General features: G+C 61.6%; 55 protein-coding genes and 1 tRNA gene (1 of these 56 only partly in view). 16 read left to right on the top strand and 40 right to left on the bottom strand.

What is annotated here, in order from left to right:
• The 12 genes from rlmN to trmJ form a co-directional block, all read right to left on the bottom strand.
• Positions 1 to 949, bottom strand: the 5' portion of a protein-coding gene (gene rlmN, locus PVZ78_RS15175) for a 23S rRNA (adenine(2503)-C(2))-methyltransferase RlmN (RefSeq protein ID WP_007929531.1). It extends 200 nt beyond the left edge of the window; 949 of the gene's 1149 nt are visible here — the first part of the coding sequence; its start codon is at positions 947 to 949; its stop codon lies beyond the left edge, outside the window.
• Between the two features lie 29 nt (positions 950 to 978).
• A complete protein-coding gene (ndk, locus tag PVZ78_RS15170) occupies positions 979 to 1404 on the bottom strand; it encodes a nucleoside-diphosphate kinase (protein ID WP_007929529.1) in 426 nt (141 codons plus the stop codon).
• A gap of 94 nt (positions 1405 to 1498) precedes the next feature.
• Positions 1499 to 1699, bottom strand: coding sequence for a Fe-S cluster assembly protein IscX (gene iscX / locus PVZ78_RS15165; protein ID WP_007929528.1), 201 nt, complete (start codon positions 1697 to 1699; stop codon positions 1499 to 1501).
• Positions 1700 to 1713: 14 nt separating this feature from the next.
• Positions 1714 to 2055 (bottom strand): ISC system 2Fe-2S type ferredoxin, encoded by a 342-nt coding sequence (fdx, locus tag PVZ78_RS15160; protein WP_007929527.1) that lies wholly within the window; start codon positions 2053 to 2055, stop codon positions 1714 to 1716.
• Between the two features lie 3 nt (positions 2056 to 2058).
• A complete protein-coding gene (gene hscA / locus PVZ78_RS15155; protein WP_038576128.1) occupies positions 2059 to 3921 on the bottom strand; it encodes a Fe-S protein assembly chaperone HscA in 1863 nt (620 codons plus the stop codon).
• A 51-nt stretch (positions 3922 to 3972) separates the two neighbouring features.
• The gene (hscB, locus tag PVZ78_RS15150) at positions 3973 to 4494 is read right to left on the bottom strand and encodes a co-chaperone HscB (protein ID WP_038576126.1); all 522 of its coding nucleotides are present in this window, start codon (positions 4492 to 4494) and stop codon (positions 3973 to 3975) included.
• Between the two features lie 8 nt (positions 4495 to 4502).
• Positions 4503 to 4826: an iron-sulfur cluster assembly protein IscA gene (gene iscA, locus PVZ78_RS15145; RefSeq protein ID WP_110175517.1), complete on the bottom strand. Its 324-nt coding sequence runs from the start codon at positions 4824 to 4826 to the stop codon at positions 4503 to 4505.
• Positions 4827 to 4873: 47 nt separating this feature from the next.
• A complete protein-coding gene (gene iscU, locus PVZ78_RS15140; protein WP_007929523.1) occupies positions 4874 to 5260 on the bottom strand; it encodes a Fe-S cluster assembly scaffold IscU in 387 nt (128 codons plus the stop codon).
• 102 nt (positions 5261 to 5362) lie between these two features.
• The gene (locus PVZ78_RS15135; protein ID WP_009050642.1) at positions 5363 to 6577 is read right to left on the bottom strand and encodes an IscS subfamily cysteine desulfurase; all 1215 of its coding nucleotides are present in this window, start codon (positions 6575 to 6577) and stop codon (positions 5363 to 5365) included.
• 50 nt (positions 6578 to 6627) lie between these two features.
• Positions 6628 to 7119, bottom strand: a complete 492-nt coding sequence (iscR, locus tag PVZ78_RS15130) for a Fe-S cluster assembly transcriptional regulator IscR (protein WP_009045442.1) — start codon at positions 7117 to 7119, stop codon at positions 6628 to 6630.
• Between the two features lie 281 nt (positions 7120 to 7400).
• On the bottom strand, positions 7401 to 8177 hold the full coding sequence (cysE, locus tag PVZ78_RS15125; RefSeq protein WP_007929518.1) for a serine O-acetyltransferase: 777 nt from the start codon (positions 8175 to 8177) through the stop codon (positions 7401 to 7403).
• Complete coding sequence (trmJ, locus tag PVZ78_RS15120; protein ID WP_009050643.1) at positions 8170 to 8949, bottom strand: tRNA (cytosine(32)/uridine(32)-2'-O)-methyltransferase TrmJ; 780 nt, start codon at positions 8947 to 8949, stop codon at positions 8170 to 8172. Before trmJ ends, cysE begins: the two co-directional genes overlap by 8 nt.
• Positions 8950 to 9206: 257 nt before the next feature.
• Here trmJ and suhB point away from each other — a divergent pair, with 257 nt between their 5' ends.
• Positions 9207 to 10022 (top strand): type III secretion system regulator SuhB, encoded by an 816-nt coding sequence (gene suhB, locus PVZ78_RS15115; RefSeq protein WP_007929514.1) that lies wholly within the window; start codon positions 9207 to 9209, stop codon positions 10020 to 10022.
• Between the two features lie 233 nt (positions 10023 to 10255).
• On the opposite strand, the gene PVZ78_RS15110 is transcribed toward suhB, so the two are convergent.
• The 6 genes from PVZ78_RS15110 to queA form a co-directional block, all read right to left on the bottom strand.
• A complete protein-coding gene (locus PVZ78_RS15110; protein WP_009050644.1) occupies positions 10256 to 10804 on the bottom strand; it encodes a glycine zipper 2TM domain-containing protein in 549 nt (182 codons plus the stop codon).
• A 120-nt stretch (positions 10805 to 10924) separates the two neighbouring features.
• Positions 10925 to 11839, bottom strand: coding sequence for a protein translocase subunit SecF (secF, locus tag PVZ78_RS15105; RefSeq protein WP_273828896.1), 915 nt, complete (start codon positions 11837 to 11839; stop codon positions 10925 to 10927).
• 9 nt (positions 11840 to 11848) lie between these two features.
• The gene (gene secD / locus PVZ78_RS15100) at positions 11849 to 13717 is read right to left on the bottom strand and encodes a protein translocase subunit SecD (protein ID WP_009050646.1); all 1869 of its coding nucleotides are present in this window, start codon (positions 13715 to 13717) and stop codon (positions 11849 to 11851) included.
• A 62-nt stretch (positions 13718 to 13779) separates the two neighbouring features.
• Entirely contained in the window at positions 13780 to 14115 is a 336-nt protein-coding gene (gene yajC / locus PVZ78_RS15095) for a preprotein translocase subunit YajC (RefSeq protein ID WP_007929510.1), read from the bottom strand.
• Positions 14116 to 14162: 47 nt separating this feature from the next.
• Entirely contained in the window at positions 14163 to 15278 is a 1116-nt protein-coding gene (gene tgt, locus PVZ78_RS15090) for a tRNA guanosine(34) transglycosylase Tgt (protein ID WP_162096445.1), read from the bottom strand.
• Positions 15279 to 15292: 14 nt separating this feature from the next.
• Positions 15293 to 16342, bottom strand: a complete 1050-nt coding sequence (queA, locus tag PVZ78_RS15085) for a tRNA preQ1(34) S-adenosylmethionine ribosyltransferase-isomerase QueA (RefSeq protein ID WP_028683321.1) — start codon at positions 16340 to 16342, stop codon at positions 15293 to 15295.
• A 108-nt stretch (positions 16343 to 16450) separates the two neighbouring features.
• Here queA and PVZ78_RS15080 point away from each other — a divergent pair.
• Positions 16451 to 16535, top strand: a tRNA-Leu gene (locus tag PVZ78_RS15080).
• Between the two features lie 289 nt (positions 16536 to 16824).
• Complete coding sequence (gene ppk2 / locus PVZ78_RS15075) at positions 16825 to 17925, top strand: polyphosphate kinase 2 (RefSeq protein ID WP_273828895.1); 1101 nt, start codon at positions 16825 to 16827, stop codon at positions 17923 to 17925.
• A 65-nt stretch (positions 17926 to 17990) separates the two neighbouring features.
• Here ppk2 and PVZ78_RS15070 read toward each other — a convergent pair whose 3' ends face one another.
• Positions 17991 to 19334 (bottom strand): sensor histidine kinase, encoded by a 1344-nt coding sequence (locus PVZ78_RS15070; protein ID WP_273828894.1) that lies wholly within the window; start codon positions 19332 to 19334, stop codon positions 17991 to 17993.
• Positions 19331 to 20041 (bottom strand): response regulator, encoded by a 711-nt coding sequence (locus tag PVZ78_RS15065; RefSeq protein WP_009050668.1) that lies wholly within the window; start codon positions 20039 to 20041, stop codon positions 19331 to 19333. The genes PVZ78_RS15070 and PVZ78_RS15065 overlap by 4 nt, the downstream gene beginning before the upstream one ends.
• 168 nt (positions 20042 to 20209) lie before the next feature.
• On the opposite strand from PVZ78_RS15065, the gene PVZ78_RS15060 reads away from it, so the two are divergent.
• The 4 genes from PVZ78_RS15060 (at position 20210) to PVZ78_RS15045 (ending at position 23216) form a co-directional block, all read left to right on the top strand.
• Positions 20210 to 20998 (top strand): MlaA family lipoprotein, encoded by a 789-nt coding sequence (locus tag PVZ78_RS15060; protein ID WP_273828893.1) that lies wholly within the window; start codon positions 20210 to 20212, stop codon positions 20996 to 20998.
• The gene (locus PVZ78_RS15055; RefSeq protein ID WP_101283410.1) at positions 20985 to 21257 is read left to right on the top strand and encodes a hypothetical protein; all 273 of its coding nucleotides are present in this window, start codon (positions 20985 to 20987) and stop codon (positions 21255 to 21257) included. Before PVZ78_RS15060 ends, PVZ78_RS15055 begins: the two co-directional genes overlap by 14 nt.
• Before the next feature lie 97 nt (positions 21258 to 21354).
• Positions 21355 to 22824, top strand: a complete 1470-nt coding sequence (locus PVZ78_RS15050; protein WP_273828892.1) for a PAAR domain-containing protein — start codon at positions 21355 to 21357, stop codon at positions 22822 to 22824.
• Positions 22821 to 23216, top strand: coding sequence for a hypothetical protein (locus tag PVZ78_RS15045; protein ID WP_106698526.1), 396 nt, complete (start codon positions 22821 to 22823; stop codon positions 23214 to 23216). Before PVZ78_RS15050 ends, PVZ78_RS15045 begins: the two co-directional genes overlap by 4 nt.
• A 225-nt stretch (positions 23217 to 23441) precedes the next feature.
• On the opposite strand, the gene PVZ78_RS15040 is transcribed toward PVZ78_RS15045, so the two are convergent.
• From PVZ78_RS15040 to PVZ78_RS15015, 6 genes are all read right to left on the bottom strand, one after another.
• Positions 23442 to 23720, bottom strand: coding sequence for a DUF3077 domain-containing protein (locus tag PVZ78_RS15040; protein WP_106698527.1), 279 nt, complete (start codon positions 23718 to 23720; stop codon positions 23442 to 23444).
• A gap of 380 nt (positions 23721 to 24100) precedes the next feature.
• Positions 24101 to 24571, bottom strand: a complete 471-nt coding sequence (locus PVZ78_RS15035) for a hypothetical protein (protein ID WP_106698529.1) — start codon at positions 24569 to 24571, stop codon at positions 24101 to 24103.
• Positions 24572 to 24574: 3 nt separating this feature from the next.
• Entirely contained in the window at positions 24575 to 25459 is an 885-nt protein-coding gene (locus tag PVZ78_RS15030; protein ID WP_273828891.1) for a hypothetical protein, read from the bottom strand.
• 54 nt (positions 25460 to 25513) lie between these two features.
• The gene (locus PVZ78_RS15025; protein WP_158703201.1) at positions 25514 to 26032 is read right to left on the bottom strand and encodes a hypothetical protein; all 519 of its coding nucleotides are present in this window, start codon (positions 26030 to 26032) and stop codon (positions 25514 to 25516) included.
• Between the two features lie 160 nt (positions 26033 to 26192).
• Complete coding sequence (locus tag PVZ78_RS15020) at positions 26193 to 26747, bottom strand: hypothetical protein (protein ID WP_106698530.1); 555 nt, start codon at positions 26745 to 26747, stop codon at positions 26193 to 26195.
• Positions 26748 to 26793: 46 nt separating this feature from the next.
• Positions 26794 to 27621 (bottom strand): NYN domain-containing protein, encoded by an 828-nt coding sequence (locus tag PVZ78_RS15015; RefSeq protein ID WP_106698532.1) that lies wholly within the window; start codon positions 27619 to 27621, stop codon positions 26794 to 26796.
• Between the two features lie 249 nt (positions 27622 to 27870).
• Here PVZ78_RS15015 and PVZ78_RS15010 point away from each other — a divergent pair, with 249 nt between their 5' ends.
• From PVZ78_RS15010 to PVZ78_RS14990, 5 genes are all read left to right on the top strand, one after another.
• Positions 27871 to 28401: a hypothetical protein gene (locus tag PVZ78_RS15010; RefSeq protein ID WP_234044281.1), complete on the top strand. Its 531-nt coding sequence runs from the start codon at positions 27871 to 27873 to the stop codon at positions 28399 to 28401.
• A 139-nt stretch (positions 28402 to 28540) separates the two neighbouring features.
• Complete coding sequence (locus PVZ78_RS15005; RefSeq protein ID WP_273828890.1) at positions 28541 to 30490, top strand: alkaline phosphatase D family protein; 1950 nt, start codon at positions 28541 to 28543, stop codon at positions 30488 to 30490.
• Positions 30491 to 30592: 102 nt separating this feature from the next.
• Positions 30593 to 31183: a DedA family protein gene (locus tag PVZ78_RS15000; RefSeq protein WP_257372728.1), complete on the top strand. Its 591-nt coding sequence runs from the start codon at positions 30593 to 30595 to the stop codon at positions 31181 to 31183.
• 123 nt (positions 31184 to 31306) lie between these two features.
• Positions 31307 to 32557, top strand: coding sequence for a 2-aminoadipate transaminase (locus PVZ78_RS14995; RefSeq protein ID WP_110176118.1), 1251 nt, complete (start codon positions 31307 to 31309; stop codon positions 32555 to 32557).
• Positions 32558 to 32704: 147 nt separating this feature from the next.
• On the top strand, positions 32705 to 32944 hold the full coding sequence (locus PVZ78_RS14990; RefSeq protein ID WP_009050677.1) for a hypothetical protein: 240 nt from the start codon (positions 32705 to 32707) through the stop codon (positions 32942 to 32944).
• Between the two features lie 9 nt (positions 32945 to 32953).
• On the opposite strand, the gene PVZ78_RS14985 is transcribed toward PVZ78_RS14990, so the two are convergent.
• Positions 32954 to 33775: an amidohydrolase family protein gene (locus PVZ78_RS14985; RefSeq protein ID WP_273828889.1), complete on the bottom strand. Its 822-nt coding sequence runs from the start codon at positions 33773 to 33775 to the stop codon at positions 32954 to 32956.
• Positions 33776 to 34180: 405 nt separating this feature from the next.
• Between PVZ78_RS14985 and PVZ78_RS14980 the strand changes: the two genes are divergently transcribed.
• The gene (locus PVZ78_RS14980) at positions 34181 to 35455 is read left to right on the top strand and encodes a glycoside hydrolase family 68 protein (protein ID WP_016703507.1); all 1275 of its coding nucleotides are present in this window, start codon (positions 34181 to 34183) and stop codon (positions 35453 to 35455) included.
• A 229-nt stretch (positions 35456 to 35684) separates the two neighbouring features.
• Here the strand turns inward: PVZ78_RS14980 and PVZ78_RS14975 are convergent, their stop codons facing one another.
• From PVZ78_RS14975 to PVZ78_RS14915, 13 genes are all read right to left on the bottom strand, one after another.
• A complete protein-coding gene (locus tag PVZ78_RS14975; RefSeq protein ID WP_041984290.1) occupies positions 35685 to 36779 on the bottom strand; it encodes a polyamine ABC transporter substrate-binding protein in 1095 nt (364 codons plus the stop codon).
• A gap of 105 nt (positions 36780 to 36884) precedes the next feature.
• The gene (locus PVZ78_RS14970) at positions 36885 to 37700 is read right to left on the bottom strand and encodes a carbon-nitrogen hydrolase family protein (RefSeq protein ID WP_198919328.1); all 816 of its coding nucleotides are present in this window, start codon (positions 37698 to 37700) and stop codon (positions 36885 to 36887) included.
• A 162-nt stretch (positions 37701 to 37862) separates the two neighbouring features.
• A complete protein-coding gene (locus PVZ78_RS14965; protein ID WP_023967212.1) occupies positions 37863 to 38246 on the bottom strand; it encodes a hypothetical protein in 384 nt (127 codons plus the stop codon).
• Entirely contained in the window at positions 38243 to 39757 is a 1515-nt protein-coding gene (locus PVZ78_RS14960) for a flavin-containing monooxygenase (protein WP_273828888.1), read from the bottom strand. The genes PVZ78_RS14965 and PVZ78_RS14960 overlap by 4 nt, the downstream gene beginning before the upstream one ends.
• 109 nt (positions 39758 to 39866) lie before the next feature.
• Positions 39867 to 40364 carry an HIT family protein gene (locus PVZ78_RS14955; protein ID WP_009050684.1) on the bottom strand — a complete coding sequence of 166 codons (498 nt, stop codon included), beginning with the start codon at positions 40362 to 40364 and terminating at the stop codon, positions 39867 to 39869.
• A 48-nt stretch (positions 40365 to 40412) separates the two neighbouring features.
• On the bottom strand, positions 40413 to 41369 hold the full coding sequence (locus tag PVZ78_RS14950) for a fatty acid desaturase family protein (protein ID WP_273828887.1): 957 nt from the start codon (positions 41367 to 41369) through the stop codon (positions 40413 to 40415).
• 26 nt (positions 41370 to 41395) lie between these two features.
• A complete protein-coding gene (locus PVZ78_RS14945; protein WP_041984282.1) occupies positions 41396 to 42427 on the bottom strand; it encodes a ferredoxin--NADP reductase in 1032 nt (343 codons plus the stop codon).
• Positions 42424 to 43728, bottom strand: a complete 1305-nt coding sequence (locus tag PVZ78_RS14940; RefSeq protein ID WP_273828886.1) for a fatty acid desaturase — start codon at positions 43726 to 43728, stop codon at positions 42424 to 42426. The genes PVZ78_RS14945 and PVZ78_RS14940 overlap by 4 nt, the downstream gene beginning before the upstream one ends.
• 79 nt (positions 43729 to 43807) lie before the next feature.
• Complete coding sequence (locus tag PVZ78_RS14935; protein WP_101283436.1) at positions 43808 to 44944, bottom strand: acyl-CoA dehydrogenase family protein; 1137 nt, start codon at positions 44942 to 44944, stop codon at positions 43808 to 43810.
• Positions 44945 to 44972: 28 nt separating this feature from the next.
• Positions 44973 to 47585: an aminotransferase class III-fold pyridoxal phosphate-dependent enzyme gene (locus PVZ78_RS14930; protein ID WP_273828885.1), complete on the bottom strand. Its 2613-nt coding sequence runs from the start codon at positions 47583 to 47585 to the stop codon at positions 44973 to 44975.
• Positions 47578 to 47856, bottom strand: a complete 279-nt coding sequence (locus PVZ78_RS14925) for an acyl carrier protein (RefSeq protein WP_009045481.1) — start codon at positions 47854 to 47856, stop codon at positions 47578 to 47580. The genes PVZ78_RS14930 and PVZ78_RS14925 overlap by 8 nt, the downstream gene beginning before the upstream one ends.
• 903 nt (positions 47857 to 48759) lie before the next feature.
• The gene (locus tag PVZ78_RS14920; RefSeq protein WP_007929724.1) at positions 48760 to 49629 is read right to left on the bottom strand and encodes a LuxR C-terminal-related transcriptional regulator; all 870 of its coding nucleotides are present in this window, start codon (positions 49627 to 49629) and stop codon (positions 48760 to 48762) included.
• Positions 49626 to 51467 (bottom strand): fatty acyl-AMP ligase, encoded by a 1842-nt coding sequence (locus PVZ78_RS14915; RefSeq protein WP_124315409.1) that lies wholly within the window; start codon positions 51465 to 51467, stop codon positions 49626 to 49628. The genes PVZ78_RS14920 and PVZ78_RS14915 overlap by 4 nt, the downstream gene beginning before the upstream one ends.
• Before the next feature lie 349 nt (positions 51468 to 51816).
• Between PVZ78_RS14915 and PVZ78_RS14910 the strand changes: the two genes are divergently transcribed.
• The 3 genes from PVZ78_RS14910 (at position 51817) to PVZ78_RS14900 (ending at position 55358) form a co-directional block, all read left to right on the top strand.
• The gene (locus PVZ78_RS14910; protein ID WP_273828884.1) at positions 51817 to 53286 is read left to right on the top strand and encodes an amidase; all 1470 of its coding nucleotides are present in this window, start codon (positions 51817 to 51819) and stop codon (positions 53284 to 53286) included.
• Positions 53287 to 53300: 14 nt separating this feature from the next.
• The gene (locus PVZ78_RS14905; protein ID WP_273828883.1) at positions 53301 to 54443 is read left to right on the top strand and encodes a fatty acid desaturase family protein; all 1143 of its coding nucleotides are present in this window, start codon (positions 53301 to 53303) and stop codon (positions 54441 to 54443) included.
• A 213-nt stretch (positions 54444 to 54656) separates the two neighbouring features.
• Positions 54657 to 55358, top strand: a complete 702-nt coding sequence (locus PVZ78_RS14900) for a hypothetical protein (RefSeq protein ID WP_009050693.1) — start codon at positions 54657 to 54659, stop codon at positions 55356 to 55358.
• The last annotated feature ends 46 nt before the right edge of the window (positions 55359 to 55404 follow it).

The raw sequence follows: 55404 nt of genomic DNA, 5'->3' as shown, positions 1-55404 counted from the left end.
TGGCGTTGTTGCTCGGCCGCTCGTAACCGGAATGCGGGAACGGGTTGAACGGGATCAGGTTGATCTTGCAAGGAATGTCCTTGAGCAACGCGATCATCTCGACAGCGTGTTCAACCTTATCATTGACGTCCTTGAGCAGCGTGTACTCAATCGTCAGCACACGTTTCTCGCCCAGCGACGACATGTAGCGCTGGCAGGATTCGAGCAGCATCTTCAGCGGGTACTTCTTGTTGATCGGTACCAGCTGGTTGCGCAGCGCATCGTTCGGTGCGTGCAGGGACAACGCCAGGGAGACGTCGATGTGCTTGGCCAGCTCATCGATCATCGGTACCACGCCGGAGGTCGACAGGGTCACGCGGCGCTTGGAGATGCCGTAGCCCAGGTCGTCCATCATCAGGTGCATGGCCGAGATGACGTTGTCGAAGTTCAGCAGCGGTTCACCCATGCCCATCATCACCACGTTGGTGATGGCACGGTCGACGGTCGCCGGGACGCTGCCAAAGGATTTGTTGGCAATCCACACCTGGCCGATGACTTCGGCGGCGGTGAGGTTGCTATTGAAGCCTTGCTTGCCGGTGGAGCAGAAACTGCAATCCAGGGCACAGCCTGCCTGGGACGAAACGCACAAGGTGCCGCGTTTGCCCTGGGGAATGTAAACGGTCTCGACGCAGCTGCCGGACGCCACGCGCACCACCCATTTACGGGTGCCGTCGCTGGAGATGTCCTCGCTGACCACTTCCGGACCACGAATTTCGGCAACGGCCTTGAGCTTTTCGCGCAAGGCCTTGCCGACGTTCGTCATGGCGTCGAAATCATCGACGCCAAAGTGGTGAATCCATTTCATTACCTGACCGGCACGGAAACGCTTCTCCCCGATTGAGTCGAAGAATTTTTCCATTTCCGGTTGAGTCAGACCCAACAGGTTAGTTTTGCCAGTCGATGTAGTCATGGTTTCACCTTCACTCACGGGCCTTTGGCTTAGCGAGTGGTCACTTCGGTGGAAGCGAAGAAGTAAGCGATTTCGCGTGCAGCAGCGGCTTCGGAGTCCGAACCGTGAACGGCGTTGGCGTCGATGGATTCAGCGAAGTCAGCACGAATGGTGCCGGCAGCAGCTTCTTTAGGGTTGGTAGCGCCCATCAGCTCACGGTTCAGAGCGATAGCGTTTTCGCCTTCCAGAACCTGAACGACAACCGGACCGGAAGTCATGAAAGCAACCAGCTCGCCGAAGAAACCACGAGCGCTGTGCTCAGCGTAGAAGCCTTCAGCTTCGGCTTTCGACAGTTGCTTCATTTTCGAAGCTACAACGCGCAGGCCAGCTTTTTCGAAACGGGTAACGATCTCGCCGATGACGTTTTTTGCAACAGCGTCAGGCTTGATGATGGAGAAAGTACGTTGAACAGCCATGGTGTAACTCCAGAAACGGTGATTAAAGCGAAAAATTAAACCCGCGAATTATACGCGGGTTTATAGGGATTGCCTAACTGCGTACGGGACAGACTCAGTCTGCTTCTTCGATCCAGGCGGCCTGAATTGCTTCAAGAACCTTCTCGCCACCGCGAGCCGGATCGTCGCTGAATTCCGGCAGTGCCAGAACCCATTGGTGCAGATCGACAAAGTTTACGTACCGCGGATCCACATCCGGCTTGGACTCAGCCAGCTGGATCGCGATTTCCAGCACATCAACCCATTTCAGACTCATGATGATTCCTTGAATCAGTGCGGCGCTTCGGCCGCATGGTTGAGCGAGTATTTCGGAATTTCGACGGTCAGGTCTTCCTCGCCGACGATCGCCTGACAGGATAGACGCGATTGCGCCTCCAGGCCCCAGGCCTTGTCCAGCAGGTCTTCTTCCAGCTCGTCGGCTTCGTTCAGCGAGTCGAAACCCTCGCGAATGATGCAGTGGCAGGTGGTGCAGGCGCAGACGCCGCCGCAGGCGCTCTCGATCTCGATGTGGTTGTCATGGGCCACTTCGAGAATCGAGGTACCCGGTGCAGCCTCTACAACCAGGCCATCCGGGCAAAACACGGCGTGTGGCAGAAAAATGATCTGCGGCATCAGTTATTCCTCGATTTCATTCAGATTGCGCCCCGCCAGAGCGGCTTTCACCGTCGAGTCCAGGCGGCGGGCAGCAAAAGCATCGGTCACTTGCGACAGACGCTTGGTCTGCTGCTCGATGGCGTAACCATCGGTGCCACGCATCAATTCACTCAATTCCTGCATTTGCAGCTCGATGACCATGCGCTCTTCGGCATCCAGCAGACGCTCGCCGTCTGCTTCCAGAGCGCCCTGCACCGCTTCGATCAGACGCTGGGCATCGACCTGCTGCTCACGCAGCACGCGGGCGACCTTGTCGTCGCTGGCGTACTGGAAGGAATCCTTGAGCATCCTGGCGATTTCGCCGTCGGTCAGGCCGTAGGATGGCTTGACCTGGATGCTGGCTTCGACGCCCGAGCCCAGCTCGCGAGCGGACACGCTCAGCAGACCGTCGGCATCGACCTGGAAGGTCACGCGGATCTTCGCCGCTCCGGCGACCATGGCCGGAATACCGCGCAGCTCGAAACGCGCCAGGGAGCGGCAGTCGCTGATCAGCTCGCGCTCGCCCTGCAATACATGAATCATCATGGCCGACTGGCCATCTTTGTAAGTGGTGAAGTCCTGGGCACGGGCAACGGGGATAGTGGTGTTACGCGGAATCACCTTCTCCATCAGCCCGCCCATGGTTTCCAGCCCCAGGGACAGCGGAATCACATCAAGCAGCAGCAGTTCGCCACCATCGCGTTTGTTGCCGGCCAGGGTATCGGCCTGGATCGCAGCACCAATGGCCACCACCTGATCCGGGTCGATCTCGGTCAGCGGCTGGCGACCGAACATTTCGGCGACAGCTTCGCGAACCCGTGGAACACGGGTCGAACCGCCGACCATGACCACCGCCTGGACATCTTCCAGCTCGACATTGGAATCACGCACGGCGCGACGGCAAGCCTTGAGGCTGCGCGCCACCATCGGCTCGATCAGGGCATCGAAGGCCTCACGGGTCAGCGGCGCCGACCAGGTGCCATAGGTCACGTCGACCGACGGGGCATTGGTGAGCGCTTCCTTGGCGGCGCAGGCGATTTGCAGCAGATTGCGCTGCTTACCCGGATCGAGATCGGCGGACAGGCCGGCGCTCTCGATGATCCAGCCGGCGATCGCATGATCGAAATCGTCGCCGCCCAGGGCGCTGTCGCCACCGGTGGCCAGCACTTCGAAGACGCCGCCGGTCAGGCGCAGAATGGAAATATCGAAGGTCCCGCCACCCAGGTCATAAATGGCCACCACGCCTTCAGCGTGTTGATCCAGACCATAGGCCACGGCCGCCGCGGTCGGCTCGTTGAGCAGACGCAACACGTTGAGACCAGCCAGCTTGGCCGCATCCTTGGTCGCTTGACGCTGCGCATCGTCGAAATAGGCCGGAACGGTGATCACCGCCCCCACCAGCTCACCGCCCAGGGTCGACTCGGCGCGCTGGCGCAAGACCTTGAGGATGTCGGCGGAGACTTCCACCGGGCTTTTCGGGCCCTGGATGGTGTCGATGAACGGCATGTGCGACTCGCCGTCGACGAAGCGGTACGGCAGCTGTTCGCCCAGTTGCTTGACGTCGGACAGACCACGCCCCATCAGGCGCTTGACCGACAGCACAGTGTTCAAGGGGTCGGCAGACGCCGCCAGCCTGGCGGACTCGCCCACCTCGACATGGTCGGCGTGATAACGCACGGCAGACGGCAGGATGACCTGCCCGTTGGCGTCGGCCAGCGGCTCGGAAAGACCACTGCGCAAGGCAGCGACCAGCGAATTGGTAGTACCCAAGTCGATCCCCACAGCCAGGCGACGCTGGTGCGGTTGAGGACTTTGGCCGGGTTCGGCGATCTGCAGTAGGGCCATGTTTATCTGGACTTATCTGAATATCAGGCGTGCGACCGGAGCGGCACTGGGTTAATCGTCGAGGCGCTCTTCTAACTGGCGCACTTCGTAGGTGAGCTTGTCGAGGAACTGCATGCGCCGCATCAGGCGCTCGGCCTGTTCGCGTTGCGCAGCATCATCCCAACAGGCTGCGAAGCTTTCGTTCAATTCATCCTGGGCCACTTTCAGGCGGCGCTTGAAGGCTGCAATACCGGCCAGGTCGGCCTCGTCCTGCAGATCCTCGAGCTCTTCGCGCCACTGCATCTGCTGCAGAAGGAACTCCGGATCGTGCACCGTGACCTCCAGCGGCAGCTCATGTCCGCCCATGGCGAGCAGGTATCGCGCGCGCTTGGGAGGGCTCTTGAGGGTCTGGTAGGCCTCGTTGAGGCTGGCGGATTGCTCCAGCGCCAGCCGCTGCTCACGCTCGGAAGCGTCAGCGAAGCGGTCCGGATGAACGGCACGCGCCAACTCACGGTAACGCGTGGCCAGCTGATCGAGATCCAGACGGAAGCTCGGTTGCAGCTCAAATAAAGCGAAATGACAAGGAGTACCCACGAGCAGCCTCAGATATTGAAGCTTTCGCCGCAGCCACATTCACCGCGCACGTTGGGGTTGTTGAACTTGAAGCCTTCGTTCAACCCTTCCTTGACGAAGTCCAGTTCGGTGCCATCCAGGTAGGTCAGGCTTTTCGGATCAATGATCACTTTCTCGCCATGACTCTCGAACACCTGATCGTCTTCACCGATCTCGTCGACGAACTCCAGGACATAGGCAAGGCCGGAACAGCCCGTGGTGCGAACACCCAGGCGAATCCCATCACCTTTGCCGCGCCCGTCGAGGGAGCGTCGCACGTGTTGAGCAGCCGCTTCTGTCATGCTGATAGCCATCGTGACTCCTTACTTTTCGCTCAATCTGTGAAAGCTGATCCGCTGAATCAGATCAGGCCTTTCTTCTGCTTGTAATCGCGAACGGCGGCCTTGATGGCGTCTTCGGCGAGTACCGAGCAGTGGATTTTCACTGGCGGCAGGGCCAGCTCTTCAGCCAGCTGAGTGTTCTTGATGGTCTCTGCTTCATCCAGAGTCTTGCCCTTCATCCACTCGGTAGCCAGGGAGCTGGAGGCGATAGCCGAACCGCAACCGTAGGTCTTGAACTTGGCGTCTTCGATGATGCCCTGCTCGTTGACCTTGATCTGCAGGCGCATCACGTCGCCGCACGCCGGAGCGCCGACCATGCCGGTGCCGACATCAGGATCTTCCGCGTTCATTTTGCCGACGTTGCGCGGGTTCTCGTAGTGGTCGATGACCTTTTCGCTGTAAGCCATGATTCTTAATCCTCACTCATCAGGGCCGCTCTTGAGCCCCTGTAGTTACGCCTGCGTCAGTCGCCGCGTCGCTACAGGAGCTGTACCTGGCGGCTTCTATATTTAGTGTGCCGCCCACTCGATCTTCGAGATATCGACGCCGTCTTTGTACATGTCCCACAGCGGCGACAGAGCGCGCAGCTTGGTCACGGCCTCGCAGACTTTCTGCGCGGCATAATCGATTTCTTCTTCGGTGGTGAAGCGGCCGAAGGTGAAGCGGATCGAGCTGTGTGCCAGTTCGTCGTTGCGGCCCAGGGCGCGCAGTACGTACGAAGGCTCCAGCGAAGCCGAGGTGCAGGCCGAACCGGAGGAAACCGCCAGGTCCTTGAGCGCCATGATCAGCGACTCGCCTTCGACGTAGTTGAAGCTCAGGTTCAGGTTGTGCGGTACACGAGCAGTCATGCTGCCGTTGATGTACAGCTCTTCCAGATGCTCGACCTGCTTGTAGAAGCGGTCGCTCAACGCCTTGATGCGCAGGTTTTCGGCAGCCATGTCTTCCTTGGCTACACGAAAGGCTTCGCCCATGCCAACGATCTGGTGGGTAGCCAGGGTGCCGGAACGCATGCCGCGCTCGTGACCGCCGCCGTGCATGGTCGCCTCGAGGCGAACCCGCGGCTTGCGGCTGACGTACAGCGCGCCGATACCTTTAGGACCGTAGGTCTTGTGGGCGGAGAAGGACATCAGGTCGACTTTCAGCGCCTGCAGGTCGATGTCGACCTTGCCGGTGGACTGAGCCGCGTCGACGTGGAACAGAATGCCTTTGGAACGAGTCAGCTCGCCGATGGCGGCGATGTCGTTGATGGTGCCGATTTCGTTGTTCACGTGCATGATCGACACCAGGATGGTGTCGTCGCGCAGGGCGGCTTCGACCATGGCCGGAGTGATCAGGCCGTCTTCGCCAGGCTCGATGTAGGTGACTTCGAAGCCTTCACGCTCGAGTTGGCGCATGGTGTCCAGGACAGCCTTGTGCTCGATCTTCGAGGTGATCAGGTGCTTGCCCTTGGTGTGGTAGAAATGCGCGACACCCTTGATTGCCAGGTTGTCGGACTCGGTGGCACCGGAGGTCCAGACAATTTCACGTGGGTCGGCGTTAACCAGGTCAGCCACTTGGCGACGGGCATTTTCCACCGACTCTTCGGCCTTCCAGCCGAACACGTGGGAGCGGGACGCCGGGTTACCGAAGTTTCCGTCGACCAGCAGGCATTCACTCATCTTTTGCGCGACACGCGGATCAACCGGGGTGGTCGCTGAGTAATCAAGGTAAATCGGCAATTTCATGGACTCTCTCCTAAATCAGGCTGGCTGGCGTGCCGCTAGCTCTTTGGCTGTCATTCGACGGCGGACGCTTCAATCTTGTCCAGGTGCTGCGCCTTGCCATTACAGCGGCGCTGATCCTGACGCTGGGCTACTTCTTGCACCTCACGGCGAGTCACAAGGTCAGCCAAGCTGATACCGCTCAGAAATTCGTGAATCTGCAGGCTCAGATCGCACCACAGGTGGTGGGTCAGACAGGTGTCGCCGGAATGGCAATCGCCCTGGCCCTGGCATTTGGTTGCATCGACCGACTCGTTCACCGCATCGATCACCTGGGCCACCTGAATGCCTTGCATGTCGCGCGACAGCTGGTAGCCACCGCCTGGACCACGCACGCTGGACACCAGATTGCTGCGGCGCAACTTGGCGAAGAGCTGTTCGAGATAGGACAGGGAGATGCCTTGGCGCTCAGAGATATCGGCCAGGGACACCGGCCCATGTTGCGCGTGCAACGCCAGGTCAAGCATGGCAGTTACCGCGTATCGGCCTTTTGTAGTCAGTCGCATGGACAAGTACCACGGAGTGTTTCGGGATGGGAGCGAGTATGCAATTCCCGAGTAATTAAGTCAACTATAAGACCTACTACTTTAGTCAGGTTTACCCGCAAAAGAGCGCGCGAATCATAGCAAAGTCTGCAGGGTAATGGCACGCCCTGGATTTGACGGGTGACTAATGGGTCGCCAGCGCCCTTTCGGACTCGGGGCGAGCAAGCTCACCTTAGAAAAACCATAACGCTCTTCTGCAGCAGCAAGCTTGCTCGCGATCAACGCCAAGGCGCCTGGACGACTCAGCCGACCTGACTGTCGCCCTTGTCCTTGACGCCTGCGAAGTCCTCATCGCGCAGCGCTGGCAGGTCCTTGGCGCAGTAGTTGCTACCCAGATCCTTCAAGGCCCCGCACATACCCTCCAGGCGCCCATCGACAGCCTGCAGGTGATCGAGCAACTGGCCAATGGCCCGCGCCACCGGGTCCGGCATGTCCTCGCTGACACCATAGGCGTCGAAACCGAGCTTCTCGGCCATGGCCTTGCGCTTGGCTTCCTGCTCGTCATCGGACTTCACGATGATGCGCCCGGGAATGCCCACCACAGTAGCGCCTGCCGGCACCGCCTTGGTCACCACCGCATTGGAACCGACCTTGGCCCCCGCCCCCACGGTGAACGGGCCCAGCACCTTGGCGCCCGCCCCCACCACCACACCATCTTCCAGGGTCGGGTGACGCTTACCCTTGTTCCAGCTGGTGCCGCCCAGGGTCACGCCCTGATAGAGGGTGACGTCGTCACCGATCTCGGCGGTTTCGCCAATGACGATGCCCATGCCGTGGTCGATAAAGAAGCGGCGACCAACCTTGGCCCCCGGGTGAATCTCGATCCCGGTCAGCCAGCGCCCGAAGTTCGACACCAGGCGCGCCAGCCACTTCCAGCCCATGCCCCACAACGCGCCGGACAGGCGATGAATCCAGATGGCGTGCATGCCCGGGTAGCAGGTCAGGACCTCGAACGCATTACGCGCCGCCGGGTCACGATGGAAAACACTCTGGATATCTTCACGCAAACGCTCAAACATCATCATTCTTCCGCTTAAGGAGCTCGCCACGGGCCGCTTTCTGGGTCTCCGTGAGGATGCCACGCAAAATATTCATTTCCGCCCGGCTTACCGAGCTGCGTCCGTACAACCGGCGCAGGCGCGCCATCAAGTGCCGTGGTTTTTCCGGATCGAGGAAATCGATGGCCACCAGCGTCTGCTCCAGATGCTCGTAGAACCGCTCCAGCTCGTCCATGGTCGCCAGCTCATCGCTGCGCGGCGACGCCACTTCATCCTTCTCGACCTTGCTCGGCTGACCTTCGGCCGCCAGCCAGGACATACGCACCTCATAAGCCAGCACCTGCACCGCCGTCGCCAGGTTCAGCGAGCTGAACTCCGGGTCCGAAGGGATATGCACGTGAAAATGACATCGCTGCAGCTCGTCATTGGTCAGGCCGGAATCTTCACGACCGAATACCAAGGCAATTTCGGCGCCCTGCCCTGCCTCTTGCACCACCTTGGCCCCGGATTCACGGGGATCGAGCAATGGCCAGGGGATACGCCGATCACGAGCACTGGTGCCAAACACCAGGGTGCAGCCGGCCAGGGCATCTTCCAGGGTGGCGACGACCTGAGCGTTTTCAAGAATGTCGGTAGCGCCGGATGCACGCGCATCGGCCTCATGGGACGGGAAAATCCGCGGCTCGACCAGTACCAGCCGCGACAGCCCCATGTTCTTCATGGCACGCGCAGCCCCACCGATGTTCCCGGGATGACTGGTATTGACCAGGACGACACGAATGTTCTGCAGCAAGGGAGGCGCTCTCGGACACGGGAAAGGGGAGCAAATCTTACAGAACCGCCAGCGCTCCCGCCTCAAAAATAACTGCTTCTGGCTGGCACCCTTATAGAAGCAGGCCAACTCCAGACGGACTGCCGCTCGTCAAAATGTCCGCGTATTTATGGACCCGAGCGACAGTCCGAGGCAAGCGGAGCGAATGTCGACCTTCATCTGCAAAAATTTTCTGCTAGAATGCTCGGCTTTCTTTAACAACCTTAGGTGATCTATCCATGCAGCCAATGCTGAATATCGCGCTGCGCGCCGCCCGCAGCGCCAGTGAACTGATTTTCCGCTCCATCGAGCGCCTGGATACCATCAAGGTCGACGAAAAAGACGCCAAAGACTACGTATCCGAAGTTGATCGCGCTGCCGAGCAGAAGATCATCGACGCATTGCGCAAGGCCTACCCGACTCACGGCATTCTCGGTGAAGAAACCGGTCTGCACGCTGGCAGCGGCGAAGGCGAAGACTACCTGTGGATCATCGACCCACTGGACGGCACCACCAACTTCCTGCGCGGCATTCCTCATTTCGCTGTCAGCATCGCCTGCAAATACCGTGGTCGCCTGGAACACGCCGTGGTTCTGGACCCGGTGCGCCAGGAAGAATTCACCGCCAGCCGTGGTCGCGGCGCACAACTGAACGGTCGTCGCCTGCGCGTCAGCGGCCGCACCAGCCTGGACGGCGCCCTGCTGGGTACCGGCTTCCCGTTCCGTGACGACCAGATGGACAACCTCGACAACTACCTGGGCATGTTCCGCGCCCTGGTTGGCCAGACCGCCGGCATCCGCCGCGCTGGCGCCGCCAGCCTGGACCTGGCCTACGTGGCCGCCGGTCGCTTCGACGCCTTCTGGGAGTCGGGCCTGTCCGAGTGGGACATGGCTGCAGGCGCCCTGCTGATCCAAGAAGCCGGCGGCCTGGTGAGCGACTTCACCGGCGGTCACGACTTCCTGGAAAAAGGCCACGTGGTTGCCGGCAACACCAAATGCTTCAAGGCGGTCCTCACCGCCATCCAGCCGCATCTGCCGGCTTCGCTGAAGCGCTAAGCGCCAGCGACAAAAAAGCACCCTGCGGGGTGCTTTTTTTATGCCTGGGATTTGTCGGAAACCACTTTCCTTGTAGGAGCGAGGCTTGCCCGCGATCTGGGCACCGCGGTATATCAGCCTCATTCGGGGCTGAAGCTATCGCGGGCAAGCCTCGCTCCTACAGAAGCAAACCCAAGCCACAGGCAATAAAAAAGCACCCCGCAGGGTGCTTTTTTTGATTGACGCCGAAAGGCTTATTGCGCCGGCTGGTTCTGACCCAGGATCAGCTGGCCTTCCTTGTTGACCGGAATCTGGCTGCCTGGATCACGATCCATACGCACTTGGCCTTGCTTGCCGTTCAGTTCGTACTTCACGTCATAACCCACGACCTTTTCACTGATGTCGTTGACCGTGTTGCAGCGAGTCTGAGTGGTGGTGTAGGTATCACGCTCCTGCATGCCTTCCTGCACCTTGTTACCGGCGTAACCACCGCCGACCGCACCGGCGACCGTGGCGATCTTCTTGCCTGTACCGCCGCCGATCTGGTTACCCAGAAGGCCGCCGGCCAGTGCACCGACCACCGTACCGGCGATCTGATGTTGATCCTTCACCGGAGCCTGACGGGTCACGGTGACGTCCTTGCATACTTCACGCGGTGTTTTGATCTGTTGTTTGACCGGCTGAACTGCCAGCACCTGCGCATACTCAGGGCCACTATTGACCAGCTTGTAGGTGGCAACAGCCCCCCCAGCAGTCACAGCGACGGCACCTAATACCGCACCAACCAGCATCGACTTGTTCACGTGAACCTCCTGACCATCACAAGCGGGACAAGCCCGCGCTTCTCCCTGCCTTGGAGCATAAAAAAAGGCGCGAGTTCAATACTCGCGCCTTTTCGACTGCCTGCCGGGAAGCGGAAACCGTTATGGACGGTCGTCGACTTCCTTATCGGTATTGGCCGGAGGAATCAGGTCCTCGCTGCTCAGGTTCAGCCAGATCAGCACCACGTTGGCGATGTAGATCGACGAGTAGGTACCCGCCAGAACACCCACGAACAATGCGATAGAGAAGCCCCACAGGTTGTCGCCACCGAAGAACAGCAGCGCCGCGATCGCCAGCAGGGTGGAGATCGAGGTCGCCATGGTGCGCAGCAGGGTCTGGGTGGTCGAGATGTTGATGTTCTCGATCAGGCTGGCCTTGCGCAGCACGCGGAAGTTCTCACGCACCCGGTCGAAGACCACGATGGTGTCGTTGAGCGAGTAACCGATGATCGCCAGTACCGCCGCCAGCACCGTCAGGTCGAAGGTGATCTGGAAGAACGACAGGATACCTACGGTCACCACCACGTCGTGGATCAGCGAGACGATGGCGCCGACCGCGAACTTCCACTGAAAGCGGAAGGCCAGGTAGATCAGGATGCCGCCCAGCGCCATCAGCATGCCGAGGCCGCCCTGGTCGCGCAGCTCTTCACCCACCTGCGGGCCGACGAACTCGACGCGCTTGACCTGCGCCGGGTTGTCGCCGCCAGTCTTCTGCAGCGCTTCTGCCACCTGGTGGCCCAGTTGCGGGTCTTCACCCGGCATCCGCACCAGCAGGTCGGTGGTGGCACCGAAGCTTTGCACGATCGCTTCGTGATAACCGGATTCGTTCAGTTGAGCACGAACCTTCATCACATCCGCCGGACGCTCGTAGGTCAGCTCGATGAGCGTACCACCGGTAAAGTCCAGGCCGTAGTTCAACCCCTTGTGGAACCAGCTGAACAGCGCCAGAACGGTCAGGAGCAGGGTGACGCCGAACGCAACGTTGCGGACGCCCATGAAGTTGATAGTACGTAACATGGCAGCCCCTTAAATCCACAACTTCTTGAAGTCACGACCGCCGAAGATCAGGTTGACCATCGCGCGGGTCAGCCAGATGGCCGTGAACATCGAGGTAAAGATCCCGAGGGACATGGTCACCGCAAAGCCTTTGACCGGGCCGGTGCCCATGGCAAAGAGAATCCCGCCGACCAGCAATGTGGTCAGGTTGGAGTCGAGAATCGCGGTGAATGCCCGGCCGAAGCCTTCATTGATTGCCCGCTGCACGGTCATGCCGGCGGCGATCTCTTCACGTATCCGCGAGAAGATCAGTACGTTGGCGTCCACCGCCATACCCATGGTCAGCACGATACCGGCGATACCCGGCAGGGTCAGCGTAGCCCCCAGCAAGGACATCAGGGCCAGCAGCAGCACCATGTTCAGCGCCAGCGCCACGGTGGCGATGATGCCGAAGAAGCGGTAGATGGCGATGATGAACAGCGACACGAACAGCATGCCCCACAGCGACGCATCGATACCCTTGGTGATGTTGTCGGCACCCAGGCTCGGGCCGATGGTGCGCTCTTCGGCGAAGTACATCGGTGCGGCCAGGCCACCGGCACGCAGCAGCAGCGCCAGCTCGGAGGACTCGCCCTGGCCGTTCAGGCCGGTGATGCGGAACTGGCTACCCAGCGGCGACTGGATGGTCGCCAGGCTGATGATCTTCTTCTCTTCCTTGAAGCTCTGCACCGCGACGTCTTTCTCGACACCGTCGACCACTTGCTTGGTGTAAGTGGTGGTCGGCTTCTGCTCGATGAAGATCACCGCCATGCTGCGACCGACGTTGCTGCGGGTCGAACGGCTCATCAGCTCGCCGCCGTGGCCATCGAGCTTGATGTTCACCTGTGGACGACCGTGTTCGTCGAAGCCCGCCTGGGCGTCGGTCACCTGGTCACCGGTGATGATCAGGCCACGCTCGATCAGCGCAGGAGGACGATTGCCTTCACGGAACTCGAAAGACTCGGAAGTGGCTTTCGAAGCGCCCGGCTCCGCGGCCAGACGGAACTCAAGGTTGGCCGTCTTGCCCAGGATACGCTTGGCTTCAGCGGTGTCCTGCACGCCCGGCAGCTCAACCACGATACGGTTGGCACCCTGGCGCTGAACCAGAGGCTCGGCGACACCCAGCTCGTTGACGCGGTTACGCACCGTGGTCAAGTTCTGCTTGATGGAGTATTCACGGATTTCCGCCAGCTTGGCCGGGGTCATCGCCAGACGCAGCACCGCCTGACCATTGAGGTCGGCCGGAACAATGTCGAAATCGTTGAAGTTCTTGCGGATCAGCGTACGCGCCTGTTCACGGGTCGCTTCATCGCTGAAGCCCAGCTGAATGGCGCCATTGAGCTGCGGCAGGCTGCGATAGCGCAGGCGCTCTTTACGCAGCAGGCTCTTCACATCGCCTTCGTAGACTTTCAGGCGTGCGTCGAGGGCTTTTTCCATGTCCACTTCCAGCAGGAAGTGCACACCGCCGGACAAGTCCAGACCCAGCTTCATCGGATGCGCGCCGAGGTTGCGCAGCCATTGCGGGGTGGTTTGTGCCAGGTTCAATGCAACGACGTAGTCGTCACCCAGGGCCTTGCGCACGACGTCCTTGGCTGGAAGCTGGTCTTCCTGCTTGGTCAGACGCAACAGGCCGCCCTTGCCCTTGGCCGCGATGGTCGCTGCCTTGACGTTGATCCCGGCGTCGGTGAGCGCTTTGCTCGCACGATCCAGATCCGCCTGAGTGACCTGCAACGCAGTGCTCGCGCCGCTGACCTGAATGGCCGGATCATCAGGGTATAGATTGGGAGCGGAATAAATAAAACCGATCGCCAGCACCGCCAGGATCAGTACGTATTTCCACAGAGGGTATTTGTTCAGCATCACGCCGCCCGTTTATGAAGCGGGGCGCCTTGCGCGCCCCGTCGATTGGTAAAAGATGAAACTTAGATCGCCTTCAGCGTGCCTTTTGGCAGCGTGGCAGCGATAGCGCCTTTCTGGAACTTCATCTCGATAGTGTCGGAAACTTCCAGCACTACGAAGTCATCGGTCACTTTGGTGATCTTGCCGGCGATACCGCCAGTAGTCACAACTTCGTCACCTTTTTGCAGGCTGCCCAGCAGGTTCTTTTGCTCTTTGGCGCGCTTGGCCTGTGGACGCCAGATCATCAGGTAGAAGATGACCAGGAAACCGACCAGGAAAATCCACTCAAAGCCAGTGCCAGCAGGGCCAGCAGCAGGTGCAGCAGCGTCAGCCATTGCAGTCGAGATAAAAAAGCTCATGTAACACTCCGGATAATTACAAAAGTGGGTCTAAACGTCTTTAGAACTTATTCTAAAGGCGGCACGGGCAACCCGCGTTTGGCATAGAAGGAATCGACAAAGGCGGCCAATGTACCCTGTTGAATAGCCTCGCGCAAACCAGCCATAAGACGTTGGTAATGACGCAAATTATGGATGGTATTGAGCATGCTCCCCAGCATTTCGCCGCACTTGTCCAGATGATGCAGATAAGCACGGGAGAAGTTCTGGCAGGTATAGCAATCGCAGGTCGGATCCAGCGGCGAATCATCATGGCGATGGAACGCGTTGCGGATCTTCAGCACGCCAGTGTCAATGAACAGGTGCCCATTGCGGGCATTACGGGTTGGCATCACGCAATCGAACATGTCCACACCGCGGCGCACACCCTCAACCAGATCTTCCGGCTTGCCAACACCCATAAGGTAACGAGGTTTGTCTGCTGGCATCTGGCCCGGCAGGTAGTCCAGCACCTTGATCATCTCGTGCTTGGGCTCGCCCACCGACAGGCCACCGATGGCCAGGCCGTCGAAGCCGATCTTGTCCAGGCCTTCCAGGGAGCGCATGCGCAGGTCCTGGTGCATGCCGCCCTGGACGATGCCGAACAGCGCCGCCGTGTTGTCGCCATGGGCGTTCTTCGAGCGCTGGGCCCAGCGCAGCGACAGCTCCATGGACACCCGCGCGACGTCTTCGTCGGCCGGGTACGGGGTGCATTCATCGAAGATCATCACGATGTCCGAGCCCAGGTCGCGCTGGACCTGCATCGACTCTTCCGGGCCCATGAAAACCTTGGCGCCGTCGACCGGCGAGGCGAAGGTCACGCCCTCCTCCTTGATCTTGCGCATGGCGCCCAGGCTGAACACCTGGAAACCGCCGGAGTCGGTGAGGATCGGGCCTTTCCACTGCATGAAGTCATGCAGGTCGCCGTGTTTCTTGATCACTTCGGTGCCCGGGCGCAGCCACAGGTGGAAGGTGTTGCCCAGGATGATTTCGGCGCCGGTGGCGACGATGTCCCGAGGCAGCATGCCCTTGACCGTGCCGTAGGTGCCCACCGGCATGAAGGCCGGGGTTTCCACGGTGCCACGGGGGAAGGTCAGACGACCGCGACGAGCCTTGCCATCGGTGGCGAGCAGCTCGAAAGACATACGACAGGTGCGACTCATGCTGTTTCCTCTGGGCCGCGTGGCGCGGGATTGCGGGTGATGAACATCGCATCACCGTAGCTGAAAAAGCGGTATCCATGCTCGACGGCGGCCTTGTAGGCGGCCATGGCTTCGGGATAACCGGCGAACGCCGAAACCAGCATCAACAGCGTGGATTCGGGCAAATGGAAGTTGGTGACCAGGGCATCGACCACGTGGAACGGCCGGCCCGGGTAGATAAAGATGTCAGTGTCGCCGCTGAACGGCTTGAGCACGCCATCGCGCGCCGCGCTTTCCAGGGAACGCACGCTGGTGGTCCCCACCGCCACCACCCGACCGCCGCGCGCGCGGCAGGCGGCCACCGCATCCACCACGTCCTGGCTGACTTCCAGCCATTCATTGTGCATATGGTGATCTTCGATGCGCTCCACCCGTACCGGCTGGAAGGTCCCGGCGCCCACATGCAGGGTCACGAACGCGGTCTCGACGCCCTTGGCGGCAATCGCCTCCAGCAGCGGCTGGTCGAAGTGCAGCCCCGCAGTCGGCGCGGCCACTGCGCCCAGGCGCTCGGAATACACGGTCTGATAACGCTCGCGGTCCGAGTCTTCGTCCGGGCGGTCTATATAAGGAGGCAACGGCATATGGCCGACGCGCTCCAGCAGCGGCAGCACTTCCTCGGCAAACCCCAGCTCGAACAGGGTGTCATGGCGGGCCAGCATCTCGGCCTCGCCGCCGCCTTCGATCAGGATCTTCGAGCCCGGTTTCGGCGACTTGCTGGAGCGCACATGGGCCAGCACTCGGTGGCTGTCGAGCACCCGTTCCACCAGGATTTCCAGCTTGCCGCCGGAGGCTTTCTGGCCAAACAGGCGCGCCGGAATCACCCGGGTATTGTTGAACACCATCAAGTCGCCCGGGCGCAAATGCTCAAGCAAATCAGTGAATTGACGGTGGGCCAGGGCGCCGGTGACCCCATCCAGGGTCAACAGGCGACTCGCGCGACGCTCGGCCAGGGGATGGCGGGCGATCAGCGAATCAGGGAGTTCGAAGGTAAAGTCAGCAACACGCATGATGGGGTTCGTCTAGCAGGGCCGGAAAGTTTAGCGGAAATAGCCAAAATTGACCATGAAACCTGATTGACCAACGGTAGGCACGTCTCTATACTTCGCCGCCATTGAGCCCTGATGGCGGAATTGGTAGACGCGGCGGATTCAAAATCCGTTTTCGAGAGAAGTGGGAGTTCGAGTCTCCCTCGGGGCACCAAACCTGAAAAAGACCTTGAAATTCAAGGTCTTTTTTTTCGCCTGCAGAAAAGTGCCGCAGCCCCCGCGCGCCAGGATTCTGTAGGAGCGAAGCTTGCTCGCGATGAACGATGACGCGGATTAATTGGCACTGCGCAGCGCCTGTTTCGCGGGCAAGCCTCGCTCCTACAGGCAAACGCAAAAGCATCGATACAGAGCTGCTCAAAAGCTTCCTTGATACGCATCAAGAAGCCCGGTCTTGTGCGCCATAGACTGTCTGAAAGACATTGGAGCGATCAGACAGGCCCGATATGAGCGAAGAATCCACCGCGCGTCCCCTTCCCAACCCCCTTCCGGAAAAAGCCACGCCAGCAGCCAAACCGACGGTCACGGCCAGCAGCAAAAGCGCCCCACGCAAACCGGCCACTCCGCGCCCACGCCGGCCACGTGCGACCACTAAACCCGCCGCTGCCAAAACCGCCGAAGCCGAAATCAGCGCCATCAGCCAGCAGCCGGTCGCCCTGCAGGTGGCCAGTGCGCCCCATGGCAGCAATGAAGACAGCTCCACCGCCAAGCTGCCCCCCAGCTACCCGTACCGCAGCCGCATGCGCCGCGCCGAGTATGAAAAGGCCAAGCAGGAGCTGCAGATCGAACTGCTCAAGGTGCAAAGCTGGGTCAAGGAAACCGGGCAGCGCGTCGTGGTGCTGTTCGAGGGCCGCGACGCCGCGGGCAAGGGCGGCACCATCAAACGTTTCATGGAACACCTGAACCCGCGGGGCGCGCGGATCGTCGCCCTGGAAAAACCCAGCGAGCAGGAACAGGGCCAGTGGTATTTCCAGCGTTATATCCAGCACCTGCCCACCGCCGGGGAAATGGTGTTCTTCGACCGCTCCTGGTACAACCGCGCCGGTGTCGAGCGGGTCATGGACTTCTGCTCGCCCCTGCAATACCTGGAGTTCATGCGCCAGACACCCGAGCTGGAGCGCATGCTGTGCAACAGCGGCATCCTCCTGTTCAAGTACTGGTTCTCGGTCAATCGCGACGAGCAGCTGCGCCGCTTCATTTCGCGCCGCGACGACCCGCTCAAGCACTGGAAACTCTCGCCCATCGACATCAAGTCGCTGGACAAATGGGACGAATACACCGCCGCCAAACAGGCGATGTTTTTCCACACCGACACCGCCGATGCGCCCTGGACAGTGATCAAGTCGGACGACAAGAAGCGCGCGCGGATCAACTGCATCCGTCACTTCCTGCATTCCCTCGACTACCCGGGCAAGAACCTGCGCGTGGCCCATCAACCCGACCCGGTGCTGGTCGGCCGGGCGTCGCGGGTCATGGAGGAAGACGAGCGGGTGTACAACGAAGCGGCCGCGGAGCCGGTGCGCAATCCACAGGCGACACTCGCGTAAACAGCCAGCCTTGAAGAGGGCCCCGCTCCAGGATCGATGAAAGGTCCTGAAGCGGGCCCGACCAGCTAGATACCCTGCACCGGCAACAGCACACACACCTCCAACCCGCCACCGCCACGGTTGCGCAAGCGCAGTTCGCCGCCGTGCTCCAGCACGATCGCCCGCGCCGCGGAAAGCCCCAGGCCGACGCCACCGGTGTTGCGGTTGCGCGAGCTTTCCATGCGAAAGAACGGCTCGAACACCTGCTCATGCCATTCGACGGGAATCCCCGGCCCGCGATCCAGCACACAGACCTTCACCTGCTCGGCATCCGCCACCACTTCAATCGCCGGTTCGCTGGCGTATTTGATGGCGTTTTCCAGCAGGTTGCTCATGACCCGCTTGAGCCCCAGCGGGCGGCCGAAATACACCAGGCGCGGCGGACCGCTGAACGCGATGTCGATGGACTGGTCGCGGTAATCGTCGACCAGGGTTTGCAGCAGTTCCGCCAGATCGAAGGAGGTCGCCTCCTCCAGCCGCGCATCGTCGCGGAAGAACTCCAGCGCCGAGTTGATCATCGCCTGCATCTCATCGACGTCATGGAACAGCCGGCGCTGTTGCTCGGGGTCCTCGATGAACTCGCCGCGCAGGCGCATGCGGGTCAGCGGGGTACGCAGATCGTGGGAGATCGCCGCGAGCATCTGCGTGCGGTCCTTGATGAAGTGCTGTAACTGGGCCTGCATGGCGTTGAACGCGAGGATCGCCTGGCGGATCTCATGGGGGCCGACCGGCTCGATGGGTGGCGCGCGAAAGTCCACGCCAAACCGCCGCGCACCCAGGGCGAACTGCTGCAGGGGCCTGGCCAGGCGGCGAGTGGCGATCAAGGCGACCAGGACGGTGGACAACAGCACCAGACCGATCACGATCAGGTTGCGCGGCCCCTCATCCAGCCCCCAACTGCGCGAGACCGAGGAGAACATCAGCCAGGAGCCATCGTTCATCTGGATCAGCAACGCATAAGACCCACCCGGCCCCGGCCAGTCACTGGGCTGGTAGGCTTCCATGTGACCCACTCCCGGCTTGAGCAACTGCGTCAGTTTCGTCGAACCCTCGCGGTATTCCGGCTCATCGACTACCGGTACTTCGATATCCCGTCGCGTCGGGTGCCAGGTCACACTCAGGGCCTGGTCGCTGACCGACTCGGCCAGGCGAGCGCGCTGCAGCGATTCCGAGGCGTCGATCATATTGCTGATGGACGCGATCTTTTCCACCAGGCCGGACTCGCTCAACGGCGGCTTGGCCCAGACCCCGGCCAACTGCACGAACAGCGCATTGAAGGCCAGGGCGGTGAGCATCGCCATCAGGGTGGTCAGGGCGATCCAGCGGGCGATGGTGTCGCGCGGGCCGCCCGGCCTGTGTCTGGCCCTCATTGGCGGGTCACGCTGGGAGTGAACAGATAGCCGCCATTGCGCACCGTGCGAATCATCGCCGGGCGCTTGGTGTCGAATTCCAGCTTGCGGCGCAGGCGGCTGACCTGCACGTCGATGCTGCGATCGAAGGCGTCATGGGCCTGCCCGCGCGCCAGGTCGAGCAACTGCTCGCGGCTGAGGATGCGTTGCGGATGCTCGACGAACACCAACAGCAGGTCGAACTCCCCCGCCGACAGCGGAATCATCACCTGATCCGGCGAGCGCAGCTCGCGGCGGGTCAGGTCCAGCTGCCAGTCGGCAAACCTGATCAGCGGCCGCGGCACCTCCCCGACCACCGGCCGGCTTTCCCCGGCGCGGCGCAGCACCGCTCGCACCCGGGCCAGCAGCTCGCGGGCATCGAAGGGTTTGCTCAAGTAATCGTCGGCGCCCATTTCCAACCCCACCACGCGGTCGCTCAACTCGCCCATGGCGGTCAGCATGATCACCGGCACGGCGTGCTGCTGACGCAGGCGCTGACACAGGGTCAGGCCGTTTTCCCCCGGCAGCATCAGGTCGAGAATGATCAGGTCCGGCACCTGCCGCTCCAGCGCCGCCCACAGCGAAGCGCCCTCGGTGGCGACTTCCACCGAGTAGCCGTGTTGCACAAAAAATTTCTTCAGCAGCGCGAGGACCTCAAGGTCGTCGTCCACGATCAACAGACTGCTCACCAGTGCGTATCACTCAAGCTCGGAAAGAACTGTCATTCAAAACCATTGGACGCGGCCCGTCATATATTTCAACGCGGTAACAAACCGACAACCCCGCAATAAAGCAGACATCTTCAGGCAAAACGTCCATGCCAGCATCGGCCTCCCTGTTCCCAAGGTCGTCCGCCCATGCGCTCATTCCTGTGCTCCACCCGCCTGTGTCGTCATACCGCCCTGCTGCTGTCCCTGTCCTACCTGGCGGGCTGTACCAGCACGGGATCTGCCACTCAACCCGACTGCGCGAAGGTCGACTATCCGATCTATGACCCCGCCGAGCCGGTCAACCGTGGCGTATTCGCCTTCAACAAGGCCGTTGACGACTACGCACTGGCACCGGTCGCCCGCGGTTACCGCCACCTGCCGGACTTCATGCAACAGGGCGTGCATAACTTCGCGAGCAACTTCGGCGAACCCAAGGTTTTCATCAACGACCTGTTGCAAGGCAACCCGCAACGCTCGGTCAACAGCCTGGGGCGCTTTGCGGTCAACACCACGGTTGGCGTACTCGGCCTATTCAACGTCTCGGACCCGCTCGGCATCCCGCGCCACACCGCCGACTTCGGCCAGACCTTCGGTGTGTGGGGCATCGGCAACGGCCCCATCGTCGAACTGCCGCTGCTGGGCACCGACAACAGCCGCGACTCGGTGGGCAAGATCCTCAACTTCGTGGTCTCCCCCTTCGGCGACAACAGCGACACCGTGCAGACCCTGGGCACCGTCGCCATGGTCGGTGGCGTAGTGGACGGCCGCGCCGCCCTGCTGCCGCTGACCGACAGCCTGAAAACCATGCCCGACTACTACAGCGCCCTGCGCGACGTGAACGCCGAACACCGCGCCGCCTTCGTACAGGAAGGCAAGCAAGGCGCTACCAGCCCCACGAAAAACCGTTGTGAAGGAGCGACCCATGATGACTTCTGAAACCGACGCCCTGGTCCTGCTGCAACGCGTGGCCAAACACGGCGACGCCTCCCTGCAATGCCGCGAAGTCAGCCTGCGCCTCTCGGCCGACCAGCAACACCTGACCCTCAGCCGCTACAGCGAACACTACAGCCCCGAGGGACTGGAATGGGTCGAGCGCCAGCACCGCATCAGCGTGAGCGAGTTGATACGGTGGGTGATCAAGCAGGGGGAACCGCAGGTGTTGGTGCGAGGGGTGGACAGTGGTCTTGCGTCGTGATGCCAGCCAAGGGGTAAGGCGTTTCAGGATCGCCTGATTCAGCCGCCTGATAGGCATTGTTACGTTCGAGGCCCATTCCTCAAAGAGAACGTAGCCCATGGCCTTTGTCATCAGGGAAGGCGACCCCACTACAACCGGCGGCAAAGTCATTGCCGGATCAGCCACCACCTTTGTTGTGGATCAACGGGTCGCCCGCATTGCCGACCCGGTCTGGTGCCCGGTGTGCCAGACGGTGGGTTTTATCGCCGAAGGCCATCACACCTGGGCGGATAACCACCAAGCCACGGCGGTGGAGGGTGGCCTTGTGCAGTGTGGCTGCCCGACCGGAGCCAACCGCCTGATCGCTACTCAGTGGACGGTCTGCTCCGGGAATCAACCGACTATCCCGCTCGGCAGCGATTACGTCGGGCCCGCGGTGATCAATACCCAGCGCTGGGCCGATGCTATTCATAAGGGCTATCCGCAGAATGAGTTTGCCGATGCGGTGCCGCGGGATCGGGTACGCGGCCTGACCGTTGCTCACGGCGATATTGTTTCCCCGCCGCTGTCCGTGCAGGACACGCAACACCTCGTAGAACCGGGTTTTCATATTGTGCAAACTCCCATGAGCCGGGCTGCGCTGGAGACGGTGCTGTTCGGCCAGGCCGATGAGGCTGTGCTGGAGAAGTTCCGCCGGCTCAATCCTCAACTGTCGAGTCCTGCCAAGCCTGGGCAACTTGTTGTGCTCAGTCATCCCGACAACTATCAATGCACCCGTGAAGAAGCCTTGCTGATGGAAACGGCGGAAAAGGTCAGTGCTGCCTTGGCGTCCATGAGCGATGAGGAAGCGGCCTTTATGCTCAAGTACCGGGCGCAGGTTGAATCGATACTGTCCTACGGTTCGACGGCTTTAGGTGTCAGCACGGCGGCCGTGGGTAATCATATGGATGGCCTGAAAAGAACGTTGCTGGATATCGAAGAACTCCATCAGAAGTTCTTTCTGCGGGATGGGCATCTGCGTAGTGTCGAGTTCTTCAGTGAAAGGAGAAAGCTGTTTGCACAACTGGATAGCAACCTGACCTCTATCACGAAAATGAGCATTGCCTTCCCCGATCACCCCAGCCTTAAGAGCGCCTTGGGGATTTCCAGTCGGAGTCTGGTGCATCGCTGGACCCAGGCGGGCGCGGTAGGTCAGATTCCAGGGTACGCCACGCATATTGAGGGTGTTTCCCGAGCCTCCAAGGTACTTAAGTTGGGTGGTTGGCTTGGGACAGCATTGGGCGGTGGAGCGTCTTATGTGAAGGTTCAGGACGTGTGTTCGGCAGGGAACAAGGAGGCTTGTGAGAAAGTACGGTTCACCGAAGCTGGAAGCTTTACGGGCGGGATAGCAGGTGGAATGTTTGCGGGAATGGCATTAGGTACCGCCGCGACCGGAACTGTTTGTGTGGCCATCGGAGTCCCTACAGGTGGCATCGGTAGCGTGGTGTGCGGCCTGATAGTCATCGGAGGGGGCTCTTATGCAGCAGGGAAACTAGGTGAAGCCGGGGGCGAGAGCATTGGAGAGTTTATATATGAGAAAGGAAAATGAACCTGATTAGTTCCCCACATGATTTTTTTGTTGTTTTATGCGCCCTGATTTTTCTTGGAATATTCAGCATGGGTGGCATCTATCTCTATTGGGGGTACACCCGCATGGAGGAAATACTTGGCCACGTTAAAAACTGCAAGGCGATTACCGGGAGTAGGTTCTATCTTCACATGGGCCCTTGGGGAAGGCTTGTAATGGTCGGCATGGTGGCAGGATTTTTAGCCCGCCCGACTTCCTACATTAAAAAAGGCATATTGGACGCCAACGAAATAGATACTTTCCCACAGCCACTTAAAAGAAGGCTCATCATTTCGCACTATATTGTATGGGGGCTTGGGGGAAGCATGCTGTTGTCGGTTAGTGCAATGAAAGTGATTGAGTGCTTTACCTGAATACAAAAAAGCCTTTTAAGGGCCTTTTTTCTTCCTGCCCTCTCCTCATGTAGCAGCTAACACTTTCTTTCCGTACTCCCATGACATGGTTGTGCCCCTCATGGGGTTCCCATCTGTACTTGAAGGAAGTCAGCGAGCGCGGTTGGCATTACGCGTTTGCTTTGGCATGAAGGCCCAGCAGTGAGGCCTTCATTCAGGGCTTACATCCGGGCGACGATGATCACATCAGGGCCGGCGACCGCCCGCTACCGGCCACTCACCAAGGCACAGATCATCCACAATCGCCTTGCCCATCTCGCTGAAGTAATGGGACGCCCAGGCATAACGATCGTCCCGCTCCATCGCCGCATCCAGGGCCAGCATCTTGGCGTGGAACAGCAACTGAGACACATGCTCCAATGCCTCACGCAGCGGCACATCGGGGTTGACGCGAAACAGTGGATGCTGGAATTCGCCGGTAGGGGCGAAGGTGACGGTACCGAGAGTTTTGATTGAAGCGCTCATTGTGCACCTCCAGTGATTACTGGAAGGCTGGAGATTGCGAGGTAAAGATACTGAGTCAAAACTTCCATGCGACTAGCTCCTATGTAGATAGAGCTACCACGTTCGTTACCAAGCGAATGGGTGGCAGCTGTACGCAGGTTGGTAAACCGGGACAATAGGAACCCGGCAGGCCCGAAGACCTCCCGCGCACAGCCGCCATAGCACGAAATGCAGACACAAAAAAGCGCCAGCAACGTGATGGAGGCGCCTATGCGCCTATTGTTTCAGCGGGTTACCAAGCCCGACCACTGTTGTTTTCAGCAGCCGGTGAAGACTAGCGTCACAAAAGAATATACGCAAGAAGCAAGCGTAAAAAAACATTACCCCCTAAAACAAAAAACTTAGGAAGTTTTAAAAAAAACCACAATCTCCTTAAACCTTATTCTGGCCAAGTAAACACTAAGAGACAAACACAATTGACCAGCCATAGCTACCAAGAACAACAAAAAAGCCTCTGCCGACTCACTTCTGGTCTTAAGGAGCCAAGGTATAATGGAAAAAACAGAAAAAACAATAGCATAAAACAAGCTCACCCAAGCGTGGCATTTAAATCGCCAGTAATCAGGCCATTCAACAATCAAACGAGCGACTTCTTTATCCTCCTGCAACAAAAGTTTAATCTCATTAAAAACCCAGACTGCTAAACCTGCTGGAATAAGCATCAGATATTTAAAGGCCTCTCCATCTAGAGACATCAAATCAAAAACAGCCTTAAACTCAAGAAACCAAAACTTCCAGACAACCATCCCCAACAGAAGAACCAAAGCTTCAAACCCAACAACAGCCACACGAAAATAATAGAAAACGCGCATAGATCAATGCCTCATATCTCGCTCACTGCTAACACGTTCAAAGTATCCACGCACGATATTAGCTAACAACTCAGGATCCGGATCCTTATCAAATAAAAAACTCTTCTGAGACTCTGAGGTTCTTATTACAACTTCAACCCCTTCCTCAGTACCAACCGCCTTTCCCGAGCCATAACCATCTGCCGCCATCAGGACAGCCGCATCAGTAATGTCAGGCTCAAACGCAGGCTGGTAATTTGGATCCAGAAGGATATTCTCTATAAGCTCAAGTAAATTAGTCGACAACCCTTGGGATTTACTTGTACTTTCCCTAACAGAAACCTCATCAGCTTGACGCTTTCTAACATACTCATCCAAACCACCCCAAAGTCTTCCAAACAGAGGATTAGGCGGACTGACTTTAGCTGACAACTCTTTGATACTATCAAGAGTTTTAAGCCTTTCTAAAAAAGCTCGATAATCGGTGACTGGCTCTACAGTGCAGCCTACAAAAAAATTATCATATGCAGCTTCAACAATAGCTTTAAACCTCCGAGGAAATACATTTTCTTGAATGCCATTCCACACATGCAAAAAAGCTAAACCCGAGAAATCCGGGAGATAAATAAAAGGGGCGCTAGCTTCCAACAAATATGGCGCCCTAGCTGTAAGCTGCTGTTTAGCGGGCTCATCCACAACAGTTACGTGCCCTTCCCTAGAGTACTTAGCCAAATTACCGAACATGAAAGGCTCTGACGCGCCCCTCATATCAACAACATCAGTAATAGTCCACTCAAACTGCCCAATAGCAACTACTGGCGCCTCAGAAATAGCATCCATCAGTTTCTGCTGGTTCAGCTGACCAAACTTTATAACCCTAGCCATATAGTAATTACCGCGCCGCCGCATAACGCCCCCTCCAGACATAGATATCAAAATATAAAAACCACCAACACCACCCTGTCAAACCTTATTAAATAGCCTCTTAATATTGACACTAAAACCAAACATACCAGGCTTTAGTTCTAGCGCCGACCATATTCGCCCTCCAAAACCTTCTCCTTTATCCTCAAATCGCTGTAAAAAGCTCACATCTTTATCTTGCGAATACAAACATAGTGCTTCAAAAAAAGCTGTAACGCTTCCAAATCTCTTCTCAGCATCTTGCAAGGGCACCAACAAACGAAGGCTATCTTTATCTAGCTGATCTGGGTGTGAGTCCGTAATAAGCAACGCAGGAAGCCCATCAGCACTTATCACAGCTCCTCCAAGATATACCTTACATACCTGTCTACTCCACTCAACTGGATTAAAACCTTTAGCGACAATTGCAGAAGGCCCAATACGCCTAGCAAGCTCTAAAAAATTCGACTCAAGCTCATCATAAGTTCCACTTCTCCATCCACCCCCAACAACAAAAACATAGAGCCTAACTTCAGCCTGAAAAGGCAAACTCCCCAGTGAACTTAGCACATACCCCATACCACCCCCTCATTTTTCTAGAATTATAAAAACCAAAAAAACAAACGACTACTACTCAGCACCCCACAAGCATAAAAGCCACCAACACCCTCATTACCACCAAATTCAAACCAACTAAACTAAGCTCTTTCGGTTACTACCCCCGAATCAAAACTTGTTCTTAACGAGGAATAACAATCGGAATCACCACCGGCGTAGGCCCCACCGGCGGCATCATCATTCCTTCGCTCTTCACCACAGTCACTCCGCGCTTCTTGATGGTCTCGTACACGCGCTCCGTCGCCGCCGTGTCGTGATAGCCACCATCATCGATCATCACACTCAGTGCGCTCTGACGGCGTTGTTCGATCAGTTGCACCTGGTTGGTCCGGAAATACGAATCCAAAGCGACCTTGCTCAGGGTCGACAGGTCGACCCGCAGGATTTCTTTGTACTTCAGCGCCGTGGCATCCCAGCCCTGGACGTAGAGCTCGTCCTGGGTCAGGGCGAAGGTGCAGAAGTGGTAGGTGCCGGTGGTAGAGCCCGGAGTGGAGATCAGCAGCGAGCAGCGGCCGTGTTGCAGGATCGGTCCCTTAATGTCCGGGAAGTCTTTGCTGACTTGAGTGGTGAACTGCGCGCGATCGTAATAGATGGTGGCCCTGTCATAGGGTGTGGTGTTGCAGCCTGACAACAGAACGGTCGCGCCGATCAACAGGCTGGCACAAAGGTTACGCATGGATCACTCCTGGGAAGGTCAATCGAATCGGTTATGGCCGGCCAACTCAGCGAGCCTGCTGGTCAGGGGTTCTATTTTTGTTGCGCACGTACAACACCACCCCACCGGTGGGCGAGCCGCCGCGGGTGTCCAGGTCGAACCATTTGCTCTGGCTACGGATCAGGCCACTGAGTTTGGTGTGGCCGTACAGCCGGGAGTCGAATGCGGGACGCACCTTGCTGATGGTGGTGCCCAGCATGGCCAAGGGCACCCAGCCGTCCTCTTCGGCGATGTCATCAAGAATCTTGGCGATGAACCCCACCGGCACTTCTACCGGACTACTGGCAGGTGAAACGGCTGGTTGTTTGCTCGCCTCCTCGATGAGGCCGGGGACGACCTGGGCCTTGTCGCCCAGGGCGGCGGATTCAGTAACGTCCTGAGCCCGGAGAATTTCGGTGTAGATAAACTTGTCGCAGGCCTTAACGAAGGGCCCTGGCGTTTTCGCTTCGCCGAAGCCGTATACCGTCATGCCTTCCTCGCGCAAACGACTGGCCAGGCGGGTGAAGTCACTGTCGCTGGACACCAGGCAGAAGCCGTCGAAACGCCGGGTATAGAGCAAGTCCATGGCATCGATGATCAACGAACTGTCAGTGGAGTTCTTGCCCTTGGTGTAGGCGAACTGCTGGATGGGCTGGATTGAATGCTCCAGCATCAGCTGCTTCCAGCCGCCCAACTGCGGTCCGGTCCAGTTGCCGTACATACGCTTCACACTGGCGATGCCGTACTTGGCGATTTCCTCGAACAGCGCCTCGACAATCGACGCCTGGGCGTTGTCGGCATCGATAAGCACGGCAAGGTGTTTTTGCTGGTTGGAATGCGTGGACTTGATGGCCATGGTTCATCCTTGAAAGGTGGCAACTAGGGTAGAACGTCTTCCTTAACGAGCATGAAGGGCCGGGCCACGGCGTTTGGAGGGGGCCGTAAGCAGAGCGCTGGGGATCGAAGCTACTATTTTGCCATCGCGCCGTCCACCACCGACTACCGGAAGACGTTCAAGGACATTTGATATGTTCACGCAGCCGATTGCGGGCCCAATCCGCCTGCGATATCACTTTTGAATCCATTACCAACAAGCTGACAAAAAATGAAAAGACTATGGCTGCTTCTGCTGGCTATCGCCTGTTCCTCCTGCGCAAAAGATCATGAGAAACCGTCAGCAGACTTGAATTTCATTTCTGTCGAACGCAAAGCGGATCTTTCGCTGTATATCATCCGCTACAAATCGAACATCAACCTTCTGGATCTCTACGGAAGAGGCATGGGAGAAGGTATTGCCTCAGCTCAGTTTATTTGTGCGTTAGACGGTGACCATGACTTTTCCGTTGAGCATGAAATTGCGCGTTCCGCCTATGGCAGGATTCAGGCTGATGCGGCTAAAACGAATCAACCAGCCTCAATCTTTTTCACTGAAGCTTTTTTGAGTGAAACCCTCGACAAAGGACAATCCCGTCGTGACCTCTCTGTCGAAGAATTGAACACCTTGTTAGCCAACAAAAAGACGATTCCGTGCAAAGCACTTATCACCGCCTATGGCTACAAGGCCTACTACTCCAACAGCATGCAATTGCCAGTTGCCGACCTGCTGCGGGAAATCAATAAACCCACGGCGCCATAGCACCTGCGGACAACGCGCAGTTTTCAGCCCAGGCTGCGCGATACCGCTCCCAAACACCCCCGAGCACTCGCTGACAATTCTTCGACATCCGCTGCGCTACTATCCCGGCCTCCGTTTGCCGCAAGAGCCTCGAACCTGCATGTTTCAACCGTCGCCATCGACCGCATCCAGCATCCCCTTGCCCCACGTCCTCGCCGGCCCCCTGCTGCGCCGCCTGGAACCCACGCGGCTGGTACTGTGGCTGGTGGGTTCCCGTGCGCTGGAGCTGACGTTGCGTTTGCAGGCCGGCGGCGACGCGGAAAGCCGCGATTACCCGCTTACCGCCGAGCAGTGCCAGGTGATCCCGGTAGGGCAGCATGCCTTTATCCACCTGATCGACTTGCCGCTGGACAGCGCCCTGCCTTGCGATGTGCGTATCGACTACGACGTGCTGATCACCCAGGCCGATGGCTCAAATTCCGGTATCGCCGAGTGGGCGCCGCATCTGCTCTATGGGCAAAAGCAGCAGCCGGATTTCGTCCTGCATAGCCGTATCCATCAATTGGTCCACGGCTCCTGCCGCAAGCCCCATCATTCGGCGGACGAGGGTTTGCTCTGCGTCGATCGCCTGCTGGCGGAAACGCCAGAGCCGCAGCAACGCCCTGCCCTGCTGCTGATGACCGGCGATCAGGTGTATGCCGACGATGTGGCCGGGCCGATGTTGCGGGCGATTCATGCGCTGATCGAGCGCCTGGGTCTGTTCGGCGAGCATCTGGAAGGCGCGGTGGTCAGCGACAGTGCCGCGCTCTATCGGCACCGCGCCAGCTATTACCAACGCGCCGAATTGCTGCCGGCGCTGAAAAGCAACGAGACCCTGCGCGAGCGTTTCTTCGGCGGGGTGAAAAAGCCGATCTTCACCAGCAGCAGCGCCGACAACCATTTGGTGACCTTCGCCGAGGTCATGGCCATGTACCTGCTGGTCTGGTCGCCGGTGCCCTGGAGCCTGATCGATCCACGCCCGCCGCAGCTCGCAGCCAAGGAGCAACAGCGCTACCAGCGCGAGCAGCTGCGGATCGAGGCGTTCGCCAAGGGCCTGGGTGGTGTGGCGCGGGTGTTCGCCCACCTGCCAAGCCTGATGATCTTCGACGACCACGACATCACCGACGACTGGAACCTCAGCGCCCAGTGGGAAGAAACCGCCTACGGCCACCCGTTTTCCAAACGCATCATCGGCAACGCGCTGATCGCCTACATGCTGTGCCAGGGCTGGGGCAACAACCCGGATGCCTTCGCCACGCCGCTGCAACACACCCGCGCCCTGAGCGCCGAGGCCCAGGGCGATGCGCTCTACCTCGACAGCGCCATCCAGGACACCCTGATCGACGAACTGCTGCGCTTCCAGCAATGGCAATACACGCTGCCCACCACCCCGGCGCTGGTGGTGCTGGACACCCGCACCCGGCGCTGGCGCAGCGAGTTCAACCTGGCGCAGCCCTCGGGCCTGCTCGACTGGGAAGCCCTGAGCGAGCTGCAACATGAACTGCTGGATCACCCATCGGCGATCATCGTTTCCCCGGCGCCGGTGTTCGGCGTCAAGCTGATCGAGACGGTGCAGAAGGTCTTCAGCTGGTGCGGTCACCCACTGCTGGTGGACGCGGAAAACTGGATGGCCCACCGCGGCGCGGCCCAGGTGATCCTGAATATCTTCCGCCACTCGCGTACCCCGGGTAACTACGTGATCCTCTCCGGCGACGTGCATTATTCCTTTGTCTACGAAGTGCTGATCCGCCACCGCAAGGGCGGCCCGAAGATCTGGCAGATCACCAGCAGCGGCATCAAGAACGAGTTCCCGCCGACCCTGCTGGAATGGTTCGACCGCCTCAATCGCTGGCTGTATTCGCCGCGCTCACCCTTGAACTGGTTCACCCGCCGCCGGCTGATGCGCGTGGTGCCCTACAGCCCCGAACATCGCGAAGCCGGCGAACGGCTGTGGAACTCGGCGGGCATTGGCCAGGTGTTCTTCAACGACCACGGCCAGCCCCGGGAGATCTACCAGCACAACGCCAATGGCGCGCCGAAAACCCAGATGCTGGCGCCGGATGAGGACTGAACCCCACCGAGCGATTCGTGACAACGGATTCGCTCGGACGCGCTATGGTTCAGCAGGTTGATCGCACCACCCAATCAGCTCTTCAAAGGCCCCTTCATCCCCATGTTCGAACACCTCGACCTGCACGCCCTGCTTACGACCTATGGCTACTGGGTGATTGTCCTTGGCTGTCTGCTGGAAGGCGAAACCGTGCTGATCCTGGGTGGCATGGCGGCGCATCAGCAGGTGCTGGACCTGTGGGCGGTGATTGCCGTGGCGACGGTCAGCGGGATGTTCGGCGACCAGTTGCTGTTCTGGAGCGGGCGGCATTTTGGCGGGCGTTTGTTGCCACGCCTGAAGGGCCAGCAGGCGGCCATCGAGCGGGTGACCGGGTTGATCCGGCGTTATCCCTCGACCTCGGTGCTGGCGGTGCGTTTCATGTATGGCATGCGCTGGGTCGGCCCGGTGGTGATCGGCGCCAGCGGCCTGTCGCCGCTGCGCTTCACCTTGCTGAACATGCTCGGCGCGCTGCTCTGGGCCACGCTGTTCGTCTGCGGCGGCTACTGGGCCGGCGATGCGCTGGAACATCTGTTCGGCGACTTGAAGCCTTATCGCCTGCCGATTGTCCTCGGTGTCGTGGTGCTGGTGGTGGCGGTCGCACTGTTTCGCCAACGCCGGGCCAGAACCAGAAACGTCGCGCCACTGAACGACTGATCCAGCCTCCACCCCAACATCCAGAATTTTCATACTGACCCCCGCACTTTATTTCGTTTGCGACACGGCCTCGCTCTTGGCTTAGATAGCCGCCATGTTCCAGGTAGCCAGAGCCCTTAGCCCATGAGCAGCGAAAGCATCAGCCAGTCGATTTCCATCGTTCACCCCATCCGCCTGAGCCACGGCAAGAATGCCGAGGTGTGGGACGAGAACGGCAAACGCTACATCGATTTCGTCGGCGGGATCGGCGTGCTCAACCTGGGGCATTGCCATCCGCGGGTGGTGGCGGCGATTCAGCAGCAGGCCACTCGGCTGACCCACTACGCGTTCAACGCGGCGCCCCACGGCCCCTATGTCGAGTTCATCGAGCGGCTGGCGCGTTTCATGCCCTTGAGTTACCCGGTCAGCGGCATGCTCACCAACAGCGGCGCGGAAGCGGCGGAGAACGCCTTGAAGATCGTCCGTGGCGCCACCGGGCGCACCGCGGTGATCGCCTTCGACGGCGGCTTCCATGGCCGCACCCTGGCCACCCTCAACCTCAATGGCAAGGTCGCGCCCTACAAGCAGAAGATCGGCGTGCTGCCCGGCCCGGTGTATCACCTGCCCTACCCGAGCGCGGACAACGGCGTGACCTGCGAGGAGGCGCTGAAGGCCATGGACCGGCTGTTCAGCGTGGAGATCGACGTTGCCGAAGTGGCCTGTTTCATCGTCGAACCGGTGCAGGGCGAGGCTGGTTTCCTGGCCCTGGACGTCGAGTTCGCCCGCGCCCTGCGGCGCTTCTGCGATGAACGAGGCATCCTGCTGATCGCCGATGAAATCCAGTCCGGCTTCGGTCGCACCGGCCAGCGCTTCGCCTTCACCCGGCTGGGGATCGAGCCGGACCTGGTGCTGCTGGGCAAAAGCATTGGCGGCGGTGTGCCCCTGGGCGCGGTGGTCGGGCGCAAAGCGCTGCTGGACAACCTGCCCAAGGGCGGCCTGGGCGGCACCTATTCCGGCAACCCCATCGCCTGCGCGGCGGCCCTGGCGACCCTGGACGAGATGAGCGATCACAACCTGCAAACCTGGGGCGAGTGCCAGGAGCAAGCCATCGTCAGCCGCTACCAGCGCTGGCAGGCCGAGCACCTGACGCCTTATCTCGGGCGCCTGACCGGGGTCGGCGCCATGCGTGGCATCGAACTGGTCAAGGCCGACGGCTCGCCGGCCCCGGAGCAACTGAGCGCACTGCTCAGCGCCGCGCGGGACGCCGGCCTGCTGTTGATGCCCAGCGGCAAATCGCGGCACATCGTCCGCCTGCTGGCGCCGCTGACCATTGAACTCGAGGTGCTGGAAGAAGGGCTGGATATTCTGGAGGACTGCCTGGCGCGGTTGGCATAACACCAGATATTTGCGCAAAAGCCGCTCGCCATGGACACTGGCGCGCCTCATGCCATCGACAAGGAAGCGCGACATGCAGTGTCCCAGCAACAGAAAACGGCTCATGGCCGGCAATACAGTGAGCTTCAGCCGCAGCGAGCAAGACTCATGAAGCAGAACCTCCCCTATGTGCTGGTATGCCTGCTGCTGATGCCGCTGTACTACTGGATGAAGCCTTACCCGCTGAGGAAGTGGACAGGCCTGGCCCTGAGCCTGGCCGGGCTGCTATGGATACTGTTCTTGCCGTCGATGCTGGGCGACCTCGATGCCGGGCTGATTGCCGTGGCACTGGTGGCCATGGGCAGCTCGCTGTTTTTCAGCCGGCGCCGCTACCAGGACCACAGCTGAGGCGCAGCACTACAAGCCGAATACCCGCCGCGCATTGCCGTGCAGGAACTTGTCCCGTACCGGCTCCGGCAGCTCCAGGGCCTGGACCTGCTGCATGCATTTATCGAACGGCAACTGCGGGAAGTTGCTGCCGAACAGCACTTTGTCCTGCCCGTAGGTGCGCATGAAATGCAGCAACTGCGGCGGGTAATAAGCTGGCAGGTAGGCCGAGGTGTCGATGTAGATATTGTCGTGCTTCCAGGCCAGGCCGATCATCTCGTCAGTCCAGGGGTGGCCGATGTGCCCGGCGACAATTCGCAGTTCCGGGAAGTCCAGCGCCACCTCATCCAGATAAGGCACCGGCCGCCCGGTTTCCGAAGGCATCAGCGGGCCGGTGTGGCCGACCTGGGTGCAGAAGGGAATGCCCAGCTCCACGCACTTGGCGTACAGCGGGTAGTACAGGCGGTGGTTGGGCGGCAGTTTCCACAGCCAGGGCACAATGCGCAGGGCCTTGCAGCCCAGCTCGCCCACCGCCCGCTGCAGCTCGGCCAGCGCCGCCATCGGCCGGCTCAGGTCCACCGTGGCCACGCTGACAAAACGCTCGGGATAAGCCCGGGTGTAGGCGGCGATTTCATCGTTGCTGAACACCCAGCGCTCCGGCCGGCACCAGGCCGCCAGCATCAGTTTCTCCACCCCGGCCTGGTCCATCAGCTCGACGGTCTGCTCGATGCTCAGCGGCTGGTCCAGCAAATGCGCGGAACCTGACTTCTCGAACAGCCGCGCCACCTCCGGCAGCAACTGCCGTGCCCGGCCATTGGCCGGTTGTGCCCATGCGTCGATTGCACCCTTCATGAGAGCGATCCCCCTCTGCTGACCGTGATTCAGGCGACGAGGGCCCAGGCTACGTCCGCGCCATGACAGCGACAATGTTCGCAGCGCTCGGCGGCGTTGACCGATCCGCCCAGGTTCGGCGCCCGTCCTTCACCTGGTTCTGCCTCCCTCCTTTCCCCCTCCCTGCCCCTCGGACCGACCAACGGTTCCAAGCGCGCATTTTGCTGGCATCGTCGCTGATCAGGCCGAAAAACAAACTTATGGAAACATAACTAGCTGAAACGTATCAGCTCCAGCAAAAACGGCAATTATGCATAAATGCAAATTTATCCTTGACCCGAAAAATCGCCTCGCTTAAGGTGAAATTACTGTATGCACATACAGTATTTTTGATAAGCGAATCCATTCACGGACGAGGTATTACCTATGAAAAGCAACACTGAAAAATTCGGCAAGGCACCCCATCAACCCAGCCTCTGGACTCGGGCCGATGCGCTGAAAGTCCATGCGGACGATCCCACCACGACCCAACCATTGGTCAGTGCGGATTTCCCGGTATTGAGCAACGAGGTGTTCATCTGGGACACCATGCCGCTGCGCGACCTGGACGGAAACATAACCTCCGTCGATGGCTGGTCGGTGATCTTCACCCTGACTGCGGATCGTCATCCGAACGACCCGGAGTACATCGACGAAAACGGCAACTACGACATCACCCGCGACTGGAACGACCGCCACGGCCGGGCAAAGATGTACTACTGGTTTTCCCGCACCGGCAAGGACTGGAAGCTGGGTGGCCGGGTAATGGCCGAAGGGGTTTCGCCGACCGCTCGCGAATGGGCCGGCACGCCGATCCTGTTGAACGAACAGGGTGATGTGGACCTGTATTACACCGCTGTCACTCCGGGCGCGACCATCGTCAAGGTGCGTGGCCGGGTGGTGACGACCGAGCATGGCGTCAGCATGGTTGGCTTCGAGAAGGTCAAGCCGCTGTTCGAGGCCGACGGCAAGATGTACCAGACCGAAGCGCAGAACCCCTTCTGGGGCTTCCGCGATCCATGGCCGTTCCGCGACCCCAACGACGGCAAGCTGTACATGCTGTTCGAAGGCAACGTGGCCGGTGAACGCGGCTCGCACAAGGTCGGGAAAGCGGAAATCGGCGACGTACCGCCAGGTTATGAAGACGTCGGCAACTCGCGCTTCCAGACTGCCTGTGTCGGTATCGCCGTGGCCCGCGACGAAGACGGCGACGACTGGGAAATGCTGCCGCCGCTGCTGACCGCGGTCGGCGTCAACGACCAGACCGAACGCCCGCACTTCGTGTTCCAGGACGGCAAGTACTACCTGTTCACCATCAGCCACACCTTCACCTATGCCGACGGTGTGACCGGGCCGGACGGGGTGTACGGTTTTGTTGCCGATTCGCTGTTCGGCCCCTACGTGCCGTTGAACGGTTCCGGCCTGGTGCTGGGCAACCCGTCTTCCCAGCCGTTCCAGACCTACTCGCACTGTGTGATGCCCAACGGCCTGGTGACCTCCTTCATCGACAGCGTACCGACCGACGAAAGCGGCACGCAGATTCGTATCGGCGGTACCGAAGCGCCTACGGTGGAGATCAAGATCAAAGGGCAGCAGACGTTCGTGGTGGCCGAGTACGACTACGGTTACATCCCGCCGATGCTTGATGTAACGCTCAAGTAATAGCGACACAGGGCGCTCAGGCAGCGGGCTCGAGTTCGATGAAGAACCCGTTGTGGATATGATCGAGATATCCCGCCTGGCTCACTGCGACTTTGCTCAGGAGCTTCATTGAACAATGCGTAGTACCAACCCTTCGCAACTGGCTACACGGATGTAGCCAGTTCTGCTCCTGCTTGCGGAAATCGCAGCAGCCCCCTCCTCTCTCCGGCCAGCAGTGGCCCTCCCAGGATCAGCTCCCGGTCTTGACCTTGCTCCACACCCGGGTACGCACCCGTTCCATTTTCAGCGGCAGCGGCTCCAGCGGGAACAGCGTGGCCATCACTTCTGCAGACGGATAGACCCCAGGATTGTCGCGGATCTTCTGGGCCACCAGCGCCGTGGCATCGCGGTTGGCGTTGGGGTAGCCCAGGTAGTCGGAAGACTGGGCAATCACTTGCGGGCGCAGCAGGTAATCGATGAACTTCAGGCCGTCCTGGGGATGCGGCGCATCCTTGAGCAGCACCAGGTTTTCCACCCAGACCGGCCCGCCTTCGCGGGGAATGCTGTAGACCAGACGGCGGCCGTTGTTGGCCTTCTGCGAGGCGACCTGGGCATCGAACACTCCGCCGCTCCAGCCCAGCACCACACAGATGTTGCCGTTGGCCAGGTCAGTGATGAATTTCGACGAATCAAAGTAGCGGATATGCGGCCGGACCTTGAGCAGCAAGGCCTCGGCCTTCTTGTAGTCCTCGGGGTTCTGGCTGTTGTAGGGCAGGCCCAGGTAATGCAGGGCGATGGGGATGATTTCACTCGGAGCATCGAGCATGGCGACACCACACTGGCTGAGCTTGGCCAGGTTCTCTTCCTTGAAGATCAGGTCCAAGGAATCCACCGGTGCCTGGTCGCCGAGCAGCGCCTTGACCTTGTCGGCGTCGTAGCCGATGCCCGTGGTGCCCCACAGGTAGGGCGCGGCGAAGCGGTTGCCGGGGTCGTTGCTCTGTACCTTGGCCAGCATCTCGGGGTCCAGGTGCGACCAGTTGCCGAGCTGGTTGCGGTCCAGTTCCTGGAGTACCCCGGCCTTGATCAGGTTCGGCAGCAGGTCGCTGCTGGCCACCACCACGTCATAGCCGCTGCGCCCGGCCATCAGCTTGCTTTGCATCACGTCGCTGTTGTCGAAAGTGTCCTGCAGCACGCTGATGCCGGTTTCCTTGTGGAACTGCCCGGGCGTGTCCGGGGCGATGTAATCGTACCAGTTGTAGAAATGCACGCTCGGTTCGGCGGCCTGGGCCGTAGCGAAACCGAACAGTGCGGCCAGGGCCAGGGGCAAACAGCGGATAGCTTTCATCTGAGGACTCCGAGCGTTGGCACCCGTCCAAGGGACGTGCGCCTCGCCTGCTGATTATGGGTTGTTATGGCAGGGCCGAAAGCGGCGGAAAAACAGCGATGAGGTTTAAGGAATCAACAGTTCGCGACGGCCATCGGCGTGCTCGACGTATTCGCCGGACAGTTGCAGGCGCCGGTCATGCAGGTAGTCGTAATCGCGGCGGGCGGCCTTGAGTTGCCCGAGGTCGAGCTCCACCACCTGCCGGCACTCGTCGCGGCCGGCCTCGAACAGCAGCCGGCCGAAGGGATCGACCAGCGCACTACCGCCGGCGAACACCAGGCCGTTGGTGCCGTCGCCGACCCGGTTCACCATCACCGCGAAGGCCTGGTTCTCCTGGGCACGGGCCATGATCGCGGTGCGATGCACCGGGCCGTAGGGGTCCATGTTGCCGTTGCTCACCAGGATCAGCTCGGCGCCCAGTTGGCCGAGGGCGCGGGCGCTTTCCGGCAGTTCGATGTCGTAGCAGATCAGCAGGCCGACCCGCACGCCCCGCCAGAGCACGGTGCTGTAGCGGTCGCCGGGCTGGAACAGGCCGCGCTCGTCGGGCCACAGATGGGTCTTGCGGTAAGTCGTCGCCACCCCTTCGGGGGTCACCAGCAGCGAGGTGTTGTAGTAGTGGCCGGCGGCTTTTTCGGCAATGCCGACCACCACCGCGACCCCCTTGGCGCGCACCGCCCGCAACACGGCCTGGATACTCGGCCCGTCCAATGGCTCGGCGACCTCGGCCAGTTGCTGCGGGTTGGCAAAACCGCTGATCTGGGTTTCCGGGAACACCAGCAGGTCGATGTCGTCGTCACAGTCGGCAATGCCCCGCAGAACCCGATCGAGGTTGTAGGCCGTGTCGCCGTCACGGCCGGCCAGTTGCATCAGTTCAATCTTCATCGCGGATCCTTTGAAGTGTCGGCAGGCCTCCGAACGCCGCATGAGCGGCACCCGCCAGGGCTGGTGGCGAGTATGGAGGGCGCGCAGCCTCGTGGTAATCACTTCAATGGAGTACCCCGCCAGGGTTAGTTGGCGGGTCGAGTCAGCACCAGACTGAAGGGCTCAGGCATGACCCAATGGCTGGCGTGAAGCCGTCGGGGCTTTCAATGCGCGCCAGGTCCACAGCGCGCTGCACAGGTCCGGCAAGGCCAGCAGCAACAGCACCGGCGATATCAGCCCGGCGGCGGCGAAGGCGGCAAAAAACACCGGCACCGACAGGCGGATCGCCACGGTCAGGGCCATGAATTCGCGCCGCTCGGTGTAGCCGGCCCAGACGTAATAGACCCCCAGGTACAGCGCCAGCTGGCCCATCACCCGGATCCACACCTCGTCGGTCAAGGCGAAACCGAACAATGGCAGCAGCAGGTTGGGCGCCAGCACCAGCGCGGCGCCCAGCAACAACATGTACAGGCCGAACAGAAACACGCTCTTGCCCGGATGGCTCATGGTTTTACTCCTTGGGGGTGCGATGTGAGGCGATAGGCCTCGGCATCGAAATAACGGGTCTGCCGGCGGAACTGCCAGCTGAACCCTGGCCACAGGGCGACGTTGCGCCCGCTGTGAGGGTCGACGTACCAGCTCTGGCAACTGCCGACGCTCCACACCGCACCGCGCAGCCTGTGGCGCAGGCCCTGGTTGAAGCGCGCCTGGGCCTGCGGATCGACATCGACACTGGCCACGCCCAGGCGTTGCAGGGTGTCCAGGGCGCCGAGGATGTAGGCGATCTGCGACTCGATCATGTAGACGATGGAGTTGTGCCCCAGGCCGGTGTTGGGCCCCATCAGCAGAAACAGATTGGGAAAGCCGCTGACCGTGGTGCCCTTGTAGGCTTCGCTGCCCTGCCGCCAGGTATCGACGATGTCCACCCCGCCGCGCCCGAGGATCATCCCCGCCGGGAACGGTGTACGCGCCTTGAAGCCGGTGCCGAAGATCAGCGCATCCAGGGCATGACGCTGGCCGTCGACGGTGATCAGCGCGTCCTCGGTGACTTCACGGATACCGCTGGTGACCAACCGGGTGTTGGCCTGGGCCAGGGCCGGGAAGTAGTCGTTGGAGAGCAGGATGCGCTTGCAGCCGATGGCGTAGTCCGGGGTCAGGCGCCGGCGCAGTTCCGGGTCCTTGACCTGGCGCCGCAGCAGGTTGAGCGCCAGCCATTGGTGCAAGGCCATCAGCCGCGGGTTGAACACGAAGCCGAACACCCGGGTTTCATGGGCGGTGTAGATCAGCCCGCGCAACAGCCGCTGCATAGCGGGAAAACGCCGCAGCAGGCGCTGGCCGCTAGTGGAAAAGGCCCGGTCCGGCTTGGGGATGATCCACGGCGGCGTGCGCTGGAACACCGCCAGGCTGGCCACTTGCGGCTGGATCTGCGGCACGAACTGGATCGCCGACGCGCCGGTGCCGATCACCCCGACCCGCTTGCCGGCCAGGACGTACTCATGGTCCCACTGCTGGGAATGAAAGACCCGGCCCTTGAAGCGCTCCAGCCCCGGCAGCTGGGGATAATCCGGGGTCGACAAGGCCCCGGTGCCAGCCACCACCACCTGGGCAAAACGCACGCCGCCACGGGCATCGGTCACCTGCCACAGCGCGCGCTCTTCCAGCCAGCGCAGGCCGCTGACCGCGGTGTTGAAGCAGCAGTGTTGCAGCACCTGATACTTGTCGGCGCAGTGCCTGAGGTAATCGCGGATCTCCGGCTGCGGCGAAAAGCGCCGCGACCAGTCGGGGTTGGGCTCGAAGGAAAACGAATAGAGATGGGAAGGAATGTCGCAGGCACAGCCGGGGTACTGGTTGACCCACCAGGTGCCGCCGACGCCGGCTTCCTGTTCAAGGATCAGGAAGTCCTGCTCGCCGCGCTGGCGCAGGTTGATCGCCATGCCGATGCCGGAGAAGCCGGCGCCGATGATCAACACCCGATAGACCCGCGCCGGATCGGCCTGCTCCTGAAGTAGCGCACTCATGTTCCTGACTCCTGGCGGCACAAACGCCGGGCGTGACCGTCCGCAGCGCATGCACTGTTTATTTTAAACCTCTGTGGATCGAGGGCCGGCCGCCCGCCGGCCCGGGTGGCTAAATCGACTCGGCGTGCAGCCGGCTGGTCCGGTGCGCCAGGTTCTCCAGCGCCTGCGGGTCGAGCTCGGCGGCGATCACCAGGGCCTGGCGGCGCAGGGTTTGCAGCGGCGTGCGGCGGCCGAACACACCGGTGAAGTGCATGAACATGCGCATCCCGAAACCCAGCCCATCGCCCCTTTGCCGCGGCACCAGATGCAGGTGGGCATGGGGGATGTGCTGGTTGGTGGCCTTGCCGTCGTTGACGATCAGGTGCGTGCCTTCCACCCCGAAGCCGGCGCGACGCTGGGCGGCCAGCAAGGTATCGAACACCTGGTACAGGTGCTGGCGGATGACCGTGGGCAGTTGCTCGAGTTTTTCCACATGGGCCAGCGGGATCAGCAGCACGTGGCCCTGCCCCAGCGGGTGTACGTCCATGAAGGCCATGCAGTGGGTATCGCGATAGACCAGGGCGCTGGGCAATTCGCCGGCTGCGATCTGGCAGAAAATACAGGTCATCCGTGAATCCTCGGTGGGTGGCGCTCCTTCGGGCGCTGTAAATGTAGCTCACGCCGCTCGCCGAGGTTCGGCGGAAGTTGTTACCGGACGTCGCGCGAACATCCGCGCCAGCAGCCAGCGGTCGCGCAGGTAGGGCTTGTTGTCCAGCAGCGCCGCCAGCCGTGGCAGGTTGACGAAGGGCACACCGGGGTAGATGTGATGCTCGACGTGGTAGTTGATGTTGGCCCACAGCAGGCCGATCAGCCGGTCGCTGACGGTCACGGTGTTTTTCGCCAGGTCCAGGCGCTGCGGGTCGCCGACCTCCAGGGTGGCCATGGGGAAATGCTCGTAGCCCCGGGAAATCGGGTTGATCACCAGCGCCAGCAATAGCAGCGGCACGATGAAGATCAGCACGAACTGCAGCATCAGCCCCTGGCTGTAGCACCAGGCGCCGATCGCCGCCATCGACAGCAGATTGAACGCCAGCTCGCGCAGCACCCGGTTGCGCACTGCCTTGCCGTAGCGCACCAGGGAAAAGTAGATGAAGCGCGGCACGAACATGGCGATGCGCAGGAACATCCACTTCACCCCGCCGGTGTAGTTCCAGTCGTCGGGGTCCTTGTGCGGATCGCCCAGGTAGCGGTGATGGTACTTGTGGCATTCGGTGAAGGAGGAAAACGGAAACACGATGAACCAGGCCATGAAGCGCCCGACCCACAGGTTCAGCGCCGCCGAACGAAAGCCGCTGGCATGCCCGCAATCGTGTTGCAGCACGGTAAAGGCATGCAGCTGGTTGCCCAGCACCAGCACCGCCAGCACCAGCCCCCAGGGGTTGTCGCCGAGCAGGATGTACAGCGCCGCCGCGCACCAGACCAGCAGGTGCAACAACGACCAGAGCGTGAACTTCAGCGGTTGCGGCTGCATCAGTGCCTGCAACTGGGCCTGGCGCTCGCGGTCGACCCGCAGCTCGGCGCGCTTGGCCAACCGCAACTGGTCTTCGGCGGCATGGTGGGTTGAATGACTCATGAATTGACCTTCCTCTGTCTGTATCGCTAATCGACTTGCAGGCGCACGTCGTCCGTCAATGGATAGCCCACGCACAACAGTGCCTGGCCTCGGTTCAGTTCGTCCGCCGACAGCCCGTGGTCTTCGCGCATGCGCACTTGCCCCGTCAGCCGGGTGCAGACGCAGGCGGTGCAGAAACCGCTGCGGCAGGAAAACGGTGGCTGCACGCCGCTGGCCAGGGCCGCGTCGAGCAGGGTCTGGCCTGGGGCAACGGTGAAGTTGAACGTCTGGCCCTGCATCAGCAGCTCCACGCGTTTTTCCGTGTCGCCGCTGGCCACTGGCGCCTTGGCCGGGGTGAAACGCTCCTGGTGCACACGTTCCGGGGCAATGCCCAGGGCCTCCAGGGCGGCGGTCACCTCATCCATCATGCCGCTGGGGCCACAGCTGTAGTATTCGCGGGCCTGCGGGCCGGGCAGCGCGCCGAGAATGTCCATCACCCGCTCGCGGGTCAGGCGCCCTTCGTGGGCCCCCGGGGTGTCTGGCCGCGACAGCACATGCACCAGCTGCAAACGCTCGCCGAAGGTCTGCCGCAACTGGTCGAGCTTGTCGCGGAAGATCACCGACTCCCGATTGCGGTTGCCGTAGATCAGCGACACCTGCGAGTCCGGCTCGAAGTGCAGCGCCGACTTGAGGATCGAGAAGATCGGCGTGATCCCGCTGCCCGCCGCCAGCAGCACCAGGTGCCGCCCCCTGCCCGGCTGCGGAGCGAAGGTGAAGCGGCCGTGGGTGCCGAGGGTCTGCACCGCGTCGCCGGCGCTCAGCTCCTGCACCAGGCGGTTGGAGACCTTGCCGCCGGCCACCCGCTTGACGGTGATCGACAGGGTCTTGTCCAGCCCCGGCGTGCTGCTGATGGAATAGGCGCGGCAGCCCTTGGTCCCGTCGACGTCGACCTCCAGGGTCAGGTACTGCCCGGCGCTGTAGCGGACTTTGCGCAGCAGCGGCTGCTTGAGGTGAATGGTCACCGCGTCGTCGGTTTCCCGTTCGATGGCGGCGACTTTCAAGGTCAGGGGACGGTTCATGGCTGGCCCAGGGCGCTGTGCGCAGGTGTGGATTCGTGGGCGTCGTGCGCTGTGCCGAGGCGCCGTTGATGGGCGTGCTCATGGGCCGAGATGGGCGCCGGCAGCACCCGGTATTGCAGCAGGCGGACTTTCTCTGCGTGGTCCAGCGGCTGCCACCAGTCCAGCTTGTCCGCCAGCGCATCGAAGCGGCGCAGCATCAGCAGCACGAACAGGCCGAACACGCTGAGGTCGCGAAACACCATGGAGCCGGCGGCCGCCAGTTCCGGCTTGAGCCGCTCGAACAGCGCCGGGCTCTCCGACCAGTGGCCGACGGCCCAGTGATGGTGGCAGGCGTGGTAACCCTCGTTGAGGATATTCACCGGCGTTTCCAGCAGGGTCACGGTGTTGTACATCCAGTCCCTGGGGTCTTCCTGGCCGCCGTAGAAGGCGTGCTGGCTCCAGTGGATGACGCCCATCAGGAAGTTGCTCGCGCACCAGGGCACCAGCATGTAGAGCACGGCGATCGGCAGGCTGTAGAACGCCAGCGCGACGAACAGCCCGACATGCACCAGGTTGCCCATGACCATGGCCCGGGCCTGGCTGCGCTTGCGCTTGCTCTTGAAGTACAGCCAGGGCGAAACCATGAACTGCTGGTACATCACCTCGCGCACCATGTAGACGGCGAAATCCCAGGCGCTGGCATGGTCGTAGCGTGCGGTGGCGTAGACATCCAGCGGCCCGGCGTTCTCCCGGTGATGCTGTTGCAAATGCGCCGCCGCGTGGGGGATCAGGCCCATGGGAATGGCGAAGAACATGTACAGGAAGGAGTTGCCGACCCAGCGATCCAGCAGGCTCGAACGCTTGAAGATACCGCCGGGCACGTGGCCTTCCTGATGCATGGCGCTGAAGGAGCGGACGAAGCCGCGGATGTTCGGGCCGTAGACGAAGGCGTAGAACAGCAGCACCAGCAGCCAGGAGATTTCCTTGAGCCACAATTGGGCGATGAACACCGGCCCGGCGGTCAGGCCCAGGCTGATGGCGGCGGCGAGGATCGGCTCGTCCCGCGGGTCCTTGAGCAAGCGCTCGGCCAGCGGCTGCAACAAGCGGTGATAGCTCGTCACCAGCCAGCCGCCCAAGGCCTTCATTCCCGGCAACCACGACAACACCCGGCGCCCGGCCTGCAAGGTGCACGACAGGGCCAGAATCACGACGATGGCCGCGGTGTTGAACACCAGCAGCAGACTGAACAGCGGAACAGCCAGGCAGTGAAACCCGCGACCGACATTGGCCGGGCGCGGCGGATAGAGAAAATCGCTACTCATGCTTCTACTCCATTAGGCATGTTGCCGAGGCCGGAGCGACGCCAGCGGCGCCACAGCTCCGGCTGCGGTAGCAGGCGAATCAGGCGCTGTAGGACTCGCGCAGGAACTGCGCCAGCAACGGCGTGGCGGCGCCGCGGGAGATCGGGTGGAAGCAGATCGCCCGGGAGGCCGCCAGCAGATAGGCCACTTCGTCGGAGGCGATGAAAGCCATGCCGCCCAACAGCTCGACGCTGAGGTTGGTCGAACGCTCGATCGCTGCCTGTACCAGGAAGCGCGTGCACAGCGCCTTGTGGTAGGTGTTCATCGGCGCATCCTGTTGCGCCTGCAATTCGCCGGCGGTGCCGAGCAGCGCCTGATGGGCACCCTCCAGTTCGATGCACAGCAGCGCCAGTTGCGCGGGGTCGGCGAAGGCTTTTCGCAGCAGCCGGTCGACCAGGGCCGAAGCCACGCCCAGGTAGCTGCCGCCGACCATCAGCTGGAACCAGCTCAGGCCGTTGAGCGAGGTTTCCATGGCGGTGGCGGCCACCTCTTCGCTGTCGGCACCGTCGGCCAGCAGCATGCGCTCGCTGGGCACGAACACGCCGTTGAACACCAGTTCGTTGCTGTCGGTGGCGCGCAGCACCGTGGCGTTCCAGAAGGGTTCGCGGGTGACCGTGCTGCCATCGGCAAAGACCACGGCAAAGCCCTGGCTGACGCTGCCGTCGTCCTGCTCACAGGCGACACCGACCACGATCACGTCCATGTGGTGGCTCATGGTGCAGGGCTTCTTGCTGCCGTCGAGGACGAAACCGCCCTCCACCGGCCGCGCCTTGACGCTGCGGTTGAAGATCTCCGAGCCCGGCTTGCCCTCGGCGAAGGCCGAGGCGATCAGCAACTGGTTCTGGGTGATGCCCCACAGCAGTTCTTCCGCCGCCGGGATCAACCCACCCAATTGCACGATGGTGGCGATGGTGTGGTGGTGCATGGTCATCATCACCGCCAGGGACGGGCACAGCGAACCGATGGCCCGCAGGATTTCCACGGTTTCCTCCGGCGAGGCGCCGAGGCCGCCGTAGGTCTCGGGGATGATCAGGCCGGCGGCGCGGTAGTCGCGAAACAGCCCGCAGAGCACGGCCGGGTCGGCCTGTTCCAGGGCCATCAGGCCACGCTCCTGGAGGGCGGCGAGCAGGCCCGGCAGGTACTTCTCGGTGGCGTTGCGGGCGTTGTGCATCGACATGGTGTGGACTCCTTTCTCGTTGTCAGGGTTAACCGGCTTTTTCGATCAACTGCTCCACCGCGGGGGCGAAACCGAAGGCTCGGGCCAGGTCGAAGATCGCTTCGGCGTCCTCCAGCGGAGGACGCTTGCCGATGCTGTAGTCGCGCTGCAGGCCGGCCATGGTCAGGACCATGGTTTCGGCCAGGCAACTGAAGGTCACGCCCGTGGGCAGACCGGTGAGGTTCTGCTGGCCGAAACGCTGGCTGCGGTCGGGCAAATGGATCAGGCCGCCTTCGATCACCGTGACGTCCGGGCGCAGCGCCAGGGTGACGTGACCGATGTCCGGCGGCTGCGCGCAGTCGCAGATGATCGCGTTCTGGTGCAGGACCAGCGGGTCGATAAAGGCCGAGCCGTTGGAGGTGGCCGAAAGCACGGTTTCCAGGCGTGGCAGCCAGCTCCCCAGGTCCGCGGTGATCACCAGCGGCGGCTGCACCTGCGGCTTGCCCTGGGCCAGGGCATCGATGCGGTCGAACAGTTCGCGCAATTGCTCCTCGTCGCCAAGGTCGCGATCCAGCAGTTGCTCGACGCTGGCCAGGCTCGGCAGGAACAGCACCAGGGTCTTGGCGATGCCGCTGCTGTGGCCGCCCTGGATCTGCAGCAAGGCGTCGCGATACAGCTCGCCGGCCACCAGCCGCAGCTCGTCCATGGCGCCCCGATTGGCCCCATTGCCGAGCAATACCAGGTGCTCGCAGAAGCGCCCCAGGCGCAGGCTGGCCAGGCGGCCCACCGAACCGTAGGCACCGATCACCCCGGTCAGGCGCTTGGCCAGCGGCGCGCCCCGATTGGCGCAGGTGCTCAGCAGCGCATCGACACCGACCATGGCCGTCAGGCTGTTGCCGGTGGTGGTGTGGAACCGCTCGTTGATGACATCGACACCAGCACTGGAAATCACCGAGGTGTAGGCCCCCAGGCCGACGAAATCCACCTCCAGGTCGGCGACGCTGTCCAGGTAGTTGGCCAGCAGCTTGCGCCGCTTGCCCAGGCTCAGGCGCATCAGGTCGCGCGGTTGCAGCAGGCTGCCGACCAGCCAGCCTTCGACATAGTCGCCGGCATCGTTGTAGACCCGCCGGGCGTGATAGGACACACCGGCATCGAGGTCGGGCTTGGCCCATTCGGAGAAGTCGTCGAGCCAGCCCTGCATGAAGGTTTTTTCCGCCGCCGACAGCCCCAGGCCGTCCACCACGCTGTCGCCGTTGACGCTCTCGGCGGTGGTCGGGTGCAGCAGGAAGGCGAAGCGACCCAGGCAGCGCCCGCTGCTGCGCGGTTTGCCGGGCACCACCCAGGGGCTCGGCACACCCCGTGGCCCGGCATAGCCGTGGGCTTCGAGGATCAAGCGATGCTGCTGGTTGTGCACCACCAGTTCCGCCACCGCCTTGAGGCCTTCGAGCAGCAGGTCGATGTCGGCGCGTTCGATGCACAGCGGTGGCTGGATGCGCAGCACGTTGCCTTCGGTGAGGGTCGGCAGGCAGTACACGCCATGCCGGCTTTTCAGGTAGCCGCAGACGATCGGCACCAGGGCGCCGAAAGCGCTGGCCAGGGACAGGGTGTACAGGCGCTCGCCGCTCCAGCGGCGGAATTTCAGGCCAAGCATCAGGCCGCGGCCGTCGAGGCTGTGGAACACCTCGGGATAGTCGCGTACCAGACGCGACAGCCCGGCATGCAGATAGGCGCCCTGCTGCGCCGCGTGCTTGAGCTGGGCGCCGTCGTTGGCCGTGAGCTGGTCGAGCACGGCCAGGCCGATGGCGGCGCTGAAGCCATTTACGGCGAAGGTGGAACTGTGGTGCCGGTCGAAATCACGGCTCCAGCACTGCTCGCCGTAGATGCACGCGCCAATGGCCGCGACACCGCCGCCCAGGGCCTTGGCCAGCAGCACCACGTCCGGCTCCAGGCCGTGGGCGGTGGCGGCGAACAGCTCGCCGGTGCGGCCCAGGCCGGTCTGGATTTCATCGAGGACAAACAGGGTGCCGTATTGGCGGCAGAGGTTCTGCGCCGCCAGCAGGTAGCCTGGGGGCGGGGTGATCATGCCCGCCTCGCCCTGCACCGCCTCGACGAAAAAGGCCGCGGCGCGCCGGGTCTTCAGCAGCGCCTCGAGGGCCTCCAGGTCGCCATAGGGCACATGGCTGAAACCCTCGGCGCGGATCTGGAACGGCTCGCGGTAAATGGCCTTGCCGGTGACCGCCACCGCGCCCTGGGTCTTGCCGTGAAAGCCGGTCAGGGTGCCGATCACCAGTTCGCGCTGGGTCGCGGCGCGGCACAGCTTGATCGCCGCCTCGACGGTCTCCGCGCCGCTGGTGGTGAAGGTCACTTTCGAGTGGTTGCCCGGCGCCAGCTCGATCAAGCGCCGCGCCAGCTCTTCGGCGCCGGGGTTGATCAGCGGCTGGACCAGCGAGGCCTGGCCGCTGGCGAGGAATGTGTGGATCGCCTCGGTAATCGGCGCCGCGCCATAACCGAAGGGCACCGCGCCGAACTGGCCGACGAAATCGATCAGGGTCTGGCCGCTGGCGGTTTCGATCCGGGTGCCCTGGGCGCGAACCACGGTCTCGTTGAGGCCGACGAATTCCAGCAGTTCCTGGCGGGTGATATTGAGCAAAGAGTCAGCCATGACTGACCTCCCCCACCGCGCCGAGCGCGCCCTGGTTGATGACGCCATACAGATGCTGACTGACCTTGCTCACGGTGTCGTGCAGGTAGGCCAGTTCCGGGTCCAGGGAGATGCCGAAACGGTCTTCGAACTCGGCGGACAGACCGACGATCAGCACCGAGTCGACGCCCATCTCGTGGAACGAACGCTCGACGTCCAGCGACCCGGAATCGACCTCCAGCAGGCTGGCCAGGGTTTCGGTCACGGCAAAGGTTATTTCGTCTATATGCACAGTCGCCTCCCAGCGTATTTCGCTTCCTTTGCATGGCCGTTGGCCCGCGCCACCCCGTGGTGAAACCACGGGATCGACGCTTGGGCAGGCGTCATGATGCAAACGCGTTTTGAGTGTGGATGACCCGCCGCAGCAGGCCATTTGCTACACCCCGATGCTCGGCGTCATGCCGGCTCAGCTCAATACTCCGTAAGGAGTAGCGCCTGGTTTTGTAGGCGCTGCCGCGGGCTGCGACAGGACCGAAGGTCCTCCAGCGATCTCAAGCCCCCTGCGCCCGCTTCGCGGTCGATCGCAGCCTCGCGGGCTCGGCAGCGGCTACAAACGCGCCGACCGGCAGGTCGCGCCTGGCTTTTGCTTTTGATCTACCCGCCCCATCGGGAGGCCGAGTGGAGGTGTTCATCAGGGGGATGGCGCGCAGCGCCCCTCGACGCAGTCGAGGACATCGTATGGAGGTCGAAGCGAAGCCGACCGGAGTCGATGCCCCCTGATGGACGCCGGAGCGAGGGAACCTGAGCGCAGCGAAGGCCGTACGCAGGGGCAAGCGTTTTTGGTTCCTTTTTAGGCGTTTGTAAAAAGGGACTCGCCGTAAGGGCGAAACCCTAAGTGGCCGTTACCACAGGAATGGATATGTACACCGTCCAAAAAATGCAGCGCCTGCACAGACGCAATCGCGGGCAATCGAACGTCGACCAGCCTCTCCTACAGAAGCCAGCAAACGTATCCGCCATGACCGCAAGAATAGATGTGTACCCCCCCCCAAAAAAAACATGCAGCGCCCAAACAGACACCATCACGGCCAATCGAACACCGACCGGCCGCTCCTACAAAAAGCACAGGCGACGCCGAAGCACTGAGCCTCGTCAGCACTGAGGGGGTGGTTACTGGATGAAAGGCAGGCAGCACTCACTCGTCGCAGAACAACGCCGCGATCTGCGCCCGACTCGACGCCTGGAGTTTGGAGAAGATGTTCTGCAGATGGGTTTTCACGGTCTTGTCGCTGATGCCGAGGATCTGGCCAATCTCCCAGTTGGTCTTGCCTCGGGCCACCCAGCGCGAAATCTCCGCTTCGCGGCTGGACAGGATGGACAACAGTTGATGGTTCGGCCCCGGGTTGTGGCGCAACAGCTTGCTGCCCAGCGCCCGGTTCAGGGCGATGTGCAGGTACGGGGCGAAGACCATCATGCGCATTTTGCTTTCATGGGCCACGGTGGCCGAGATGTTGTGAAAGAAGTAGCCGGTGAAGGTGTTGCGGTGCAATCCGGGCAGCAGGGTCCAGCCCAGATTGCGTATCCCGTGTTCGCGAAAGATCTTCGCCCACACCTGGTCCTGCGAGTTACCCAGGCGCTCCAGGGTGGTGAACTTGGGGCGTCCGCAATGCTCGATGGGGTCGATGCCCAGCGGCGGAATCATGCCGTCGCGACCGACGATGGCCTTGATCAGGTCATCGGAGACGCTGTCCGGATGAATCAGGTGCGAAAAGAACACCCGGTGCGCGCGGACCCGGCCGCTGGCGAACACGAAGTTCTCGCACGGCAGGATCTGCGGCAGCGCCAGCTGGGTCTGCTGTGTCAGCTCGGCGATGCTGCGCGCCGAGGTGATGGAGTTGAGCACGCTGGTCAGCTGCAACCGTTGCTGGCTGTCGGTGGGCGGCAACGACAGCACCGACCGCGGGCGGCTGGCCAGTTCCAGCCGCGGTTCGCAGAAGGCCGGCTGGGCGAACAGCAACGCCGCGGGTTTGGGCGCATGCACCGGGCCGATCGATAGACTGGTCATGCTTCCACGACCTGGCTGTCGACGGTGATGTCACGCAATACCCGGCCGTTGCTCTCCACCGCAACCACCGACTTGTCCAGCGGATGGGCTTCGGCCGGCGCCGTGCCCTCGAGTGCCGCCAGCCAGGGGGCGAACTGCTTGCGGCACTCCTGGCGCTTGATCTTGCCGCTGGAGGTACGCGGCAACGACCCGCCGAACACCAGCAACAGCACCGGCCGCGCCAATTGGTGCTGTTGCCACAGCCGCGCCTTCAAGTCGCTGAACAGCTGCGGCAGGTCGAGGCTGCGCAAGGCCCGTCGCTCGATTTCCTGGGCGATCACCACCTGCTCGCTGTCGCCGGTCTCGATGCTGAAGGCCGCGGTGCCGTCCGGGCGAAAGCTGTCATGGGTACGCAGCACGGTGTTCTCGATATCGCCGGGGTGATGGTTGACGCCATTGACGATGATCAGGTCCTTGAGCCGCCCGGTGACGAACAGCTCGCCATCGAGCAGGAAGCCCAGGTCGCCGGTGCGGAAGTAGCGCGACCAGCCCAGCGCCGGCGGGGCCGGGCGAAAGGCCGCGGCGGTGCTCTCCGGGCGCTGCCAGTAACCGCTGGCGACGCTGTCGCCGAGGATGCAGATCTCGCCGACCCGCCCGTCCTCCAGCGGCTGTTCGGTGTGCGGGTCGCAGATGAACGGGCCCTGCCCCGGAATGCCACGGCCGCTGCTGACCAGGGTGCGCAGGCGCAACTCGGCGTCGCTGCCCTGGTCGTCGTGCAGGCGCGCCACATTGTCCTCCAGCAAGCCGGCATGGAACTGGCGAATCACCGGCTCGCGCTTGCTACCGCCGGCGCTGACCATCAGCGTACCTTCGGCCAGCCCGTAGCAGGGAAAGGCCGAGGTGCTGGCAAAACCGGCGCGGGCGAAACGCTCATGGAAGGCGGCAATGGTCTGCGCCCGCACATGTTCGGCGCCGTTGAAGGCCACCTCCCAACTGCTCAGGTCGAGGCCGGCCAGCTCTTCGTCCTTGATCTTGCGCAGGCACAATTCATAGGCGAAGTTCGGCCCGCCGCTGACGGTGCCGCGGTAGGTGCTGATGGCCTGCAACCAGCGCAGCGGCCGTTGCAGGAAGTGGATCGGCGCCAGCAAGGTCGAGCCGAAGCCGACGAACAAGGATTGCAGGATGCCGCCGATCAGCCCCATGTCGTGATACGGCGGCAGCCAGCTGACCAGGTGACTGTCCTTGTGGGTCAGAAAGCCGCGGCTGATGCTGCGCGAATTGTGAATCAGGTTGCCGTGGGTCACCGCCACTCCTTTGGGAATCCCGGTGGAGCCGGAGGTGTATTGCAAAAAGGCGATATCGTCCCGGGTCACAGGAACCGTCCGCCATTCGCTGGCCAGGGCCAGGTCCAGAGTCGCCATGTCCAGCACCCGCGGACTTTCGGCCTGCCCCAGCCGGGCCTGGATGGTCGGGACATCCTCGCCACTGGCCAGCGCCGCCGTCGGCTGGCAGTCATCGATGATGCCGTCCAGCCGGTCCAGGGTCTTGGTCGCCCCCGGCGGATAGGCCGGCACCGCCACCAGCCCGGCATACAGACAGCCCATGAAGGCGATCACATAGTCCAGGCCCGGCTTGAGCAGGATCAGCACCCTGTCCCCCACCCGGCAATGCCCCTGCAACCGGGCCGCCGCCGCTCGCGCTGCGCGGTCCAGTTCAGAGAAGGTGATCAGGGTTTCTTCGTCTCGCCCGTTGTGCAGAAAACGATAGGCCAATCGGTCCGGGATCGTATGGGCGTGAAGCTGCAGACATTCCGAAAAATTCGCATACGGAACGTCGCTATCGTGGTCGTTCGTAGTCATTATTTTGTGTCCAGGCAGCCGTACTTAGCCATCTCCCGCAAGGCCCGAAATCTGCGGCCTTGCGCATCCATTACGCTTGATCATCCTCTGGGAGCGCGCACTCGAAGTTAATACTCCGAACGGCGTATACCCGCAATTTCCGCCCCCGGCGCATATTCGCCTCACAGCTCGATGCATGCATGGCTTTTTGCCATACGGCCTTGCAGTCATCAGCCCTTTTCAAAGAGGTGAAGCCGACTATCCGGGCCTGCGCAAGCTGGGCTTGTGTAACTGGCCATGTCATGAAATCCACGCCGGAACGGGAGCGTTCCGGTTTCGCCACCAGCGTGCGCAGCACCGGGAGAACAGGATGTCTTTTAGCGAATACGCCACCTTCGACGCGGTCGGCCTGGCCGATCTGGTCAGAACCAGACAGGTACGCCCCTCCGAACTGCTGGAGGAAGCCATACGCCGCATCGAAGCCTTCAACCCGGCGGTCAACGCCGTGGTCTACAAAGCCTACGACAAGGCCCGGGCGCAGGCCGCCGAACAGGACAAGGCCGTGCCGACGGGCGCGCTGCACGGCGTGCCGTTCCTGCTCAAGGACATCCTCGGCGACTGCCAGGACCTGCCCTCGACCCTGGCCTCGCGCATGCTGCAAGCACGGGTCATGCCCCAGGACTGCGAGCTGGTGAAGCGTTTTCGCCAGGCCGGGCTGGTGTTCGTCGGCAAGACCAACGCCCCGGAGTTCGGCATTCTGCCCACCACCGAAGGCGCCTTCTACGGCCCGGCGCGCAACCCGTGGAACCTGGAGTATTCCACCGGTGGCTCCAGTGGTGGCGCGGCCGCCGCGGTGGCCACCGGCATGGTCCCGGCGGCCCATGGCAACGACGGCGGCGGCTCGATCCGCATTCCCGCCTCCTGCTGCGGTCTGGTCGGCCTCAAGCCGACCCGGGCGCGCAACTCCCTGGCCCCGGACTTCGGCGAACTGCTCAGCGGCCTGCTGGACGAACATGTGCTGACCCGCAGCGTGCGCGACAGCGCCGCCCTGCTCGACGCCACCCACGGCGTGGTGCCGGGCGATCCGTATCGCGCGCCGTCCATGCAGGGGCGTTTTCTCGACCAGCTCGGCCGCGAACCGGGGCGCCTGCGCATCGCCTTCTCCAGCACCGACCCGGCCGGTCGGCCGCTGCACCCCGACTGCATCGCAGCGGTGGAAAGCACCGCGCGCCTGCTCGAATCCCTCGGCCACCATGTGGAAGAAGCCGCGCCGCAGCTGGACCTGCAAAGTTTTGCCGAAGCCTTCAGCGCCCTGTGGTTCTCCGGAATCGCCTTCGCCGTAGAACTGATGAGCCTGCAACTAGGACGCGGCCCGCTGCCCGGCGAACTGGAAAACCTGACCCAGGCCGTGCATCAACGCGGCCTCGGCGTGAGTGCGGTGGAGTACCAGATGTCCGAGCTGGTGCTGCAGCAGGTCGGCCGGGAAATGGCGCGCTTCCACCAGACTTATGATTGCTGGCTGACCCCGACCCTGGCCCGGCCGCCGCTGCGCAACGGGGTGGTGGATATCCATTCCAGCGACCTGGAAAACACCTACGGCCCGCTGATCGACTACAGCCCGTTCACCGCCATCCACAACGCCTCGGGGCAGCCGGCGATTTCCCTGCCGCTGCACTGGAACGCCGAGGGCCTGCCGATCGGCCTGATGCTCAGCGCCGCCTTTGGCGAGGAAAGCCTGCTGTTCCGCCTGGCCGGCCAGCTGGAACAGGCACGGCCATGGAAGGACCGGCGGCCGCAGCTGTTCATGCAGCACCGCCCCAACGAAGCGGTTATCGGCTAAGGAGAGCAGCACCCATGCGCACGCTGGACACCTCGACCGCCCCGCCTTATTGCCCCGTTGGTTCAGGCCAGGAGCAGCGCCTGCCGGGGGCCATTCCCTGGCCCACCGATGGCCTGAACCGCGAGCAACTGGCGCGTTATGGCAAGGAGCTGATTCGCCAGACCCTGCCTTTTACCGTGGAAAACCGCCGCCTGAGCTGGTGGCATTTCTACTCGACGCTGCTGGTGATCGGGCTGTTCGGCGCGGCCGTGGCCATGCCGTTGTGGTGGCCGCTGCGCCTGGCGTGCAGCGTGCTGCTGGGCTTGTCCCTGGTGCGCATGTTCGTGCTGTACCACGACTACATGCACGGCGCGATCCTCAAGGGCTCGCGTTTTGCCGAGGTGTTTTTCAAGACCTTCGGCCTGCTGCTGATGGCCCCGCCGACGCTGTGGAAGCAGTCCCACGACTACCACCACGGCCACAGCTGCCAGTACGTCGGCGCGGAACAAAACCGCCTGCCGCTGCTGTCCACCCACACTGACCTGGGCACCTTTCCCCTGCTGTCCACCGAGGAATATGCCCGCGCCGGGCGCCTCAAGCGCTTGCGTTATCGCGTCGCCCGGCACCCACTGATGATCCTCCTGGCATCATTCAGCATCTTCATTTTCAGCATTTGCATGGTGTCGCTGATCACCCAGCCGCGGCATCGGCTCTGGTCGCTACTGGCGCTGGCGCTGAACCTGGCGAGCGCCGTCGCCCTGGCGCTGCTGGCGCCGGACATCCTGTTGTACGGAGTGCTGGTCCCCAGCCTGTCCGGCTCGGCGCTGGGCGCCTACATGTTCTATTGCCAGCACAACTTCCCCGGCGTGCGTTACCCCGAGCGCGCCGACTGGGACTACGCCGCTACCGCGGTGTTCTCCTCCAGCTACATGCGCACCGGCCCACTGATGGCCTGGTTCACCGCCAATATCGGCTATCACCATGTGCATCACGCCAACTCGGGCATCCCCTTCTACCGCCTGCCGCAAGCCATGGCGGCGATCCCGGCGTTGCAATCGCCGATCACCACTTCGCTGCGCCCGCGGGATATCTACCGCTGCCTGCGACTCAAGCTGTGGGACCCGGCGCACCAGCGCATGATCTCGTTCGCAGAGTTTCACCAGCAGGCGCAACGCTGAAGGAAATGCGGCGGAAGCGTTGCCCAGCGAACGCTCGCCAGGGAAGATCGGCGCCGGAATTTTCCCGTCGATCGTGGGTCAGTAGAGCCACGCCTTTTCGCACCGGTCCGTTGGTCCGTGACAATGGGGCCTCGGTCCCATAAATTAGGCGCCCTGAAAAGGCCCGGTGCTTTTCTAGCCTCATTTCCAGTTAAACGAAGTAGTGAAATATCAATGTCCGATTCCAATACAGAAGAATCCGTAAACGCCTTGTCGTCCAAAGCGGAATACGAAAACGCCATCAATCTTTCACAGCACGTGTCCCAGGCCAAGACCATCAGCGAGATGGTCCTCGATGCTTTCCAGTCCACCAAGGAAAGCGACCAGATCCGCGAATTGCGCGCCGAGATCCGCCAGGCTCACGACCGCTTCGACGACGACCGCGCCTATGAACTCATGGGCCAGCTCAAGCAGCTCAAGGACGCCGAGGCCGCCGACAGCGCCGCCCTCGAAGACCTGAGCAGCAAGTTCCCGATCAGCCGCATCCTGTCCAGCTACAAGGACGACCCGAGCTTCCAGGAGCTGGTCTACGGCCTGGCGCTGAAAGTGCTGAACCAGACCCACCAGGCCATCAGCAGCCCAGGCGGCGGCAAAAGCAAGGCACGGCCGAAGAAAGAAATGGAAGTGTTCGCCATCAGCAAGGACGGCATCAGCGTCACCCTGCCGATCCGCCCGCGCTCCAAGGCCAACGTCGACCGTGAAGCCTTCGAATTCCTCGGTTTCGCCTTTGTCGGCGAAGGCGACGAGGCTGAGCTGGAAAGCGAAGTGTTCTTCGACAAGGACGGCAACGAACAACCAGCCACCCGCAAGAACATCGTCACCGCGATCCAGCAGCAGACCGCGTTCGAAGGCTACAGCGCTCTACAACAGCAATAACCCGTACCCGCGAGCTGGCTCGCGCAGAGGGCGGGTCGCGCAACAG

It is taken from the genome of Pseudomonas sp. SBT1-2 (assembly GCF_028640875.1).
Taxonomy (GTDB): domain Bacteria; phylum Pseudomonadota; class Gammaproteobacteria; order Pseudomonadales; family Pseudomonadaceae; genus Aquipseudomonas; species Aquipseudomonas chlororaphis_I.
The sequence above is the reverse complement of the archived record's forward strand: the minus strand, read 5'-3'. Positions and strand labels throughout refer to the sequence as shown.

What these genes read in the sequence shown, in the direction of transcription:
- ndk (WP_007929529.1), bottom strand. Translation starts at nt 1,404, where the DNA reads ATGGCTGTTCAACGTACTTTCTCCATCATCAAGCCTGACGCTGTTGCA.
- iscX (WP_007929528.1), bottom strand. Translation starts at nt 1,699, where the DNA reads ATGAGTCTGAAATGGGTTGATGTGCTGGAAATCGCGATCCAGCTGGCT.
- fdx (WP_007929527.1), bottom strand. Translation starts at nt 2,055, where the DNA reads ATGCCGCAGATCATTTTTCTGCCACACGCCGTGTTTTGCCCGGATGGC.
- hscA (WP_038576128.1), bottom strand. Translation starts at nt 3,921, where the DNA reads ATGGCCCTACTGCAGATCGCCGAACCCGGCCAAAGTCCTCAACCGCAC.
- iscA (WP_110175517.1), bottom strand. Translation starts at nt 4,826, where the DNA reads ATGGCTATCAGCATGACAGAAGCGGCTGCTCAACACGTGCGACGCTCC.
- iscU (WP_007929523.1), bottom strand. Translation starts at nt 5,260, where the DNA reads ATGGCTTACAGCGAAAAGGTCATCGACCACTACGAGAACCCGCGCAAC.
- PVZ78_RS15135 (WP_009050642.1), bottom strand. Translation starts at nt 6,577, where the DNA reads ATGAAATTGCCGATTTACCTTGATTACTCAGCGACCACCCCGGTTGAT.
- iscR (WP_009045442.1), bottom strand. Translation starts at nt 7,119, where the DNA reads ATGCGACTGACTACAAAAGGCCGATACGCGGTAACTGCCATGCTTGAC.
- cysE (WP_007929518.1), bottom strand. Translation starts at nt 8,177, where the DNA reads ATGTTTGAGCGTTTGCGTGAAGATATCCAGAGTGTTTTCCATCGTGAC.
- suhB (WP_007929514.1), top strand. Translation starts at nt 9,207, where the DNA reads ATGCAGCCAATGCTGAATATCGCGCTGCGCGCCGCCCGCAGCGCCAGT.
- secF (WP_273828896.1), bottom strand. Translation starts at nt 11,839, where the DNA reads ATGTTACGTACTATCAACTTCATGGGCGTCCGCAACGTTGCGTTCGGC.
- secD (WP_009050646.1), bottom strand. Translation starts at nt 13,717, where the DNA reads ATGCTGAACAAATACCCTCTGTGGAAATACGTACTGATCCTGGCGGTG.
- yajC (WP_007929510.1), bottom strand. Translation starts at nt 14,115, where the DNA reads ATGAGCTTTTTTATCTCGACTGCAATGGCTGACGCTGCTGCACCTGCT.
- tgt (WP_162096445.1), bottom strand. Translation starts at nt 15,278, where the DNA reads ATGTCTTTCGAGCTGCTCGCCACCGATGGCAAGGCTCGTCGCGGTCGT.
- queA (WP_028683321.1), bottom strand. Translation starts at nt 16,342, where the DNA reads ATGCGTGTTGCTGACTTTACCTTCGAACTCCCTGATTCGCTGATCGCC.
- ppk2 (WP_273828895.1), top strand. Translation starts at nt 16,825, where the DNA reads ATGAGCGAAGAATCCACCGCGCGTCCCCTTCCCAACCCCCTTCCGGAA.
- PVZ78_RS15070 (WP_273828894.1), bottom strand. Translation starts at nt 19,334, where the DNA reads ATGAGGGCCAGACACAGGCCGGGCGGCCCGCGCGACACCATCGCCCGC.
- PVZ78_RS15060 (WP_273828893.1), top strand. Translation starts at nt 20,210, where the DNA reads ATGCGCTCATTCCTGTGCTCCACCCGCCTGTGTCGTCATACCGCCCTG.
- PVZ78_RS15055 (WP_101283410.1), top strand. Translation starts at nt 20,985, where the DNA reads ATGATGACTTCTGAAACCGACGCCCTGGTCCTGCTGCAACGCGTGGCC.
- PVZ78_RS15050 (WP_273828892.1), top strand. Translation starts at nt 21,355, where the DNA reads ATGGCCTTTGTCATCAGGGAAGGCGACCCCACTACAACCGGCGGCAAA.
- PVZ78_RS15045 (WP_106698526.1), top strand. Translation starts at nt 22,821, where the DNA reads ATGAACCTGATTAGTTCCCCACATGATTTTTTTGTTGTTTTATGCGCC.
- PVZ78_RS15040 (WP_106698527.1), bottom strand. Translation starts at nt 23,720, where the DNA reads ATGAGCGCTTCAATCAAAACTCTCGGTACCGTCACCTTCGCCCCTACC.
- PVZ78_RS15035 (WP_106698529.1), bottom strand. Translation starts at nt 24,571, where the DNA reads ATGCGCGTTTTCTATTATTTTCGTGTGGCTGTTGTTGGGTTTGAAGCT.
- PVZ78_RS15030 (WP_273828891.1), bottom strand. Translation starts at nt 25,459, where the DNA reads ATGCGGCGGCGCGGTAATTACTATATGGCTAGGGTTATAAAGTTTGGT.
- PVZ78_RS15025 (WP_158703201.1), bottom strand. Translation starts at nt 26,032, where the DNA reads ATGGGGTATGTGCTAAGTTCACTGGGGAGTTTGCCTTTTCAGGCTGAA.
- PVZ78_RS15020 (WP_106698530.1), bottom strand. Translation starts at nt 26,747, where the DNA reads ATGCGTAACCTTTGTGCCAGCCTGTTGATCGGCGCGACCGTTCTGTTG.
- PVZ78_RS15015 (WP_106698532.1), bottom strand. Translation starts at nt 27,621, where the DNA reads ATGGCCATCAAGTCCACGCATTCCAACCAGCAAAAACACCTTGCCGTG.
- PVZ78_RS15010 (WP_234044281.1), top strand. Translation starts at nt 27,871, where the DNA reads ATGAAAAGACTATGGCTGCTTCTGCTGGCTATCGCCTGTTCCTCCTGC.
- PVZ78_RS15005 (WP_273828890.1), top strand. Translation starts at nt 28,541, where the DNA reads ATGTTTCAACCGTCGCCATCGACCGCATCCAGCATCCCCTTGCCCCAC.
- PVZ78_RS15000 (WP_257372728.1), top strand. Translation starts at nt 30,593, where the DNA reads ATGTTCGAACACCTCGACCTGCACGCCCTGCTTACGACCTATGGCTAC.
- PVZ78_RS14995 (WP_110176118.1), top strand. Translation starts at nt 31,307, where the DNA reads ATGAGCAGCGAAAGCATCAGCCAGTCGATTTCCATCGTTCACCCCATC.
- PVZ78_RS14990 (WP_009050677.1), top strand. Translation starts at nt 32,705, where the DNA reads ATGAAGCAGAACCTCCCCTATGTGCTGGTATGCCTGCTGCTGATGCCG.
- PVZ78_RS14985 (WP_273828889.1), bottom strand. Translation starts at nt 33,775, where the DNA reads ATGAAGGGTGCAATCGACGCATGGGCACAACCGGCCAATGGCCGGGCA.
- PVZ78_RS14980 (WP_016703507.1), top strand. Translation starts at nt 34,181, where the DNA reads ATGAAAAGCAACACTGAAAAATTCGGCAAGGCACCCCATCAACCCAGC.
- PVZ78_RS14975 (WP_041984290.1), bottom strand. Translation starts at nt 36,779, where the DNA reads ATGAAAGCTATCCGCTGTTTGCCCCTGGCCCTGGCCGCACTGTTCGGT.
- PVZ78_RS14970 (WP_198919328.1), bottom strand. Translation starts at nt 37,700, where the DNA reads ATGAAGATTGAACTGATGCAACTGGCCGGCCGTGACGGCGACACGGCC.
- PVZ78_RS14965 (WP_023967212.1), bottom strand. Translation starts at nt 38,246, where the DNA reads ATGAGCCATCCGGGCAAGAGCGTGTTTCTGTTCGGCCTGTACATGTTG.
- PVZ78_RS14960 (WP_273828888.1), bottom strand. Translation starts at nt 39,757, where the DNA reads ATGAGTGCGCTACTTCAGGAGCAGGCCGATCCGGCGCGGGTCTATCGG.
- PVZ78_RS14955 (WP_009050684.1), bottom strand. Translation starts at nt 40,364, where the DNA reads ATGACCTGTATTTTCTGCCAGATCGCAGCCGGCGAATTGCCCAGCGCC.
- PVZ78_RS14950 (WP_273828887.1), bottom strand. Translation starts at nt 41,369, where the DNA reads ATGAGTCATTCAACCCACCATGCCGCCGAAGACCAGTTGCGGTTGGCC.
- PVZ78_RS14945 (WP_041984282.1), bottom strand. Translation starts at nt 42,427, where the DNA reads ATGAACCGTCCCCTGACCTTGAAAGTCGCCGCCATCGAACGGGAAACC.
- PVZ78_RS14940 (WP_273828886.1), bottom strand. Translation starts at nt 43,728, where the DNA reads ATGAGTAGCGATTTTCTCTATCCGCCGCGCCCGGCCAATGTCGGTCGC.
- PVZ78_RS14935 (WP_101283436.1), bottom strand. Translation starts at nt 44,944, where the DNA reads ATGTCGATGCACAACGCCCGCAACGCCACCGAGAAGTACCTGCCGGGC.
- PVZ78_RS14930 (WP_273828885.1), bottom strand. Translation starts at nt 47,585, where the DNA reads ATGGCTGACTCTTTGCTCAATATCACCCGCCAGGAACTGCTGGAATTC.
- PVZ78_RS14920 (WP_007929724.1), bottom strand. Translation starts at nt 49,629, where the DNA reads ATGACCAGTCTATCGATCGGCCCGGTGCATGCGCCCAAACCCGCGGCG.
- PVZ78_RS14915 (WP_124315409.1), bottom strand. Translation starts at nt 51,467, where the DNA reads ATGACTACGAACGACCACGATAGCGACGTTCCGTATGCGAATTTTTCG.
- PVZ78_RS14910 (WP_273828884.1), top strand. Translation starts at nt 51,817, where the DNA reads ATGTCTTTTAGCGAATACGCCACCTTCGACGCGGTCGGCCTGGCCGAT.
- PVZ78_RS14905 (WP_273828883.1), top strand. Translation starts at nt 53,301, where the DNA reads ATGCGCACGCTGGACACCTCGACCGCCCCGCCTTATTGCCCCGTTGGT.
- PVZ78_RS14900 (WP_009050693.1), top strand. Translation starts at nt 54,657, where the DNA reads ATGTCCGATTCCAATACAGAAGAATCCGTAAACGCCTTGTCGTCCAAA.